This window comes from Candidatus Omnitrophota bacterium, assembly GCA_021735655.1.
Taxonomy (GTDB): domain Bacteria; phylum Omnitrophota; class Gorgyraeia; order Duberdicusellales; family 4484-171; genus JAHKAJ01.
In genome coordinates, this window is record JAIPGM010000006.1 from 57,672 (window position 1) to 100,490 (window position 42,819).

At 38.2% G+C, this 42,819-nt stretch carries 43 protein-coding genes and 2 tRNA genes (1 of these 45 cut by a window edge); 5 read left to right on the forward strand and 40 right to left on the reverse strand.

Annotated elements, in window-relative coordinates; translation table 11 throughout:
- The 8 genes in view from K9L86_05820 to K9L86_05855 are tightly spaced (at most 30 nt apart) and all read right to left on the reverse strand, a layout consistent with a single transcriptional unit that may run on beyond the window.
- Positions 1-243 carry the 5' portion of a S41 family peptidase gene (locus K9L86_05820; protein MCF7908369.1) on the reverse strand. The gene continues 972 nt to the left of window position 1, outside the view, so only the first 243 of its 1,215 coding nucleotides appear in the window; it begins with the start codon at positions 241-243; the stop codon falls past the left edge of the window.
- A complete protein-coding gene (gene gatB, locus K9L86_05825) occupies positions 240-1,658 on the reverse strand; it encodes an Asp-tRNA(Asn)/Glu-tRNA(Gln) amidotransferase subunit GatB (protein MCF7908370.1) in 1,419 nt (472 codons plus the stop codon). The genes K9L86_05820 and gatB overlap by 4 nt, the downstream gene beginning before the upstream one ends.
- A gap of 30 nt (positions 1,659-1,688) precedes the next feature.
- Positions 1,689-3,059, reverse strand: a complete 1,371-nt coding sequence (gene gatA, locus K9L86_05830; protein ID MCF7908371.1) for an Asp-tRNA(Asn)/Glu-tRNA(Gln) amidotransferase subunit GatA — start codon at positions 3,057-3,059, stop codon at positions 1,689-1,691.
- Positions 3,060-3,350 (reverse strand): Asp-tRNA(Asn)/Glu-tRNA(Gln) amidotransferase subunit GatC, encoded by a 291-nt coding sequence (gene gatC / locus K9L86_05835; GenBank protein MCF7908372.1) that lies wholly within the window; start codon positions 3,348-3,350, stop codon positions 3,060-3,062. It abuts the gene before it with no gap.
- A 2-nt stretch (positions 3,351-3,352) separates the two neighbouring features.
- Entirely contained in the window at positions 3,353-4,897 is a 1,545-nt protein-coding gene (gene rpoD / locus K9L86_05840) for an RNA polymerase sigma factor RpoD (protein ID MCF7908373.1), read from the reverse strand.
- Complete coding sequence (gene dnaG, locus K9L86_05845; protein MCF7908374.1) at positions 4,890-6,659, reverse strand: DNA primase; 1,770 nt, start codon at positions 6,657-6,659, stop codon at positions 4,890-4,892. The genes rpoD and dnaG overlap by 8 nt, the downstream gene beginning before the upstream one ends.
- 24 nt (positions 6,660-6,683) lie before the next feature.
- Positions 6,684-7,643, reverse strand: a complete 960-nt coding sequence (locus tag K9L86_05850) for an NGG1p interacting factor NIF3 (GenBank protein MCF7908375.1) — start codon at positions 7,641-7,643, stop codon at positions 6,684-6,686.
- Complete coding sequence (locus K9L86_05855) at positions 7,640-8,230, reverse strand: CvpA family protein (GenBank protein MCF7908376.1); 591 nt, start codon at positions 8,228-8,230, stop codon at positions 7,640-7,642. Before K9L86_05855 ends, K9L86_05850 begins: the two co-directional genes overlap by 4 nt.
- A 127-nt stretch (positions 8,231-8,357) precedes the next feature.
- On the opposite strand from K9L86_05855, the gene K9L86_05860 reads away from it, so the two are divergent.
- The 4 genes from K9L86_05860 (at position 8,358) to K9L86_05875 (ending at position 12,013) form a co-directional block, all read left to right on the forward strand.
- Positions 8,358-9,485, forward strand: a complete 1,128-nt coding sequence (locus K9L86_05860; GenBank protein ID MCF7908377.1) for an FIST C-terminal domain-containing protein — start codon at positions 8,358-8,360, stop codon at positions 9,483-9,485.
- A 2-nt stretch (positions 9,486-9,487) separates the two neighbouring features.
- On the forward strand, positions 9,488-10,957 hold the full coding sequence (locus tag K9L86_05865) for a HAMP domain-containing histidine kinase (protein MCF7908378.1): 1,470 nt from the start codon (positions 9,488-9,490) through the stop codon (positions 10,955-10,957).
- Positions 10,950-11,879 (forward strand): response regulator, encoded by a 930-nt coding sequence (locus K9L86_05870; protein MCF7908379.1) that lies wholly within the window; start codon positions 10,950-10,952, stop codon positions 11,877-11,879. Before K9L86_05865 ends, K9L86_05870 begins: the two co-directional genes overlap by 8 nt.
- A gap of 50 nt (positions 11,880-11,929) precedes the next feature.
- A tRNA-Leu gene (locus tag K9L86_05875) sits at positions 11,930-12,013 on the forward strand.
- Positions 12,014-12,026: 13 nt separating this feature from the next.
- Here the strand turns inward: K9L86_05875 and K9L86_05880 are convergent.
- From K9L86_05880 to K9L86_06000, 25 genes are all read right to left on the reverse strand, one after another.
- Positions 12,027-12,665, reverse strand: a complete 639-nt coding sequence (locus K9L86_05880; protein ID MCF7908380.1) for an MBL fold metallo-hydrolase — start codon at positions 12,663-12,665, stop codon at positions 12,027-12,029.
- Positions 12,662-13,318: an NAD(P)H-hydrate epimerase gene (locus K9L86_05885; protein MCF7908381.1), complete on the reverse strand. Its 657-nt coding sequence runs from the start codon at positions 13,316-13,318 to the stop codon at positions 12,662-12,664. Before K9L86_05885 ends, K9L86_05880 begins: the two co-directional genes overlap by 4 nt.
- 62 nt (positions 13,319-13,380) lie before the next feature.
- On the reverse strand, positions 13,381-14,352 hold the full coding sequence (locus K9L86_05890; GenBank protein MCF7908382.1) for a PAC2 family protein: 972 nt from the start codon (positions 14,350-14,352) through the stop codon (positions 13,381-13,383).
- 59 nt (positions 14,353-14,411) lie between these two features.
- Positions 14,412-15,047, reverse strand: coding sequence for a DUF6498-containing protein (locus tag K9L86_05895; GenBank protein MCF7908383.1), 636 nt, complete (start codon positions 15,045-15,047; stop codon positions 14,412-14,414).
- 28 nt (positions 15,048-15,075) lie between these two features.
- Positions 15,076-16,326: a replication-associated recombination protein A gene (locus tag K9L86_05900; protein ID MCF7908384.1), complete on the reverse strand. Its 1,251-nt coding sequence runs from the start codon at positions 16,324-16,326 to the stop codon at positions 15,076-15,078.
- 244 nt (positions 16,327-16,570) lie between these two features.
- Complete coding sequence (gene pheT, locus K9L86_05905; protein ID MCF7908385.1) at positions 16,571-18,571, reverse strand: phenylalanine--tRNA ligase subunit beta; 2,001 nt, start codon at positions 18,569-18,571, stop codon at positions 16,571-16,573.
- Positions 18,572-18,573: 2 nt separating this feature from the next.
- Positions 18,574-19,620, reverse strand: a complete 1,047-nt coding sequence (gene pheS / locus K9L86_05910) for a phenylalanine--tRNA ligase subunit alpha (GenBank protein ID MCF7908386.1) — start codon at positions 19,618-19,620, stop codon at positions 18,574-18,576.
- Positions 19,604-20,086, reverse strand: a complete 483-nt coding sequence (locus K9L86_05915; protein MCF7908387.1) for a hypothetical protein — start codon at positions 20,084-20,086, stop codon at positions 19,604-19,606. Before K9L86_05915 ends, pheS begins: the two co-directional genes overlap by 17 nt.
- A gap of 2 nt (positions 20,087-20,088) precedes the next feature.
- The gene (locus tag K9L86_05920) at positions 20,089-21,576 is read right to left on the reverse strand and encodes a TrkH family potassium uptake protein (GenBank protein MCF7908388.1); all 1,488 of its coding nucleotides are present in this window, start codon (positions 21,574-21,576) and stop codon (positions 20,089-20,091) included.
- Between the two features lie 113 nt (positions 21,577-21,689).
- Entirely contained in the window at positions 21,690-22,355 is a 666-nt protein-coding gene (locus K9L86_05925; GenBank protein MCF7908389.1) for a TrkA family potassium uptake protein, read from the reverse strand.
- A complete protein-coding gene (locus K9L86_05930; GenBank protein MCF7908390.1) occupies positions 22,343-22,738 on the reverse strand; it encodes an NAD-binding protein in 396 nt (131 codons plus the stop codon). The genes K9L86_05925 and K9L86_05930 overlap by 13 nt, the downstream gene beginning before the upstream one ends.
- A 51-nt stretch (positions 22,739-22,789) precedes the next feature.
- Positions 22,790-23,134: a 50S ribosomal protein L20 gene (rplT, locus tag K9L86_05935; protein MCF7908391.1), complete on the reverse strand. Its 345-nt coding sequence runs from the start codon at positions 23,132-23,134 to the stop codon at positions 22,790-22,792.
- A gap of 66 nt (positions 23,135-23,200) precedes the next feature.
- On the reverse strand, positions 23,201-23,398 hold the full coding sequence (rpmI, locus tag K9L86_05940) for a 50S ribosomal protein L35 (GenBank protein MCF7908392.1): 198 nt from the start codon (positions 23,396-23,398) through the stop codon (positions 23,201-23,203).
- A gap of 85 nt (positions 23,399-23,483) precedes the next feature.
- Complete coding sequence (gene infC, locus K9L86_05945; GenBank protein ID MCF7908393.1) at positions 23,484-23,987, reverse strand: translation initiation factor IF-3; 504 nt, start codon at positions 23,985-23,987, stop codon at positions 23,484-23,486.
- On the reverse strand, positions 23,968-25,689 hold the full coding sequence (gene thrS, locus K9L86_05950; protein ID MCF7908394.1) for a threonine--tRNA ligase: 1,722 nt from the start codon (positions 25,687-25,689) through the stop codon (positions 23,968-23,970). Before thrS ends, infC begins: the two co-directional genes overlap by 20 nt.
- A gap of 56 nt (positions 25,690-25,745) precedes the next feature.
- Positions 25,746-25,818: transfer RNA gene (locus K9L86_05955), tRNA-Val, on the reverse strand.
- 51 nt (positions 25,819-25,869) lie between these two features.
- Positions 25,870-26,310, reverse strand: a complete 441-nt coding sequence (locus K9L86_05960; protein MCF7908395.1) for a V-type ATP synthase subunit K — start codon at positions 26,308-26,310, stop codon at positions 25,870-25,872.
- A 16-nt stretch (positions 26,311-26,326) separates the two neighbouring features.
- On the reverse strand, positions 26,327-28,087 hold the full coding sequence (locus K9L86_05965; GenBank protein ID MCF7908396.1) for a hypothetical protein: 1,761 nt from the start codon (positions 28,085-28,087) through the stop codon (positions 26,327-26,329).
- Positions 28,088-28,095: 8 nt separating this feature from the next.
- Positions 28,096-28,707 carry a V-type ATP synthase subunit D gene (locus tag K9L86_05970; GenBank protein MCF7908397.1) on the reverse strand — a complete coding sequence of 204 codons (612 nt, stop codon included), beginning with the start codon at positions 28,705-28,707 and terminating at the stop codon, positions 28,096-28,098.
- On the reverse strand, positions 28,704-30,014 hold the full coding sequence (locus K9L86_05975; GenBank protein MCF7908398.1) for a V-type ATP synthase subunit B: 1,311 nt from the start codon (positions 30,012-30,014) through the stop codon (positions 28,704-28,706). The genes K9L86_05970 and K9L86_05975 overlap by 4 nt, the downstream gene beginning before the upstream one ends.
- Positions 29,998-31,770: a V-type ATP synthase subunit A gene (locus K9L86_05980; protein ID MCF7908399.1), complete on the reverse strand. Its 1,773-nt coding sequence runs from the start codon at positions 31,768-31,770 to the stop codon at positions 29,998-30,000. The genes K9L86_05975 and K9L86_05980 overlap by 17 nt, the downstream gene beginning before the upstream one ends.
- A complete protein-coding gene (locus K9L86_05985; GenBank protein MCF7908400.1) occupies positions 31,767-32,261 on the reverse strand; it encodes a DUF2764 domain-containing protein in 495 nt (164 codons plus the stop codon). Before K9L86_05985 ends, K9L86_05980 begins: the two co-directional genes overlap by 4 nt.
- A complete protein-coding gene (locus K9L86_05990; protein MCF7908401.1) occupies positions 32,261-32,863 on the reverse strand; it encodes a DivIVA domain-containing protein in 603 nt (200 codons plus the stop codon). The genes K9L86_05985 and K9L86_05990 overlap by 1 nt, the downstream gene beginning before the upstream one ends.
- Before the next feature lie 47 nt (positions 32,864-32,910).
- Entirely contained in the window at positions 32,911-33,576 is a 666-nt protein-coding gene (pyrF, locus tag K9L86_05995; GenBank protein MCF7908402.1) for an orotidine-5'-phosphate decarboxylase, read from the reverse strand.
- Positions 33,569-34,474, reverse strand: a complete 906-nt coding sequence (locus K9L86_06000) for a dihydroorotate dehydrogenase (GenBank protein MCF7908403.1) — start codon at positions 34,472-34,474, stop codon at positions 33,569-33,571. Before K9L86_06000 ends, pyrF begins: the two co-directional genes overlap by 8 nt.
- 290 nt (positions 34,475-34,764) lie before the next feature.
- On the opposite strand from K9L86_06000, the gene K9L86_06005 reads away from it, so the two are divergent.
- Positions 34,765-35,388: a sulfotransferase family protein gene (locus tag K9L86_06005; GenBank protein ID MCF7908404.1), complete on the forward strand. Its 624-nt coding sequence runs from the start codon at positions 34,765-34,767 to the stop codon at positions 35,386-35,388.
- A 33-nt stretch (positions 35,389-35,421) separates the two neighbouring features.
- Here K9L86_06005 and K9L86_06010 read toward each other — a convergent pair whose 3' ends face one another.
- The 7 genes from K9L86_06010 to mutM form a co-directional block, all read right to left on the reverse strand.
- A complete protein-coding gene (locus K9L86_06010; protein ID MCF7908405.1) occupies positions 35,422-36,207 on the reverse strand; it encodes a dihydroorotate dehydrogenase electron transfer subunit in 786 nt (261 codons plus the stop codon).
- Between the two features lie 14 nt (positions 36,208-36,221).
- Entirely contained in the window at positions 36,222-38,090 is a 1,869-nt protein-coding gene (pabB, locus tag K9L86_06015; GenBank protein ID MCF7908406.1) for an aminodeoxychorismate synthase component I, read from the reverse strand.
- A gap of 215 nt (positions 38,091-38,305) precedes the next feature.
- Complete coding sequence (locus K9L86_06020; GenBank protein MCF7908407.1) at positions 38,306-39,022, reverse strand: sulfotransferase; 717 nt, start codon at positions 39,020-39,022, stop codon at positions 38,306-38,308.
- Positions 39,023-39,331, reverse strand: coding sequence for a lipid-A-disaccharide synthase N-terminal domain-containing protein (locus K9L86_06025; protein MCF7908408.1), 309 nt, complete (start codon positions 39,329-39,331; stop codon positions 39,023-39,025).
- Positions 39,309-40,016, reverse strand: coding sequence for a glycosyltransferase family 2 protein (locus K9L86_06030; protein MCF7908409.1), 708 nt, complete (start codon positions 40,014-40,016; stop codon positions 39,309-39,311). Before K9L86_06030 ends, K9L86_06025 begins: the two co-directional genes overlap by 23 nt.
- Positions 40,017-41,495 carry a glycosyltransferase family 39 protein gene (locus K9L86_06035; protein MCF7908410.1) on the reverse strand — a complete coding sequence of 493 codons (1,479 nt, stop codon included), beginning with the start codon at positions 41,493-41,495 and terminating at the stop codon, positions 40,017-40,019.
- Between the two features lie 18 nt (positions 41,496-41,513).
- A complete protein-coding gene (gene mutM, locus K9L86_06040) occupies positions 41,514-42,314 on the reverse strand; it encodes a DNA-formamidopyrimidine glycosylase (protein ID MCF7908411.1) in 801 nt (266 codons plus the stop codon).
- Positions 42,315-42,819: the final 505 nt, after the last annotated feature.

Consider the following 42,819-nt stretch of genomic DNA (forward strand, 5'->3'; position numbering starts at 1 on the left):
TTCAGGAGTTAAAAATTGGCTATAGGAATCCAAGGAAAAAAGCATGCCACGCATCGCCCCATAAATTAAATCCTCGGCTGACTTATCTTCTACATATTTTTCTTCAATAACCGCTAAACCTTCGGAGAATATCTCTAACTCCTTATAAACATCCTCTCTATCTTTTCCAAAAGAAAACCCCATCGTATAGGAAATCAATACCACTGCTACAGCCATTGCAAAGATAATAACTCTTTTTCTCATCTAGATAACCTCCTTTCTAACATTTCCCGGGCTACTTTAGGATTAGCCTTACCTTTAGTTTTTTTCATAACCTGCCCGACTAAAAACTGTATTGCCTGCTGTTTGCCGGCTAAATACTCATCGACAACTTTTTGGTTTTCAACAACAGTCTCTTCGATATACTTATCTAGCTCAGCACTATCAGAAACCTGAACCAGCTGCTCACTATTTATAATTTCATCAACATCCCTGTCAGTGGCAATGCTCAAAGAAAGTGCTTTTTTAGCAGCTAAGTTATTCATCTTGCCCTCTGAAAAGTATCTTATAATTTTAGCAAAATTAGCTGCCGATATCAAAACTTCATTAAAACCGTCCTTTAAACTATTCACCTGCTCTAGAAACGGGCCAAGCAGCCAATTAAAAACCTCCCGGCTCTCAGGGTATATCTTCACGGTGTCCTCAAAAAGATCAGCAAGCTTAGCTTGATTAATTATTATATCAACTTCTTTCTCTTCTAAAGAATAATCTTTTAAGAATCTTTTTCGCTTAGCTAAAGGTAACTCCCCCAAAGCTAACTGCTGATTTTTAATTAGGTCTTTAGCTACCGAAAAATCTAGCAAGTCTGGTTCGGGAAAATAACGATAGTCGTGAGCTTGCTCTTTGCTGCGCATAACTATAGTTTTCAACTTTAATTCATCCCAAAGCCTAGTTTCCTGAATCACCTTCTCTCCCTTAACCAAGGCCGCTGCCTGCCGCTTAACTTCATATTCTAGGCCCGCCTTAACCCCCTTAAAACTATTCATATTCTTAAGCTCAACTTTTACCCCTAATTTTTTATCGCCTTTCTTTCTAAGTGAAATATTAGCATCACAGCGCAAAGACCCTTTTTCCATATCACAGTCAGAAACGCCGATATACTGAAGCATTAGCTTTAAATGGCTCAGGTATTCAAAAGCCTCATCTGGGCCACTGATGTCCGGCTCAGAAACTATCTCTAACAAAGGTGTTCCAGTACGATTGAAATCCACCAAAGAGTGATCTTGCTTATGAATCAGCTTCCCTGCATCCTCTTCAAGATGCACTCGGTTAACTCTTATTTTTCTACCCGAAATTAATTCCAAAGAACCCGCCTCACCAAGTGGCATCTTATACTGAGAAATTTGATAGTCTTTCGGCAAATCAGGATAAAAATAATTCTTGCGCTCAAAGTATATACTTGAGTTAACCTTACAATCTAAGGCACAGCATACCCTTACTGCCAACTCTAAGGCCTTCTGGTTAAATACCGGAAGCACTCCTGGATAACCGCAACAAACCGGGCAAATATTACTATTAGCCGGACTTTCAAAATTAGTAGAACAGCTACAAAAAATCTTTGACTCTGTTTTAAGCTGGGTATGAACTTCTAAGCCAATTACTGTTTCTAAATCACCCATGTTAGTTTTAGCCCTCTATACTATCTAAAATTAGCAAACCGGAATCTTTTTATGAAAATCGGTTAAACTCTCAAAAGCAGAACCGAGTTTAAGTAAAGTTACCTCATCAAAAGCCTTGCCAACCAGCTGAGCTCCGATCGGTAAATCTTTTTTATCAAAGCCACAAGGAAAAGATACCGCAGGTATGCCAGCAAGGTTCGCTGGTATAGTGTATATGTCAGATAAATACATACTCAAAGGATCACTTGCTCTTTCGCCAAGTTTAAAGGCGGTAGTCGGAGAAGTCGGAGTCAAAATAGCATCGACCTCGGAAAAAACCTTATCAAAATCATCCTTAATCAATCTTCTCACCTTCAAGGCTTTCAGATAGTAAGCATCATAATATCCGCTAGAAAGACTATGGGTTCCTAAAAGTATTCTTCTTTTTGCCTCAGGCCCAAACCCAGCCTCTCTGGTTTTCAAATAAAGATCAATTAGGCTCTTAGACTGCTTGCGTAAGCCATATCTTATGCCGTCAAACCGCTGCAGATTAGAGCTCGCTTCAGAAGAAGAAATAATATAGTAAGTTGCGACTGCATAATCAGTATGAGGAAGACTAATTTCCTTAAAAATAACACCTTGCTTCTTGAAGTTAGAAATTACATCATCAATCGCTGCTTTTACTTCTTGGTTTAAACCTTTGCCAAAGTATTCTTTTGGTAAACCAACCTTTATTGCTTTAATTCCACCTTTAAGGCCTTCGCTAAAATCACAAAAATCTAATTTTGCTGAGGTAGAATCTTTCCGGTCATGACCGCAAATTATATTAAGCAGCTGGGCACAATCTGAAAAGTTAGTGGTTATCGGACCGATTTGATCAAGGCTTGAACCAAAAGCAATTAACCCATAGCGGGAAACTCTCCCATAAGTCGGCTTAAAACCAATAACTCCGCAAAACGATGCCGGTTGCCTGATTGAACCCCCGGTATCAGAACCTAATGCAAAAGGGACTAACCTTGCAGCTACTGCTGCGCAGGATCCGCCGCTAGAACCGCCAGGAACTCTTTGAGTGTCCCAAGGATTTCTAGTTGGGCCATAGCAGGAATTTTCAGTAGACGAACCAAAAGCAAACTCATCAAGATTGGTTGTACCGACGATGGATAAGCCTGCGTTTTTAAGCTTTTCAATCACGGTTGCATCATAGACAGCCCGATGTGAAGATAAAATCTTCGAAGCGCAAGTAATTATCTTATCCTGAATACAAATATTATCTTTAATCGCAATCGACATTCCGGCCAATTGCGAACTTCCGCTTCCGGCTACAGGCTTATCATAAATCTCAACAAAACTATTTAGAAACTTATCCTTCTTCTTGGCTCTTTGAGCAATTTCAGAAGCAATAAGTTTACTTAAATCTTCCATTTATTCAATTACCTTTGGAATTTTGAAATAATCTCCCTCCCTAGAGGGTGAGTTGTTTAAGATTCTATCCCGATGATCTGAGGGCCTGGCTTCATCTTTACGCAAAACACCTTGAGCCTGGTGTAAATTGCGCATCGGCTTAATTGACTCAGTGTCTAGCTCTTTTAACTTATCAATGTAATCAAAAATTTTAGAAAGTTGAGCGATAAGCGACTTTTTCTCTTCTTCAGCTAAATTAATTCTGGCTAAATTAGCCACATACTCAACAGTTTTTTTATCTACTTTACTCATTTTTAAGAAGATTTAAATTTACCGCGAAAAAGAGTAAGCTCTAAAAATGTCTGAAGCCGTCGCGAACGGCTAGGGTGACGTAGTTTCTTTAAAGCTTTGGCTTCAATTTGACGAATTCGCTCTCGAGTAACCTTAAAAATAGTTCCCACTTCTTCTAACGTCTTTGGGCTTCCATCCTCTAAACCAAACCTTAAAGTAAGAATGTTCTTCTCCCGATCAGTCAGGCTTTCCATGGCTTGTTCTAATTCCTCCTTAAGCATAGAGAAAACCGTAGCATTAGCCGGGGATACGGCTTTTTTATCTTCAATAAAATCACCGAAAGAAGTATCGCCATCATCGCCAATCGGAGTATGGATTGATATCGGCTGTTGTGAAACTTTGATAATATCTTTTATCTTAGAAACCGGAAGTTTTAGTTCCTTTGACAGTTCATCGGGAGTAGGCTCGCGTCCTTTTTCTTGAATGAAAAGACGCGATATACGGATAATTTTGTTGATCGTCTCAGTCATGTGTACCGGTATTCTAATCGTTCTAGCTTGGTCAGCGATTGCTCGAGTTATTGCTTGTCGTATCCACCAGGTAGCATAAGTAGAAAATTTATATCCCCGTTTATATTCAAACTTCTCTACCGCTTTGATTAAACCAATATTACCCTCTTGAATCAAATCTAAAAAGGATAAGCCTCGATTTACATATTTTTTAGCAATACTCACTACCAACCTTAAGTTAGCCTCAACTAAAGTTCGCTTAGCCTGATTGTATAGCTTAGTCCTATCATTGATCATTCTCATCCGATCCCTAAGCTGACTTTCGGGAAAACCTAACTGTCTCATTGTCTTACCTTTCTGCCGGATGAGACTACGGCGCAAGGTTTGGTTAGCCTGGCTCCTACCTTTGACTTTTTCAAGCTTTCTTTTTAGCTTATCGACCTCTTTGGCTAAAAACTTGGTTCTAGTGATTATTCGCTCAATAATACTAATAGTAAAATTAAAAGCCTGTAAAATTTTCCTCTGACTTTCAATTTTCTTTATTCTCGCCAGCTTCCCATATAAAGACTTCAACCGATTAATTTCTTTTTCTTTATTCTTAATTTCTCCTTTAACAAAATCATCAGCGTTTAGCTCTTCTTTAATAATTCTTCTAGTAATACTTAAAAACATATCTCGGGATATGCCGGTTGAAAAAACCTCTTTTCTCAAGAGCTCTTCGGCGTCTTCAATTTTTTTAGCTAAACTGATTTCCTCTTCCCGAGTAAGCAAAGGAATCTGCCCCATCTGTTTTAAATACATCTTAACCGGGTCATCAATCGGTTGAGTCGTGGCCGTACTCTGCTTTTTCTTTATCTTCTCCCATTCAGAAACTTCCTTTGTTTCCAATACGCTTATGTCTTTTGAATTGAGACGCTCAAAAATGGCATCCAAATCTTTAGCGCTGGATATTTCTTCGGAAAGAAAGTGATTTATCTCATCATAAGTAAGATAGCCTTTCTTTTTTCCTAAATCGACCAACTGACCGATGCTTCTCTCTAAAAGTTTCTTTTTAACCATTTTTTACCTCTCTACTATTTACTTTTTCAAATTCTGTAATTAATATTTTTACTTTCTTTGTATCGCCCTTTGCTTCGGCATCACGTATTTTTTCACGAAGCTCACTCTTAAACTGAATTATTCCTTTTTTCTTTAACTTAAGCAAACTCTCCTTAAAGGTATTTTTATCCATCGGTATATCGTCATCAATAAGAATTTTAGAAATAAAGCTACTAATTTCCTTGTCGTTAATCGTACCCAAAAACTTTGGCCCGGATACCCCAGCTTCAATCGAATTGTTTAAAAATAAAGAAATTGCTTTACGGGAAATCGGTGAACTGAAATATTCCTGTTTTAAGTTCTTTTTAACCAAAGGAAAAGTTTTTGGATTAGTAAGAAGAAACTTAAAAATTACCTTCTCGGTAACTGGCAAGAGTTCGTTTTTATTTAGTCCGGCTGACTGGTTTCCCCCAGGGGCAGAAAATTTGTTTCGCCGAGTATTATTGACTGGGCTCTTCTTTTGAAACTCAGCAATCATGATCTCTTCTTTAACTGAAAGTGCGCCGGCTAACTTTCTTATGTATTCATACTTTTTTATTTGCGAAGGCAGTTTATCTATCGTCTCAAGCATCTCTTTAGCAATCTTAGTTTTACCGTCTATGCTATCCTTGTCATAAATATTGCTAAGGACATCTACCTTGTAATCAAAAAAATCACGAGCCTGCTTTAAAAAGGTCAAAAAATCAGCCCGATCTTTATTTCTAAAAAAAGAGTCCGGATCGCTGCCTGACGGCAATTGCATAATCTCAACCTCTAGTCCTTGCTCAAGAAGCAAGTCCAAAGAACGCAGAGTAGCATTCTGCCCGGCCTTGTCAGAATCATAAACCATGACCACTCGCTGGGCATAACGCTTAATCAAACGGATCTGCTCTTCGGTAAGAGCGGTGCCTAATGAGGCAACCACATTGCTTATTCCACGCATAAAGGGCGTAATCATATCTAAATACCCTTCAACCACAATAGCGGTCTGTTGATTTGAAATCTCATCTTTTGCCAAATATAAACCATAAAGATGGTTTCTTTTGCTATAAAGAACATTTTCTAAAGAATTGATATATTTCGGAGCCTGCGTATCTTTTGTATGTATCCGAGCACCAAAGCCAACCACCCGCGAACGAATATCCAAAATAGGAAAGGTGATTCGATTACGAAATACATCACAAAAACCGCCACCCCTTGATGTAATTAACGAACATTTCTCTAAAATTTCAAGGGTAAAACTTTTCGTCCGCATATAGCTCATCAACCCATTATTGCCCGGAGCATAACCCAGCTGAAACTTCTTAATCGTCTCTGGGCCAACACCTCGCTCAGCTAAGTAATCCCGCACTCCTTGTAATTTTTTATCATTTTTCAAATTATTATGAAAAAATAAAGTAGCTACGCTCATTGCTTCATAAAGCGCAGTCTTTGTCTTAGCATTTTTATCTTGCTGATAAGGAATATCCAAGCCTAGACGCTTAGCTAACAACTCTACCGCTTCAGGAAAGCTTATTTTCTCGATCAAAGTAATAAATTGGAACACACCTCCGCCTTCGCCGCAGCCAAAACAATGGAAAATCTGCTTCTGAGGACTAACAATGAAAGATGGTGTTTTCTCCCCATGAAAAGGACAAAGCCCTTTAAAGTTTCGGCCAGCTTTCTTGAGCGGTAGGTAACTGGCGATAACCTCTGCTATGTCTGTCCGAGATTGGACCTCATCTATAAATTGTTGTGGGATCATCCTTTGGAATTAAATTCGTAGTTGCTACTTTTTTCGCTTGATCCGCCTGAAGCCAGAGAATTCGTAAATATTAAACTTCTCTTTTTGTTCTAAATAATCAAGCATGATATTAACCCCTAAGTTGTCTGAAGCGATATGCGAAGCAAAAATTACATTTATATTAGACTCTTTACACTTTTTAAAATGCTCCTCAGACTGATGCATGGCAATAATAGTATCTACGCCTTTAGCTGCTAGCTCCTTATAAATTTCCTGGGGGCCTTCGGTTCCACCGGTAAACTCAAGATGAATATTGTTACAACGAGAGCTCCGACTGCCAACCACTATTTTAGGAGGATTATTATTTTTTGCAGCATCAATATATTCACCAATGGTAAAAAGCGAATCGACAACTTGCCCTAAGGTTGATGGCTTGGTCTTCTTAAACATCCTTTCAAGATACTGGTAGGCACAATTATCGCAAGGAGTATGCATGCATAAAAAATTAATCTCAAGCAAACGAGCTGCGTCAACGGCTCTTGAATGGTTAGCTGCGCTTACCCGCCTGGCAACCTGCTGTTTCCGACTATTTAAAAGGTTTTCAGAAACACTCAAAGACACACCCTCTTTAACAAAAACATCAACCTGTAAATCCATAACGTCATAAAACTGAGCATAGGCAAATCCCTGAGGATGATGTGATATTACCAAATCTATTTTTTTACCCTTCTGCTTTAACCGATCAACCAGCAATAACTCGGCGCCATCGACATCAATGCCAACAATCATTGATTTTACATTCTTGTCTATGTCTCCGCAAAGAATGCGACTATCGGCAAAAGGATTAAATAAAGAATCCTTATCGAAATAATCCTTTTTTGCTTTGTCCAATGCCTCAAGTTTTTTTCGATTATTCTTAAGCAAAGCCTCTATTTCCTGAGGTTTACGGACATCTTCTTGTATTCCCTTTTTTACGATTTCCCGATAGAGAGTTTTTAACTTCATCTGGTGGACCTCCTTATCTTATAATTCTTAAGCTGCCTCGGAAAATTAAAATATTCTTCTACTTTTTTATTTTTTTCAAACCTAGAATTAACTGAGGTAAAATTTTTCTGAATCAACATATAGCTACCCGGGGCAAAATTCCTAAAAAGACTATAGGATAAGCTATGAGAAAAAACCTCCGAACTAAGCGGAGAGAGATAAAGGGTAAAGAGGATTATGCTCGAAAGCAACGCTGCCCGAAAAGATCCTGCAAAAAATGATACCCAACGTTCAAGAATAGTTATATCCTGCCTCTTAAAAAGAAGTCTTACTATTAAACCTAAAAAACTAAAAATTGCCCTTATTCCTAAAAGAATTACCAGGAAAGCAACGAGATAAAAATATCTTTCATTCAAAAAGAGTATTGATTTTCCTACCGTATCCCCGATAAAAGAATAATACTGAAAAGCAAAAAAAACTCCGAACAGCAATCCGACTATCTTTATAATTTCACAAACGATTCCGCGAGATACTGAGATATAAAGAATTCGAACACAAAGAAGTAGAAATAATAAATCTATAAATACCGTCCAGGAAGACTGTCCCATATTTTATAATTTAATAGTATATAACATATAGCTAAAGGAATGTCAAGCTTCCTCTAAGCTTCCCTATCCCAAACGCAGCCAAAGGGTTGATTTTTCATAGGCTTTATGGTAAGTTAAACACAATACCATGAAAAATGAAGATTTTGCCATAGCTTTTAGCGAAAAGGAAGGGGAAGAAGCAGTCAAAGAGGTATCTTTGAAAATAAAACGAATCTTCCCCAAAAAAATAAACTATATTATACTTATGTTTACTCCTGATTACACCCCGGCTCAAATCATAAAAACAATAAACTTTACCTTAAAGCCTAAAAAACTCTTTTGTTTACAAGCCCCCTGGTTAATCTTTGAAGATAAATCCATCCCCAAAGGGATTGTAGCTTGCTGCATCAATAAAGAAAATCTATATTCCCATGAATCATTTCTCGAAGAAAAAAAATCAGACGAAACCGAAGCATTTTTTCGCTCAGCCTTTAAAAATATGCGGAAAACCGACTATTTCTTTTTATCGTTTATTTCCCCCTCAATTAACCCAAATAGTTATTTAAATAGTATGAAATTATCTTTAGGGGAAGCTGTTAACTCACTCGGCATCGGTTACATGAAACATTTTGGCCAGCACAGCTATCAAATAATTAATGACCAGATCAACCAAGGTTTAACTAACATCGCCTTAAGAGGTCTCGAGGTAGATACTCTGCAATTAAGCGGATATGTGCCTTTAGGGCGGCCGTTCAAAATCACCAAAGTAGTTCCTAGCCGAAATCTAATCGTGGAGATCAACGAACAACCAGCAGTTAAAATCTACCGTCATTACGCTGATGATAAATATGAAACCTTTATGAAAAAGAAACTTTTCAATCTTTACCCCCTGGGAATCAGGAAAAATGGTTCTATCCAACTAGTAAACATAATCGAATGCTTGCAGGACGGATCTCTAGTGTATACCGGCGAGGTAAAGGAAGGCTCTGAAGCTCATATTATGTTCCTTGATACCACCTCTTTGTTCAGTGAAATTAAAAATAAACTATTTTTATTCCAGCAAAAAGGACAAGGGTTGGTTTTCATGGTGAATTCTTTAGTTCGGAAAAAAATCTTGCAGGATTTAGCTAATGATGAGATAAAGTTCATAAAGCAAACTCTGGGCAAAGAATCAAAAATTATCGGAGTATACTCTGACTACTGTTTATCGGCCGACCAGGAAAAAGGCCAAATTGATGTAGAAACTGGAAAACTTTTATTAACCTTGTGGAATTAAATATGTTTGAATCACTAGCTACTATCGACCCCTTGGGCATCATAGCATTTCTACTCTTTATTGCAATAATGCTTCTGTTAATCTATTTATTAAAAAAAGGGAAACGCCTTTCGATACTAGAAAAAGAACTTATTCACCAAGATAGGATAATTAAAAATTTAGACCAGCAAGCAAAGCTAATTATAAAAAGCGACATGGAAGTAAAGCTTTACCAACAAGAGATAGAAAGTGAATTACGTAAATTGACAATGATCAGAAATTTAATCAGCTCTTCGGTACATATTCTCGATAAAGAAACCTTAGTGAGCCAAGTAGATTCAAAAGTTGTCGAAGCCTTAGGATTCAAGCGAGGTTTAGTTTTAGACTTTAACACTTTGGCGGTTAGAGCGAATATCGGCCTTAGCGCCAAAGAAATTGAGTCGGTAAAAAACGTCCTCCAATACAAAAAAGAAGCTTTTAAAGAAACTCAGCTTTTACGTCAAGATTCGGAAATTCAAAAACAGCTTCAAGTCGCGACACAATCTGATCAGTTAATGGTAGCTACAATAAGATCTAGGGAACAAACCCATTCAATATTCCTAGTTTCCGAACTCTTAACCGCCCCCAACGTTTCGAAGTCAGAAGGCGAAGCTTTTGTAACTATTTGTAGTTATTTAAGCCAATGCCTAAACAATATCCAGTTATTCGAAGAACTTTATCACACTAAAGATGACTTGGAGAAAAAAATTAAAGAGAGAACCAGCGAATTAGTTAAATCATTAAGAGCGGTTGAAACTATTAGTAAATCTAAAACTGACTTTGTGTCCAGCGTTTCCCATGAGCTGAGAACCCCGCTCACCTCAGTAAAAGGATTTTCATCTCTCTTGATCGATGAAAAGTTTGGCAAATTACCCAAAGAGGCCAGAGATCGGCTTATTAAAATTGACACCAATGTAGACAAACTTATGGACATTGTAAATATCCTTCTAGATATCTCTCGAATCGAATCAGGGAAAACCGAAACTCATATCATCTCCCATGAAATCGTGAAAATTATCACTGAAGTTACTGACTTTCTCACTCCGCAAACTCAAAGCAAAGGAATAAAGTTTGCTTTTGATTTACCGAAACAGCTAAAAGTTTATATGGATAAAACCCTTATTGAACGCGTTTTTATCAACTTAATTAACAACGCTATAAAATTTACCGGTTCCGACGGTGAGATAAAAATTAGTTGCAAAGAAGACGCAGATCAAGTTATAATCTCTGTGGCCGATACTGGTTGCGGAATCAAAAAAGATCACCTAGAAAAAGTGTTTCAAGAATTTTTTACAGTAGCCAATCCGGTCAACCAAGGTGCAAAAGGAAGCGGCCTAGGCCTTTCTTTAGTAAAAAAAATTATCGACATCCATAAAGGAAAAATATGGATAGAATCAGAAGTAGACAAGGGAACTACTTTCTACTTTACCTTAAAGGTAGCAAAAAATGTCTAAATTAAAAATTTTAATTGTTGATGATGACCCAGATATTTTAGATTTACTTGAAGCAACTTTGCTCGGAGAATACAATATAGTAAAAGCGGCGACCGGTGAGGAAGCCCTGGCAATGGTTAAAAAAGAATCCCCTAACCTTTTAGTCTTAGACTACGTCCTTCCAGACACTGAAGGTCCGGAAATTTGTAAAGCAATAAGAAAAGATACTCTGGCTTCAAACACACCAATTCTTATGCTTACCGGAAAAGGTGAAATCGAGGACAAGGTCGGCGGCCTAGAAGCTGGCGCCGACGACTATATGCTTAAACCTTTCCTGCCGCAAGAATTAATCGCCAGGGTTCGCATGCTCATTCGTCGTTCCTGCGCTAATCTAGACGCTAACCCCTTAACTCGTTTACCAGGTAATGCCTCAATAACCAAAGAACTACAAGAAAAAATAACAAGCAAAGAAAAAATAGCAGTTCTCAATGTTGATATCGATAACTTCAAAGCCCTAAACGACTACTACGGCTTCGAACGAGGAGACAGTGCAATCAAAACAACTGCTCGTATCCTTATCGACAGCATTCAAAGTAAAGGAAATATTAATGATTTTGTCGGTCATATCGGAGGCGATGATTTTGTAATCGTCTCAACTCCGGAATGTGCTGAGGAAATTGCAAAAAAAATAGTTACTGACTTTGACGCCCAGGCCCCTTTATTCTTTAGCGAAGAAGACCGAGCTAAAGGCTATATCGAATCTAAGGGTCGCGACAATGAACTACACCGGTTCGGTTTTGTCACTATTTCAATTGGAATTATCGCTAATACAGACCGTGAATTTACTCACACCGCCCAAGTAAGTTCACTCGGAGCCGACATAAAAAATATCGCTAAGAAATTTAACGGCAGTAAATACATTTTTGACCGACGCAAAGATTAGTTCATACCAAATCATCGTCTTAATCCTTCCCAAAAATGTATTTTATCATTGCGAGGGTGGCGGAATTGGCAGACGCGCTAGCTTGAGGGGCTAGTGGTAGTAATACTGTGGGGGTTCAAATCCCCCCCTTCGCATTGCTTACTAGATTCATCGTTGGTGGTTCAATAAAACAAATTTCTTAAACAAACCTACACTTTGAGAATTAACTTCTAAAACATCTTTTTTCTCATACTCTTTGCCTTTCAAAAATTCATCCACTCGATCAATATCAAACTCAAGTTTAGACGTTTTAAAATGCATCGGGATGGTAACTTTGGGATTAATCTTATCAATAACCCTTGATGCGGCTTCAGAATCTAAAGTGAAAGTTCCACCTACCGGGATTAAAACAATATCAATATTCTGAAATTTAAAATACTCTATATCCTCAGTCCCTAAATCACCAAAATGTACGACCTTCAAGCCCTCGACAGCAATAGTAAAAATTATGTTTTCCCCCCGCAACTTGCCTCCCTTAGCATCGTGGTACGAATTCAGACCTTCTATTTTTACATCTTTGAAGTTAAACGTCTCTGCTTTATCAACAATCTTGGCCATTTTAAAAGGCTGAATATGGTTATGATCGGCATGCTGATGAGATACAGTTACAATATCAGCCTCAAGGTCAATCGGGCCATAGGCAACTGCACCGTCATAACCTCCGGACTCATAGGGATCTGTAATAATTTTAGTGCCCTGGTTGGTTTCTAGCAAAAATGAAGCATGACCCAGCCAGCTTAATTTCATTTCACTGCCTCAAGTATTTCTTTAGATATTCCGATATCAACCACAAAAACCTGCCCACAATATTCAGGACCTTGATTTAAAAAAAATCCTTTTTTAGGAGCAATGAAAGTAACCGTGTAGTCGGCCTTTATCGCCGTCCCCAGGACAAATCCCTGATCGGGAGAAAGCCCCGAAGGGATATCACAAGAAACTATTCTTTTGCTATTCTGATTAACTATTGTAATTACCTCTTTCAAGAAGGGGCTCACCTCCCCTTTCACGCCTACGCCTAAGATACCCTCAAGAACAAAATCGCAAAGACCAGCCTCTTGCTTAAGTTTATCAAAACTATCAGCAGTAATCGAAAACAGCGGTAAGTCTATTTTCTCTAAAATCAACTTCTGACGAAGCGCTTCTTTACCTAGGGGTTTATCTTCTAGCAACGCTATTTTTACCTTAAAGCCTCGACTGGCTAATTTCCGAGCACAACTTAAAACATCGGCTCCATTATTACCTCGCCCGGCAACTACAAAAACTTTTTGTCCTAAGTTTAGACTCTTGATTAGCTCAAAAAGATTGCTCGATGCATTCTCAATAAGCAAAGACTCCTCCAGGCCCAAACCTTTTGCTTGCTTATCAAGCTTGCGTATTTGATCAACCGATAAACCTTTCATACTATCTTTAAAAATTAACTCTGGAGATTACACGCGGGGTTGACAATAAGAACTGCTATTTTCTAATGGGTATCCTTACCCCTATCCTTTTTCTGGAATAAACCCAAAAACTTATCCTCGTACTCACTATAGACATTCCAGTGGTCAAGCTCTTCCTTTAACTTATTGGCTAGACTTATATCTTTTTCAGCATCCTTAAACAGCTTTTCTATTTTTCCTCTTACTGACTGCGGTAATTTTGTATATGCCGCTAAGTCCTTCTTGATTTTTTCAATATCTTCCTCACTTAAAGGAGAAGGTGCGCCCTCTTGAGGCTCACCTTTTAAATAGCTCATTAACTTATCTATCTCCTCTTCGATGAACTTCGACCGCTCAATTAAAGAATCAAGATTCAAACTCATCTTTAGAAAACTTTTTAAAATATCCAAAACCTTTGCTATCGCCCTAGGGTTTTCAATTTGAACGGTATAAAAAGGAATCTCACCTAAAAGACAAACACCCTTGATGCCCTTTCGCTTACCAACTCCTAAAATAATTCCATTTAACCCGCTAACTTGCCCTTCGGTTAAAATTTTAGCGCCAATTTTTTCAAATGCCTTTAAGCTTTCATTGTGAGTCGCCGCCACCCAAACTCTAGATTCACTTTTATGATCAATTGACTCCGGCTTAGCCGCAAAAGTAAACATTGTCGCAGCTTTGTATTTTTTAACATAATTAACTATTGCCAAAGAAAGGGTCTCGGCATATTCTAGAGGCGGTTGGACTTCACCCAAAAAAAGAATTATATCTGGAGCACTTTTTCCTTTATAGTAATAAAAAAATCCTGCCGGCTGCGATGGCATAGAAATGATTCCTTTCTGGATAATTACCGCTGCTGGCTTAAAAAACCGATAAGGCTCCAACTTGGCAAAAACTTTGAACCCTAAAACTTCCTTTAAGAATAAAGCACTTTTGTAGGCAACTTCACCCATACCTGGCCAAGCAGCAATAAAAATTGGATTCTTTAACTTCGGGGTCGATATTTCTTTAATCATTTATTCAATAATTTATCACAAGTATACTGAAAAACAAGAAAAATAAAAATTAACCCTAACTACTCTAAAGTTGCATGCTCTTGAACGTGCAAAATTATGTCCAAAATGATTTTTGCTAATACCATCGCTGGTAATAAGCCGACCTTGCAATCTATGCTTGTCATTTCATCTTTCATAATATTAATTGCGGTGATGGCTGATCCAATGATAGCTAAAACTCCAATAACAGTTACCCTTATAACACACTCACCCATTAATTTCATTGCCTTAGCTTTTTCATACTCTTTCTTCCCCAAAAAATTAGCGATGTAGGATATGGTATGAATAATTAGGAATAAAAAAACTATATAGAGAATTCTATCTAAATGTATTTTTTCCGTAGCTGCCCCGCCAAAAAGCGAGAACGTAAATCCGGCCATCAAAAGCGTAAAAAAGTAAAAGAAATAAAATATTTCTGCCCACCCTCCCTGTTTAGATGAATCTCGCCTTTCCGGTTTGCTCTTAGCTACGACCCTCTCTGATCTTTTTATTTTTTTCTGAAAAATAAATAAAAGTATTAAAGTCTCTGCCACATAACTGATAAAAATATCTATAAATTGCCACCCGTAGAATAAAACATTCCATAATGGGAAAAGATTGGCCGCAACAAGCAATATGATAGTAAGATAGGGTATCTGTTTTAAGTTAACCTTCATAATATTTATGGAATTTGTATTCAAACTTCTAACGTAGATTTTCTAAAAAATCTTTTATCTTTTTTTCGTCGCCGATATCCTTAGGAAAATAAAACTGCTGTTTAGCTCCGTAATCTTGTTCGATATATCCACCAAAGGCATGAGGATATTTATAGTCCTTAGAGTGAGTCTTAAGGTGTTCTGGCACTTCCCGAATTTCTTCGGCTTCAACCGCCTCCTGGGCCTGCTTGATTGCCATATAGGCAGAATTAGACTTAGGAGATGCTGCTAAATAAATGGTACTTTGAGCTAAAATTAAATTGGCTTCGGGCATTCCGACGAACTCAACCGACTGAAAACAACTAGTCGCCATCACTAAAGCAAAAGGATTTGCATTACCAATATCTTCGGAAGCTAAAATAACTAATCTCCTGGCAATAAACCTCGGGTCTTCTCCGGCTTTAAGCATCTTTGCTAGCCAGTAAAGAGCGCTATCAACATCACTACCACGCACCGATTTTATAAAAGCTGAAATAGTATCATAGTGATAATTATCTTTCCGATCATAAAGGATTTTCTTCTGAATACTTTCTTTGGCTACTTCGAAATTAAAAATTACCTTACCATTACTGTCCGGCTTTGTACTTAAGACCCCTAACTCTATTGCTCCCAGAGCGCTTCGGGCATCGCCACCGGCCACCTCAGTAATATAATCTAAGGCTTTATTAGTAATTTCTACTTCTAAATTACCCAACCCTCTTTCTTTATCTATTAAGGCCCTCTTTAGCAAAACCGCTATATCTTCTTTTTTTAAAGGTTTAAACTTGGCTACGATTGAACGAGAAATTAATGAAGGAATCAGATAATAGAAAGGATTGTAAACAGTAGCCCCAATTAAAATTATACTCCCCGATTCTGTATCCGGAACAAGGGTTTCTTGTTGCAACTTACTAAATCGGTGTATTTCATCAATAAAGATAGCCGTTTTCCTATTCTGTTTAGCTAATTTTATCTTTGCCTTCTCAATTGCTTTCTTAACTAGCGCGACCGAAGAAAAAGCAGCATTAAGATATTCAAACTCCGCACCTAGACTTTCAGCCACTATAAACCCTAAACTTGTCTTTCCACATCCAGCTGGGCCACAAATGATTATGGAAGTTACTCGCTTTGAAACGATTGCTCTTTTTAAAATGCAACCATCAGCTAAAACATGAGCCTGACCAACAAATTCATCTAAATTCCTAGGCCGCATCCTAACTGCTAAAGGTGAATCGTCAATTTTTAACTTTTGATTTTCCATCTTCGACTCAAAAAAAACAACCCTGCCATAAGTTCGTCCAGGCGATCGCTATTAGTTCGTTTCTCCTACAAGTGGGTGCCGCTTCTTATTACCACAAAGGCAATAGGAAAACTAGCTCCCTGAAAATTAGTGTTAGCTATAGCGACCGTTACCCTAAAAACGCAACAAGCAGGGTGTTTAAATAATTATAACACCCAGCACCGACATCTTCAAGGATATCTTAATCAAACTAAAACTAATCTTTCTATCTAAGTTGTAGGCCTCGTTGCGAGCTTAAAGCTTGCCTTATCTGATTATGAAATTCATCCACCTCTTGAGAGGTTAGGGTTTTGTTCGGGGATTGATAAAAAATTCTTAAAGTAAATGCAGTGGTTTCTGGTGGGACATCTTTACCTTTATAAATATCAACAATGCATAAATCAGCCAAATAATTACTCTTGGCTTTTATTGTATCTTCTACTTCTTTAAAGTCTACGTCCTTGGCCAAAGCAATGCTTATATCTCTAGATACTGCCGGATAAGAACTAAACTGTCTGTATTTTTTCTGGTTAGCACTGGCAATAAGTTGTTCGATGTTAAGTTGAGCAAAAAACAGGTCTTCTTTTAAATCGCAGTTTTTCTTTATATTCTCATTAACTTTACCGATAAAGCCTATTACTTTCCCCTTAATCACAATTGTTAAGGCATCGCTAAAATAAGATGACTTTGTTTTCTTAAATTCAAACTCCTGAATGTTAGTGAATTTAAAAATATTTTCAACGGCTCCTTTAAGATAAAAAAACCCCCGGGGCTTACCGCTTGCAGCCAAGGCTAAAACCGGAAACTCAGAAAATCCCTTTTTATCCTTTAGATAAATATGAGCAATTTCAAAAAAATACAGATTACTTTGACTGCGATTAAGGTTATGCCCAACAGCTTTAATCATCCCCGGTAAAAGACTGGAACGAAGGCTACTCTCTTGCTTACGCAGGGGATTTATCACTTCAATTTTATTCTCGGGCTCGTTTGCCCCCAAAGCGTCTTTGTCTTCGATGCTATAAGTAATAACCTCTTTAAACCCCAATAAAGCAATTTGAATTGCTAGCTCTTTATTAAAATGATAGGCGCTTTTGCTCCTATCGACAACTCTTGAATCGAAATTCTTTCTTAAAAAAGGAAGTTTAGCCGATATTTTATCGTAACCATAAATACGACTTACCTCCTCATAAATATCTACGTCTTTATCAATATCAAAGCGCTGGACCGGGACTGAAAGTAAATATTTGTTTTTACTGCTTTGCTTTAGGCCAAATCCGAGAGAAGTTATAATACTCTTAAACTTTGCAGCTGGAACAGAACATCCTAAATAATTCTCTAAACCAGAAAGGCTTAGGCTTACTTTCTTCTGAGAAAAGTGAGGTTTTCGTCCGGCCCGACAAACTCCTTGAAATCTTCCTTTAGCTAGATTTTCTATTAATTGGGCTGCTTCGCTTGATGCTAACTCTAAATAGTCGGCGCTTACCCGACGCTCAAAACGATAGGAAGATTCAGTGTCAACTCCAGCAGCCCGGCGAGAACGACGCACGGCAATTGGTGAAAAAATAGCCCCTTCTAAAAAAATATTTTTGGTTGATTCGTCTACTTCGCTATTCTTAGCTCCAATTACTCCGGCTAAAGCAACCACCTTTTTTTGATCGGCAACTACCAAATTAATTTTGTCCAAAACCCTCTCTTTGCCATCGATTCCGACAAACGGCTCTCCCTTTTTGGCCCGACGGATATAAATATTACCCTCTAGCTTATCTTCATCGAAAGCATGCAAAGGATTACCCCACTTAAGCATGCAATAGTTAGTAATATCTACTATGTTGTTCACCGAAGTTAATCCACAGTTAAGAACTAACTCTCTGATTTGCTGATTAGCTCGAGAAACCTTTATCCCTTTTATTGACCGGCCGATATAATAAGGGCAATCTTGAATATTTTCGATAATAACCGATCTTTCTTTAAGTAAAGCTTCTTTTAGCTTAGCCGGGTGTTTAACCTTAAGGTTCTTGCCTAAAACTGCGCCTATTTCCTGAGCGATACCAACTATCGAAAGCCAATCATAACGATTAGTGGTAACTTCAATATCAAAAACCCAGTCGTTACCCAGCCTTTGCAAACTCTCGACTTCCATCCCAGCCATAGTTAGCTTATTAGCTAACTCCGCTGGTTTTAAATTAACCTCTAGAAACTCTTGGATAAAATTTAAACTAAATCTCATAACTACATTGAAAATTGTTCTAAAAACCTTAAATCATTTTCATAGAAAAGACGGATATCATCTATTCCGTATTTAAGCATCGTGATTCGTTCAACCCCCATACCAAAGGCAAACCCTTGATATTTTTTAGAATCTATCCCGCAAAGCTCAAGTACTTTCGGATGAATCATGCCGCAACCTAAAATCTCAAGCCAACCCTTATCTTTACAAACACTACATTTTTTATCCTTATCGGATTTTTTCTTATCTTTACAAATAATACAAGATAAATCAACCTCGGCTGAAGGCTCAGTAAAAGGAAAAAAATGAGGTCGGAAGCGAAGCTCAACATCATTTGAAAAAAGTTCTCTGGCAAAAGATAAAAGCACACCCTTTAAATGTGCAAAGTTTATATCCCTGCCTACGGCAAATCCCTCTATCTGACTAAACATAAATGAATGAGATGCGTCTACTTCATCCGGCCGATAAACCCGGCCCGGTGAAATCACTGCCAAAGGGGGCTTGATCTTTTGCATAACTCTAATTTGCGAAGGTGAAGTATGGCATCTTAACAAATGTTTCCCTCCCTTAGAGGAAGGCAAATCTAAATAAAAAGTGTCAAAGTCATCACGGGAAGGATGGTCTTTGGGAAAATTAAGTGCATCAAAATTATGCCACTCATCTTCAATCTCAGCGCCTTCGACGATATCGAAACCCAACCTTTCAAACACCGAGCATATCTTCTGACTAACAACGTTTATGATATGTCTTGAACCAGCACCTACTGAAGTTGCCGGGAAAGTGACGTCAATTGACTCACTAGATGCCCCAACAGATCCTTCGGTTGCCTTATATAAAAACTCGGTCATCTCTTGCTTAACTTCGTTGAGCCGCTTGCCCCAATAGCCTCTCTCTTCCTTAGCCAAAACCGGAATTTGAGAAAAAAGCTCGGCTAGTTCTGATTTTCTTCCCAGGTACTTTACCTTTAACTCTTCCAACAATTTAACCCTTTTGGTTTGAGCTAGATCTTGCTGAAATTCTTCCTGTAATTTTTTAAGTCTTTGTTCCATACTTCTCTTTTATAAAATACATCAATGCTACAATTAAACACATTATGAGACCTAATTTGGCAAACCCAATTTTCTGTTCAGAAATTTCCGGTTGACTCCTGTGACCCTTCCTCAAAATTTCTAGACTGTTAAGGTGTATGTCACCAGTATGATGTTGGGCACAATTTTTATTAAATTTTCCCGATACTTTTAAATAATCACCGATCTCGGCATAGCCTCCCCAATGACTGATAAGATCAAAGCTACTCAAGTCTTGCGAAAAGATACCTAAACTATGCCCATTAAAAGAAATATTAACCCAATACCCGTCTCCGGACTTTAAAGGCTCACCAATGGCCTCACCAACCACAACAACCATCTCCTGGTCAAAAGAATCAGCTTTAGCCAAGATCTCTTTTAATGAGCCAGCCCTAGCGGTAGTCGCCAAACAAAGAAAAAATAATATTAAAATAATAAGCTTTTTCATTATCATTTCCTAAACAATGACACAATAAAACCTAGTGAAACGAAAATTGAGATAAACTCTAACCTTCCAGCCCACATCTGAAAAATATAAACAAGCTTTAAACCAATTGGCATGGCAATTTGAGTTATCCCAACCGACAAGCCCACATTTGCCGTCGCCGAAACTGACTCAAACAAAGCTAAATGAGCTGGATAGCCATAAGCCATCCCGACCAGCGCACCGAAAACATAAGTAAAAAGAAAAAAAGTAAAAAAGATATAAGCATCTTTTATCCTTTTGTCAGTTAAAACTAAATCCTGAAGATGATGGAACCTTTCTTTATAAACCGCCTTAGCTGGCATCATCCAACGCTTAACTTCCATAAAAAAGGTTCTAAAAATAATTCCTAACCTCATCAGCTTAATGCCCCCGGTGGTTGAGCAAACTCCTCCCCCGATCATCATCGCAAAAATAACCGAAAATAATCCCAGGGTCGGAAAAGAAAGTAGTTGATTTTCTGAAAGATTAGTAAACCCGCAACCGGAATGTGCTGAAATCAGCTGATAAAACCCAATACGAAAATTCCCGAAATGAGATGAAAGGCCTCGAAAGGAAAAATAAATGATTATTGATAAAGAAAAAAGAGTAAATAAAAAAGTTCTAATTTCAAAATTTTTAAACAGTTCTTTTTTGTTTTTATTCCAAACCCAAAAATGAAGGTTAAAGTTAATCGCCCCTAGAATCATAAAAACAATTGTTGCTAGTTCTAAAGCAAAAGAATGATAATAACCTATATTTTGAGACTGGGGAGCAAACCCACCAGTGTCAAAAGAAGCAAAAAAAAGCCACAAAGCATGGAAAAAAGACTTATCCAGACTGATTCCCTGAGAGTAAAGAATACCTAAATAAGTAATAACTCCTAAAACCAGATAAACAAAACTTACCTTCCAAATAAACCGTGCAGTAGCCACAACATTGGGAAGGATTTTTTCCTGGCGAGCCTCACCAACATAAAAACCTAGGGCCACTGAGCGAGCTTGGGTAAGAATCGAAAGGCTGGCCAGAATAATACCTTGGCCACCAATAAACATAGTGAGGTGACGCCAGGTATTGTGAGCAAATGATAGATGGTCCAAATCTTGGATTAAAATTAAACCGGTAGTAGCAAATCCACTCATTGCCTCAAACCAAGCATCAAGAAATGAGGCAAAATGTGAAGAGAGCCAAAGAGGTATTGCCCCCAGTAGTGAAAAAACAATCCAAGCTGCGCTTACAGTAAAAAAAGCATGAATCCAACCTACCTCCTTTTTTATCGGAAAAATTATTAGCAATAAAAAACCTACTGTCGCGCTGATTGAAAAGCCAATAAGAAAGTCAAAGAAAGGAGATATTTCACCTCTGAAGAAAGCAACTAAGGCCGGTACCAACATAAATAAACTCAACCCGACCGTAAGCCTTCCCAAAATATTGAGGATCGTAGAAAAATCCTTTCTGTCTGGTGAAATAACCATATGCTATATTAGAAAATAAAGGAAAGCAAATAACCTGCCCCGGCAATAAAAAGGCAAAAAATAATTTCAGCTATTATACCTGTTATTACTTTCATCGCTTCAAACCAAAACCTTTAAATTTTGCCAATTAACGATTTAATTAAATCCTTCTCTACATCGATAAGGGCAGCAGCAATGACTTCATCGCCGGGTAAAATTACCGTTGATCCGTAAGGAATAATAATATCCGGACCTCGCAAAACAGAAACTAAAACTGAATTGGAAGGAAGGGTTATATCTTTTAAGGCTTTATTGGCAACCGGAGAATTCTCCGGTATATCTACCCTCACAATAGAAAGCCTGCCTTTTTTAATGCTTAGAAGACTCATCACATCGTTAAAGGAAGCTTCTTCTTCTACGATCCGGGCGATAATTGAAGTTGAATCTACTGGGTTGTCTACCTCCATATATTTATATAAAGGTATGTGCTTGGGGTCGTTGACTCTGGCTACTGTCCGTTTGACTCCAAAAAGCTCTTTGGCTAGATAGCAAATAATTGTACTATCTTCGTCGTTGGAAGCAGCGCTAACACAAACATCGGCTTTCTCAATTTTTGCAGCGCTTAAAATATCCGGATAAGTAGCATCGCCGCAAACGATCATAATTCCCTCTAGTTCTGTGGCTAACTGATCACAAAGACTCTTACTCTTATCTATTAAGCAAACCTGATGCTTATCTTCTTTTAACTTTTTGGCTACAGCCAATCCTAATCTTCCGGCACCGGCTATTACAATATACATTTCTTTAGTACCTCGACAATCAAGTAAGTTTTGTTAACGATAGATAAACCTTCCTCGCTAAATATTTTCTTTTTCATCGCATCGTTTACCTGCACGATCACCTTTTTAACATCATACTTTCTGCGAGCAACCCTACCAACTACCAAATTAAGATTATCATTACCGGTTAAAAGATAAACCACATTAGCTTCAGATATACCGGCATTCTCTAGAGTATTTATATCTAAAGCATCGGCCCATATTTTTTTGCCGTTAAAATCATCACCTAGAGAATCTAGCTTTTTTAAACTTTTATCGACTGCAACAACATTCTCGGTCTTTGATAGCTCAAGAGCTAGCTCCGTACCGATCTTGCCACAACCAACTACTACTACATACTTCATTGAACACCTTAATTTAATTGTCCGGCGAAACTTCGCCTAATATCAGAGCTGTTATTTCTTCGCAGTTTCAACAATCTTAGTGAATACTTCCGGATGCTCGGCTGCGATTTGAGACAAGATATCTCGCGAAAGCAAGATATTGTTAACTTTAAGCCGATTGATAAACTCACGATAAGATGTGCCGGCTTCAACTGCAGCTGCGTTAATTCGAACAATCCAAAGCGAACGAAAGGTTCTTTTCTTCAGACGCCGATGGCTATAAGCATAAGAATAAGCCCGGCGTAAAGTTTCGGCAGCCCGGCGATGCGTACGAGAACGCTCACCCCAATACCCCTTAGCTGCATTTAGGGTCTTTTTCTTTCTTTTTCGTGCTGCTACTGAATGATTTGTTTTCATTACTATCTCCTTAAAATGAGATAGTATTTCTTGAGTTAGTCAAAGCTCACTGGAAATACTATCGAATTACGAATATGGCAATGCTTGTTTAAGCATTTTCTTTGTTCCACTGGAAAGAAGGGTTTTTTTGCGCAAAGACCGTTTTCTCTTCCTGGTCTTAGAGCTCAAAAGGTGCCTCCGTCCGGCCTTAGAACGAAGAGCCTTCTTTTTCTTGGTAATTTTTACTCTTTTCGCTACCGATTTTCTTGTTTTCAGTTTAGGCATTGTTATCTCCTTGACAGAAAATGTCGTTAATTAAGAACAGATTAACACAGATTCTTTAAAATTCAATGATTTTTAAAGCCAGCGACTAGCGGGGGCTTAAAATCAACACCATGGTCTTACCCAGCATATGGGGCTCTCGATCAACCCTGCTAATAGGCTCAACATCCTTGAGCAACTTGCCAATAAGCCGGGTTCCGATATCTTTATGGGCTATCTCACGCCCCCGAAACCACATCTTTATTCTCACTTTATGTTTTTTTTCTAAAAACTCTTTTACATGTTTGAGCTTAATCTCATAATCATGGGTACCAATCCGCGGACTAATTCTTATCTCTTTTAGCTGAGTCTGTTTTTGGTGTTTTTTTACTTCGCGTTCTCGTTTTTCTTGCTCATATTTATATTTTGAAAAATCAATTATTCGACAAACTGGAGGATCAGCCTGAGGGGCCACTTCAACTAAATCTAATTCAAACTCCTCAGCCTTCTTTAGGGCCATATCACGCGGGAATACTCCCAACTGCTCTCCTTCCGGGCCAACAACTCTAACAGTTTTAGCAAGCACCCTGTGATTAACTCTTACATATTTCACTTAAAGCTTCCTCCTTTTTTAAAATATTTAAAAAATCTACTATCTCCATGCTACCTAAATTCTTCATTCCGCGGCCTCTAAGGGAAATGTTCTTTGACTCCTTTTCCTTATTGCCAACTATAACCATATAAGGAACTTTCAGTAACTCTTTTTCACGTATCTTCTTCTGCAAAGTCTCATCTTTAATATCGGCTTCGACTCGAAACCCCTCGGCCTTCAGTCTAGCCTCAAGCTCTAAAGCATAATCCCTTGCTTCTTGAGTAACATTTAAAACGCTTACCTGAACTGGCGCAAGCCACAAAGGAAATTTTCCGGCACAATTTTCAATCACTGCCCCAAGGAATCTTTCAATGCTTCCCAAAATAGCTCGGTGAATCATTACCGGCCTTTCCTTTGAACTATCCTCACCGATATAAGATAAGTCGAACCGTTCCGGAAGATTAAAATCAACCTGAACCGTTGGCCCCTGCCAAAGCCTACCCAAAGCATCCTTAAGTTTCACATCTATTTTGGGGCCATAAAACACTCCGGCCCCCGGATCAATTTCAAAGGGAACTTTCTTCTCGGTCAATGCTTCCTGCAAGATACTCTCGGCCTTATCCCAAGTTGTAGCATTGCCAACAAACTTCTCTGGACGAGTAGAAAGATTAACTTCATAGTTAAATCCAAACTTCTTCATCGTGTAATCGATAAATTCTAAAACTGAAATGATTTCGCTCTTGAGTTGACCCAGACGGCAAAAAATATGGGCATCGTCTTGGGTAAAACCTCTAACCCTAAGAAGCCCGTGTAATACCCCCGACTTCTCGTAGCGATAAACCGTCCCCAGCTCAAAAAAACGAATTGGTAGATCTCGATAACTAACCAACTTACGCTTATAGATAAGAATATGCCCCGGACAATTCATTGGCTTAATAACATAATCCTGCTGGTCAATCTTCATAAAATACATATTGTCGCGATAGTAGCTGGTATGACCGGAAGTATCAAAAAGATCAATTTTAGCAATATGCGGAATCGAAACTAACTCATAGCCTCGCTTAATATTTTCTTTTTTTAGAAACTCTTCAATTAGATTACGTATAATAGCTCCCTTGGGATGGTAGTAAACAAAACCAGCGCCAGCCGATTCGTGAATAGAAAAAAGATCTAATTCCTTTCCTAATTTGCGGTGGTCGCGTTTTTTAACTTCCTCCAAATTTCTTAAATGAACCTTTAACTCTTTTGGTGTATTAAAAGCTACCGCGTAAATTCTCTGGAGAACCGGATTGGTTTCAATTCCACGCCAATAAGCTCCGGCAACCGATAAAAGTTTAAAAGCTGAAATCTTATTTGTTGATTCAATGTGCGGTCCACGACAAAGATCCACAAAGTCACCAGTCTTATACAAACTAACCTTGGTATCAGAAATCGCCTCGATAAGCTCAGCCTTGTAGGTCTCGCCTTTTTCTTTCATCAATCTTAAAGCTTCCTCTTTGCTGAGTTCAAGACGCTCAAAATTATGGTTAGCCTTAATAATCTCCTTCATCTTAGATTCTATCTTCGGTAGGTCTTCGGGAGTTAACTGTTGCGGTAAATCAAAATCATAATAAAAACCATTTTCGATAGCCGGGCCGATACCAAGTTTAGCTTCTGGATAAAGCTCCTTTACCGCAGAAGCCATAATATGCGAACAAGAATGTCTAAGTATATTCAAATCCATAATGAGACTTATATGCTGAGAACAGCTGTAGTCGAATTACCTCCTTTATAAAAACATGGGCGGTGTAGGGTTCGAACCCACGACCCTCTCGGTGTAAACGAGATGCGCTTCCAGCTGCGCCAACCGCCCATCAATGCCTGTTTATATTACTAAATAATGCAAAAAAATCAAGTATTAAATCTAAGCTCCTGGTATGGCAGTCATACAGAACACCATAACAAAAAGAGCAACTGTTTCAATAACCCCTAAAACCATTATATACTGACCAAAGCCTTTCCCGGTTTCAGCTAAAGCATCGCAGGCTTTAGCTCCGGCTTTGCCCTGATAAAAGGCCGACGCCCCCATAGCCAAGCCTCCTAAAAGCCCGAGGATTAATTGATAAATATAAGTTTCCGGAGGAAGATTGGCTCCGCGAATAGCATTGCGCAAAATCATCCCATAGATAGTCTGAGATAAAGGCGCTCCGACAAAAGCAACCAAAATAAAAGGAGCAGCTTTATTCTGGATAAAAGCTCTTTTCCAGGCACCAATAGCTGCCATCCCAGCTACTCCGGTTCCTAAAGCCGAACCTACAGCAGCTAAAGTTAAAGAAGCATTCATATCACCAAAACCTTGAATCATCGCTTACCTCCTTGGCTTATTCTCTAAATGGTTTATATTCTTTGCCGGACCACTGCATACCTAGGTGCCCGGAAAACTCAAGCATATTAAGTCTAACCCCGTGAACAATTACTGCCATAAATCCTAGTAGGATATTTAAAGAATGACCCAAAACAAGAATTATGGCTGCGGCTAAAGCTGCTAATGGATTGTTAATTCCTCCCGATAAAGCCATATTGTTAAAACTAGAGGCAACAACTACTGTAGCATAGCCAACTGCAAACAACCTAAGATAGGATACTATATCGGAAAAAGAGCTAATAATACTTAAAGGTAGATCAGCTAAAGAAACCAAAACTCCTTTAAAAAAATTCTTCTGGGGATTAGAAAACAAAATTACTAAACCTAAACCAACAGTTAATAACAACGGCCCCGAAGCCGGAAAAGGTTTATTTAAAATATAAGTTCCAGCCAGAAAAAATATGGCCCACAAAATAAAAATCCAGCCCACCTGAGCAAGGGCTTTCAAAGAATTAATAAAGGCAAAAGCCCGCTTTAGATGAGCTATGCTCAAATGACCCACGCCAATAAAAAGACACAAATACATCATAAAATTATGGTTAGAACCGACAAAACTGTTAATCCGGTTTATAACCAAATAATTAAACCCGGGCAACTGTCCTATCTTTTCAACCCCAAACCAAGTGCCAGTAACTGCTCCCCAAACAATCGTTGCCGCACTTAAAACATAAGCCAGAACGAAAGGTTCTCGAGGCAGCGATCTGAATTTTCTGCTTAAGAAAAAACTCACAGTTAAAAATAAAAATCCGTAACCGGCATCACCGATAAGCATAGCAAAAAAAAGGCTGAATGATAATAAAAACCAAAAACTTATATCAAACTCATCATAACCAGGAACGGTTCCCATAAATTTAAATATCGGTTTCACGATTCCAATCCACCTAGGATTTTTAATTAAGGTCGGCACCTCTTGAGGATCCTCCGGTTCCTGGACCATCACTGCCCAGCCGTTTTTAGCTGCCGCTAGCTCAACTGCCTCTACTGATTGTTTAGGGCAAAATCCTTGCAAATAATAAATACCTTCCTTGAAACCTGCCCCAAACCGCACATGACCAAGCTCCAGACGCTTTAAAAGTTCTTTTCTGTAAATCTTTAAGCAGCTTCGATAGGTTGAGAACTCCCTTAATTGCTTCTCAACACTCCCGAGATCTCTTTTAAGGCCATGGATTTTTCTCTCTAAAGACTGTTGGCTTTCCTGAGGAATCCCTACCTCTAAAAAATCCAAACAATCATCATCCTTCGTGCCAATAAAAGCAATATAGACCTCTCTTCCTTTTCTAAAAATAATCTGAATCATTTTATCTTTGGGAATACGCTTTAATGCTCTGCTATTGCACCTATATAGTTTAACAAAGGCACCGACTCCTTTGAGTTTGTCTAAATCGTTGACTGAAGCATGTCCTAATTTTTTAACGAGCTCCAGGCGTTCTTCCAATTCTTTTAGTCTCCCAAGACACTGCTGGGTTTGTTGATTAAACCCAATAACCTCTTTAACAACTGAGGTAAGTACAATTACTGGAACATCCTTTCTTTGGTCAACCAAAGCGTCCATCAATGATGCTGCCTGATCAAGGAGGTTGATCTTATTCTCAAGAGAATCTATTCCACCGGCATGAGGCTTTTGAATATGCTTAATATGGACTAAGCCGGTTTTCCGCAACTCACAGAGAGCCTGGCTAAGATTCTTTTGATAAACCAAGACTGTGAGCTTTTTCATTTTAACAATCATGAATTAACTAATTCCTTTTTACGCTCCAATTTAGCTTTAGCAATCTTACCTCTAACTACTCCCGCGGTTTGTAATTCACCTAGATATATTTGAATAACTCGAATATTTTCTTTACTCTCAGGAATTTTTACTTTCTCAAACAAATTTACCCTTTGAGTGGCAATCCTTAGCTCCTCTTTTAAAATCTCCATCTGCTGATGATAAATTAACATCTTTGCTTTTAGGATTATCGTTTCTTTTAAGGCCTCAATAGCAGAATCAACCCATAATGGGGTAAGTAATAAGTCGTATTCTTTCTCGCTAAAATCAACTCCTGAAAAAACCGGTATATCTATTCCGGCAACGTTATCAGTAACAGTTTTTATCTTAGCTACCTTTAAAAATTCCTCAACAGGAACTTCTTGAGCAAAAACATCAACCCAGCGCAAGACCTGATTTCTTAAACTCTCTGTCTGACCGGCTAAATCTTTAATCGCCTGATACAATTTAATAATTTCAAGCTGAAACTGCTTTTTCTTTAGAATTAGCATCGGCAGATAGCGCCTGAACCTGACTAAAGATTCCTTTTGACCTTTCAATTCATTCTTAGTTAGTCTAATCTTACTCATCGTTTATTGGAAAGCTGTTTAGGCCAGAATTCATCTAATAACTCGCTGCGGAAAGATGTTTCCTTAGGTTCAAAACAATCAGCCAGAATCTTCCAGCCTTGATCGAGTGCATCTTCTAAAGATATTTTTACTGATAGGTCCATCATCTGAGATTCAAACAACTTACCATATTTAAGAAGTTTTTTATCCCACTCGCTCATCCGAAAGCCCATGGCTCGTTTCTCTTCACTTTCTCGATATTGAGCATATAGCTGGATCATCCCATCCATAATCGCCCGATGGTCTTTTCGACTCTTATCGTTAACTTGCTGTTTTAAGCGGCTTAGAGAACCAAAAGGTTCGATCCGCCCGCCGCGTAAATAAAACTGACCCTCGGTAATGTATCCGGTATTATCGGGAACCGGATGAGTTACATCATCTCCAGGCATCGTAGTCACCGCTAAAACCGTGATTGAGCCGGCGTTTTCAAAGTCAACTGCCTTCTCATACCTTCTGGCTAGCTGAGTATAAAGATCTCCGGGATAACCCCGATTTGAAGGAACTTGCTCCATGGTAATGGCAATCTCCTTTAAAGCATCGGCAAAGTTAGTCATGTCAGTAAGAAGAACTAGGACATCTTTTCCGGCCAAAGCAAATTTTTCAGCCACGGCTAAGCTTAAATCCGGCACCATTAATCCTTCGACTACCGGATCAGAAGCAGTATGCACAAAGAATATCGAACGGGAAAGAGACCCGGCTTCTTCTAAAGTATTTTTAAAAAACATATATTGATCAAACTTAAGACCAATCCCCCCTAAAATAATCATGTCTACTTCAGCCTGCATGGCAATTCTAGCTAACAATTCATTGTAAGGCTCACCGGACACTGAAAAAATCGGCAGCTTCTGAGAAACCACCAAAGAATTAAATACATCAATCATCGGGATATTCGTCCGAATCATCCGTTCGGGAATTATTCTTTTAGCCGGATTAACTGCTGGCCCGGAAATTTCAATTAGGTTCTCAATCAAGGCAGGTCCTTTGTCGCGAGGTTGACCTGAACCGTCAAATATTCTTCCCAGCATATTTTCCGAAAAGGCAACTTGCATCGGATGCCCTAAGAACCGCACCTCATCTTTAGTAGAAACCCCTCGACTTCCTGAAAAAACCTGTAAAGATACAATGTCTCCTTCCAATTTTATTACCTGAGCCAAAGATGACCTGCTAGCGCTTCGTACTTCAGCTAACTCCTCATAGGCAATTCCCTTAGCCTTTACAGTGATAACATTTCCGGAAACACTCAGTATTTTATTATGAACTTTTTCCATCTTTACCCATTTTGGTTTCAACAAACTTTTCAATCACCTGTTCTTGCTGCTTAAATTCGGCTGACTCTTGCTGTTTATAATTCAAATCAATAAATAACTGCCTTAACTCATAAAAAAAGTTACGGGCTTTTTCTTTATGCTCAAATTCAAACTCTTGATCTAATAGATTACAAAGTTTAGCAAAAACATATTTTTGCCGACCTAGGCTAGTTGCAGCATCCACCTCATCAAAACCATTCTGTTGCAAATAAACATTATCAATAAACTCTGCCTTTAAATGGAGAATAAAGTCTTCCATCGAAGTTCCTTCTTCGCCAACTACTTTCATCATCTGAGCAACCTCATTGCCGCTGGCTAATATAGCTTTAGCTTTTTTAACTAACTCCGAATCGATAAAACCCTGATAGCGCGACCAACTAGTCAGAGGGTCGATTGAAGGAAACCGACGAGCATTAGCTCGATCGCGAGAAAGACCATGAAAAGCACCAACCACCTTAAGCGTTGCTTGAGTAACCGGCTCTTCAAAATTACCTCCAGCCGGAGAAACGGTTCCGCCAATAGTCAAACTCCCTTTTTGACCATTTCTCAATTTAACTACCCCTGAGCGTTCATAAAACTCAGCGATTCGAGACTCTAAATAAGCCGGGTAAGCTTCCTCACCGGGGATTTCCTCCAATCGTCCGGAAACCTCCCGCATAGCCTGAGCCCAGCGTGAAGTTGAATCAGCTAACAGCAAAACATCTAGGCCCATCTGACGGTAATACTCACCTAGAGTTGTAGCAGTATAAACTGAAGCATCACGGGCTGAAACTGGCATTGAAGAAGTATTACAAATTATAATCGTACGCTCAATTAATGGTTTATTAGTCCGCGGGTCAACAAGCTCAGGAAACTTTCTTAAAGTCTCAACTACTTCTCCAGCTCTTTCACCGCAAGCAGCCACGATAACCACATCTATCTCAGCATAGCGACTAGTAAGCTGCTGAAGAACAGTCTTTCCCGAACCAAAGGGACCGGGAATACAAAAAGTTCCGCCTTTGGCCACTGGAAATAAACTATCTATTATCCGAGCCTTGGTAATCAATGGTTCCTGAGGAGTAAGTTTTTCAAGATAAGCAAAAATAGGAATCTTTATCGGCCATTTAAACACCATAGTCAAATCTATAATTTCACCATTAGGGCTTTTTAATTTAGCAATCGTATCTTTGGTTTTATAGCTGCCTTCGGCGGCTATTTCCTCAACCGTATACTCATCATTAAGATAAAAAGGCACCATAATATAATGTTTAAATATCCCTTCCGGAACAACACCTAAAATGCTGCCTTTGGTTACTTTAATTTTTTTAGCCTTAACCAAAGGTTTGAACTCCCATTTCTTATTTGAATCCAAAGCCTCGATTTGCAAACCCCGGGGAAGGAAAAAACCGCACTTTTTGGCTAACTCCGGCAAAGGATTTTGCAGCCCGTCGAAAATCTGGCCCAAAAGCCCAGGACCTAGTTGAACCGAAAGCATCTGACCGGAAAATTCTACTCTATCTCCAATTCGTATCCCTTTAGTGTCTTCAAACACCTGCATATAGGCACTGTCTCCGTTTATTTTTATAACTTCAGCCATCAAACGCTCAGTAGATGAAGCCTTTCCTTTAGGCTCACCTAGCAAACAATAGCCGACTTCGTTTTGAACAATATCGCTATCGCATTCAACAGTAATCATATTGCCCTGAACAAGAGTAATTTTTCCCAAACGCTGGCTCATAGTTTCACCCCAGTCAATTGATCAAAGCGAACAGTGCCTTTTCCTTTATCAAAACTAAAAATTCGCTCTACAATTTGTAATTTTAAAAAATATAAAATAAGACTGGCTAAATCAAAGTTATGTTCTAAGGCCCTTTCTTCAATAAACTTCCACCTAAGTTCAAGCAAATTAATTTCAACCTCTAGTGGCTGCCCGGAGATAGCCTTAGCTATTTCCGCTTTGGGTTGATAGCTTTTATTTTCCTTTTTAGCTTTTCGCACTAAAGCAATCTCGTTACGCAGGGCTTTCTCAAAACTCCCATAATCACTTAAAACTTGTGGCCCGCCGCTAGTTTCAAAAAAATCATCAATATCTATCCGACTGATAACTTTAAACTCCGGATCGGTTAACCACTTCTTAGCCTCTTCCAAAAAAGAGGCTCGGTCAGTCTGGGCTTTTTGATTGAATTGAAGGCTGGGCAGCTGAGATACAAAATAATAATATTTATCCATTATTTAGTATCAAGCATTGCGCCGATAGCCGGGTTTAGAAAACTTCTCAAAGCTTCCCCAATAGTTTCATCAGTAAAATCATAATACAAATCCTGACCCTTTATACCGATGCGAAATCCCCTATTGATATTTTTATTAATTTTTATTTCTATTTTTCCCTTAGCCTTAGCTCTTAACTCTTCATCGAGCAAACTTTCCAATTTCCGTTTGTCTTGCTCGCTTACTAAAACTTCCAAGGCCACTTCTTTATCCTTGGTCCAATTCTCGACTATTTTTACAATCAGTTTAGCCATAAACTCCGGTTTGAGCTCTCCGGCTACTTTCTGCTTAAGCAACCCCGCCAGCAAACCATTAACTTCGTTTTTAAGGCTTAGTAAGAAATCTCTGGCCGCCTGCTTTAAGGCATCCTCAGTATTAGCTTTAAGCTTACTGGCTTGAGCTTTACCTTGTGAAACTATATTTTCAGCCTCTCGCTCAGCCTTCTCGATAATTGTATCTGCTTCAGCCTGAGCCTTAGCCACCATATCTTTAGAGATTTTTTGAGCCTCATCCAGCCCATCTTTTTTAATTCTAGCAATTAGACTATCCAGTTTTATATCCATAGGATCGTATTATATCGGCTCCCTGAAAAAAGAGCAAATTGTTTATTTTAACCCCTTAAGACTTCCTCAGCTGCAGCCAAGTAATTTTTCTTAGCTACTATTGGCCTACCAACCACAAAATAATCGACCTTATTTTTAAGGGCATCGGTTACTGTAGCCACCCTTTTTTGATCATCACTAGTTTTCTTTGGTCTTATCCCCGGAGTTATCGTAATCAACCCAAACTTTTGCTTTATTTTTTTTGCCTCCCAAACACTACAAACCACGCCGTCAACTCCAGCTTGTTTAGCCACCTTAGCTAACTTTAAAACTTTATCAATTGAGCTCTGTTTGGAAGTTAATTCGGTAACTCCAATAACTAAAGGCGCTCTCTTTTTTTTGCGCCGAGCCTCTTTCTTAATCTCTCGCTTTAAAAAACTTATTGCTTCTTCTCCGGCCTTTAAGTGTACTGTAAAAGCCCAAACTCCCAAATCAACAAAAGCCTTGGCCGTCTCAACCATGGTGTTCGGGATATCATATAGCTTAAAATCTAAAAAAACCTTAGCGCCTCTTTTAGCAACCGCCTTAACAATTTTTGGCCCAAATCTAGTATAAGCAATTAAGCCAATTTTAAATATTTTAACTTTCGGAGAAAGCACTCTAATTGCTTTCCTTATCTGACTTTGCGAAGTTAAATCTAAAGCAACAATTAGTTTACTCCAAGGTCTAGACAATTAATCCTCCTTTTAAACTTTTTAAATCTTTTAACTTCTTTCTCTCCAGATATTTTTTTAACCCAGCAAGAATATTTTTAGCGGCGTTAGGCTCAACTAAATTTACTGTCCCTAAACTTACTGCGTCGGCGCCAGCTAAAATAAACTCTACTACATCACTAGCTGTTTCAATGCCTCCACCACCGATGATCGGTATCTTTACATTTTTGGCTACCTTCCAAACTCGGTACAAAGCCATTGGTTTGATTGCTCTTCCCGAGTAGCCTCCGTAGATATTCCCTAAATACGGCTTTTTGGTTTCAATATTGATAGCCATCGAGAAAAAAGTATTAATTAGAGCTACTGCATCAGCGCCACCGCTCTTAACCGCCTTAGCAACCTCAACAATATCGGTTACCTCCGGGGTAATTTTGACAATCAAAGGTTTTTTAGTTAATTTTCGCAAAGCCTTAGTTAGCCTATAAGTACTTTGGGGGCTTTGGGAAACTAATTTTTTCAACTGTAAATTAGGACAAGATAAATTTAATTCAAAAGCACAAATGCCCTTTTGTTTATCAAGCTTCTTTAAGCACTGCGAATACTCTTGATCCGAAAATCCTCCAATGCTAACAATACACTTAGTGGCTAACTTGTTGATTAAAGGGAGTTTTTCTTTAATAAATACATCAAGGCCGGGATTTTCAAGGCCGATCGAATTCATTACCCCAAATTCGGTTTCATAAATCCTTGGCGGTGGGTTACCTTCTCGAGCAGAAAGAGTTATGGTCTTGGTCGTAATTGCACCAATGGCCTTAAAATCGGCTAATCGTTTTAATTCTTCACCATAGCCAAAGGTTCCTGAAGCACATACGAAGGGGGTATCCAAAACCAATTTGCCTAATTTTACCTTTAAATTCATCTGATATATTGTATTCTATATTCCGGTATTTTTCAAATAATACTTTTCCTAGGCTTGAATTTATATATATTTAAGCGTATACTAATATCCGAAGTAAACAAATTTCTCCTACTCTAAATCTATCATTAAAATAAAATGAAAGATTTAAACCAATACTTACAAAATATCACTATCGCCAAAAATGAGCTTATGGAAAAATCATCCGACGAGACGTTTCGACGGAGGCCAACTCCGATATGCCCTATTACCGTAGAGATACCTCGCGTTAGGCAACAAGGGAAGGAAAGTCTATGTTAATATCGAAAAATCGACGATTCATTTTTATACATATTTATAAAAACGCAGGCACAAGTATAACGAAAGCTCTTATGCCATTTACTATGAATAAATTGCAACGTAGTAGATTGGGTCAACAATTAAAAAGGCTCCACATACCATATTTCGAACCGCGGTCTTATCCAACCCACATCAATGCTTCAGAACTTATCACAGAAATAGGAAAAAATGTTTTTAATTCCTTTTTCTCTTTTGCTATTGTTCGGAACCCTTGGGATTGGCAAGTCTCGCTTTACCATTATACGCTAAAAGACACCAGCCATTTTCAGCACCAACTATTCAAAAACTTCAGAAACTTTGACGAATACATCAGATGGCGGTGTGCGGAGGAAGTTAGATTTCAAAAAGATTTTATCTATTCAAAAGATGGCACGCTGCTTGTAAACTTTGTAGGCAGATTCGAAAAGATAGATACTGACTTTAAAACCATATGCTCCCACATTGGAGTTTCGGCATCACTCCCAAAACTCAATGTTTCTAATACAAAGCCCTATCAACAATTCTACAACGAAGAAACAAAAAATCTTGTAAGGCAAACCTTCGCTGCCGATATCGCTCTTTTTGGATACGACTTTTGAAAAAGATAGGTCATCAAGTAACGATGGGGTTGCTCAAACAATATCTTTTATATTGAAAACCGGACCGTCTTTGCAAACCTTTCTGTAGCCTTGTTTTGTTTTGATAACGCAAGCGCAACAAATACCTAAACCACAACCCATAAACTGTTCAAAAGAAACTTGGCAATTAACTTTAGGGTACTTTTTTAAAACCTTAGCTATCTCAAAAAGCATCTCTTTAGGACCGCAAGCAAAAACAGTAGTTTCTTTAGCTAGTTTGGTACCTTTCAAAACAGTTTCTAATAAATCGACCACAGTTCCTTTTTTGCCGCTGGAACCATCATCAGTAGAAACATAACTCTTAAACCCTAGTTTTTTAAATTCAGCCTCTGCCACAATGTCCTTCTTGGTTTTTGACCCAAGAAGAACTTTATTGTCTCCCTTGGGAAGCTTTTGAGCCAAATAAACTAAAGGGGCAACGCCAATTCCTCCGGCCAGAAGAATGCTTTGTTTCTTCTCTCTGGCCACCCTCTTTCTGCTTAACTTAAAGCCTTCCCCTAGGGGGCCAATCATATCTAAAGCTATGCCTTTTTTGCTTTGGGAAAGTTTTTTTGTTCCGCGGCCGCGCACTCTAAAAAGCACTTTCGTTTTACCTTTTTCAATCTTATGAATACTAAAAGGACGTCTTAGAATTACTGATTCAACCTTTATGTGTAAAAACTGGCCGGGCTGGGCCACTTTAGCCAGATAGGCAGAGGAAAAGCTCATCAAAAAAATATCACTTTTTATCTTTTTAATCTCCTTAACCTTTACTTTAAATTGTTTAGCTTTGTGATTCATGCCGTTTCATTCTATCAAGAAACTTGTGTTTTCTCAATCGCTTTTACTAATTTATCCGGAATAACAACTTCAGCCTCAAGCAACCCACGCAGAGAGTTTCCAATATACACCTTGTCAGCTTCGACAAAATCTTTAAGATACAAAACCTTCTCTTTGGCCCTTTCTTTTTTTAAAAGATGTTCACGAAGAACTCCCGGAAGCAAACCAGATTTTAAAGCTGGGGTATAGAGCTGCCCTTTTTTTAAAATAAATATGTTACTTATCGCGCCTTCCGTTAATTCTCCCCTGGTATTTAAAAAAATTACTTCAAAAAATCCTTTCCGGCTAGCCTCAAGCCTCTCTTGATCGTAAAGTTTACGCTTAGTTGTTTTGTGATACAAATAGACATCGCTAGAATCTGTTCTTGACCGGGATATCTTAACCTTAACCGGGCAAACTATTTTTTTCAAAAGTTCCTTTCTAACCCTAACCTCTCCTTGCAAGGAAACCGATAATCTAACCTTAAACTCACCGTTGGCCGTAGAAGTCACCTTTTCTAGCTGGTCTTTAGCCTTTCTTATGTCTAAGGGCACTAAAAAATACTCACTTGATTTTTTTAATCGGGCTAGATGCAGCTTTAGAAAATGATAGTTGCCGTTAACCAACAAAAGAGTTTCTATCAACTCGAATTTAGCAAGCCCCTCAATAAAAAATTTAGTCTTCAGTAAAGCTTCTTCATATTCAGAACTGCCGACTGAATCGTAAACCACTCCACCGCCAATACCAATTTCCCCTCGCTGTCCTTCCAAGCTAAGTGTTCTTATTGCTACATTAAAACAACTATCTCTTTGAGGTGAAATATAACCAATAGCCCCAGTATATACGCCGCGGGGTTCTTTTTCCAACTCATGAATCAACTGCATAGTTTTTATCTTCGGAGCTCCGGTAACTGAACCACAGGGAAAAAGAGCCGAAAACAATTCTTTCTGCTTAAGGTTATTCTTGAGTCGCGCTTGAATAGTTGAGGTCATTTGATAAAGAGTACGGTGCTTTTCTATTTCAAAAAGTCTCGTTGCTGACACCGAGTCGGCAACTCTTCCTAAATCATTACGTAATAGATCAACAATCATTATATTTTCAGATTTTATTTTATCGCTTTTTGTTAAACTCGTCCTTAGTCTTTCATCCTCCAACAAAGTTAACCCTCTCTTGATAGTCCCCTTCATTGGCCTAACAATTATTTTTCGATCCTTAACCCTAAAAAAAAGTTCTGGTGACAAAGAAATAACCTTATTACTTCCAGCGTTAATTACCCCGGCATAAGCGGTAGGCTGAGACCGGCGCAAATCAAAATAGCAATTTAAAAAGTCAACTTGCAAATCAAATTTAATCTTAAAAGTAAAATTAACTTGATAGGTTAGACCTTCAGCTAGATATCGCTTTATCTTATTTATCTGTTTTAAGTATTGCTTGCGACTGATATTCGCCCGTAGATTTTTTGCTTGGCCTTGACGTAATGGTTCAGAAAAAATTTCTGTCCGTTTACCCCGAGTCATCCTATCTTGGCCAAAGATGGTTTTTGGTTTTTTGCAAACCCCCAACCAAGCCAAAGGCTCGTTGCTCTTTTTAGTCAAAGAAGCAAGAGCTGGTTCTAAAAAATATCCAAACTCATAAGAAAAATAACCCGAAAGCCAATAACCTTTATCTAAATAATTCTCTATTTTATTAAAAAATTCATCTAGATCATCGTCACGATTAAAACTGACTATATCCACAAAATCAGAGAACAAAAATGAACCTTGGTTTTCCTTATCTAAACGTAGGCTCTCTAAAAACACATAGGGCGCATTTTGATTTTCTAATAATTTTCTTAGATAATCTTCGGAAAGTTGATCAAAGCTCATTCAAAGAAACCTTGCTTATTTCTTATTGCAGTTTAGAAGTTTTTAAAATGCTTTCAACGTCTTTCAACCAGTCTAAGGTATAACCGCCAAACAATTCGCTTAATTTTTTAATTTGATAGTGATATTTTTTAGCCAAATACACAGCTATTTCTTCTGGGATAGGCGCCTCTGGAGTAGGGCCAACTTTTTCCTGAAAACCCTCCGGTAAAAATTTCCTATCTGCGTTTACCCCCAAAAAATTTATACAGCCGCAACAAAATACCTTCCGGATCTCTTACTATCTCGTCAAAAAATCCTATAAAAATCTGCTCTTTAGAAAAATTAGCTTGCCAATTATCAATCACTTGCAAATACTCTGACACAATCTTGACGCTACCTTTTTCGATCATTCCAACCAGCTCACCTTGGGAATAGGTATTAACTCGGCGCCTGGCTTCCCTAGCTAAATGTTTAAGGTTTGACCATGTTCTATTGATAGGATTACGCAGAATATAGATAATCTTGACTTTCGGCATGATCTTGCTAATACGTTTAATCTCTTCAGGCTTGAGATTTGCATAGGTTGGACTGGCTTCACCGGTCACCTTTCCCTTGCCAAACTCAAATAAACTAGCGCACCATTCGTCGTCATATTTTCCAAAAAAATATCGGAAATCCCAAAGCATACTTTCCCAAGAAAACCAACCTATATTTCCCTTAATTCTCTGTATGAGGAGTTTTCTTAAGGCTTTACTTAATCTATCTGTACCAATAAACCTAGCAAGAAACCTACCGCGGACTGATCGACAAATAGGTTGATAAAATTCCGCCCGATTAAAATAATGAAGTTCTTTTAGCGGCGGCATCCAAATATCGGGGTGTTGCTTTAAATTTCTCCTTAACCAAGAGGTCCCCGACTTCATTGCTCCAATTACTAAAAAATCTGGAAACATCTAGCACCCCTTTATCTTATCTTCTTGGTTGCTATATTTCTTTCGACAATAAATAAGATACAAATTCCTTATATAAATTAAAACTCCACAGGATTGTCCAGCAATAAAAACTGGATCCCGTCGATAAATAGCATAAAGAAGTAAAATAAACCCTCCGGCGATGCTACAATACCAAAAAGCAACCGGGATAACACTTTGTTTTTTACGCTCTGAAGCCAACCATTGGATAAAGAATCTCATAAAAAAAAGAAACTGGCCTAAAAGACCCACGGCAATCCAAACGGTTTCAGCGCTGGTATTTAACTTCATATTTAATCAACCTTTTTTTAAACCAAACAACACCCCAAAGATCAAAAATCCCCGAAAGCATTCTCTTAGTTGTGCTATACTTTGAAACTCCAAACAACCGGCCTCGATGGTTAACCGCAACTTCTTTTATTGAAAATCCTTTACTCCGAACTAAAAGATTAAAAAATCTATGAAAATGATCAAATAAAGGTAAGCTGTTTAATATTTCTTTTTTAAATAGGCGCAGGGAGCAACCAGTGTCTTGACTAATATCGCCAAGGGTTAACCAGCGAAAAAATTTAGCTACCGAAGAAGCTATTTTTCGATTAAAACTATCCTGTCGATTTTTGCGTACCCCGGTAACAAAATCAAATTTGTCTTTAAACTCTATCAGCTTAACAATCTCACTAGGCGGGTTCTGCCCATCAGAGTCCAAAGTTATAATCCATTCACCGCGCGAAACATTAAAACCGGCAGCTAAGGCCGCAGACTGACCCCGATTTTTATTAAACGAAACTACTCTTATTCGTTCATATTGTTCAGCTAAACCTTTTAAGACTTCTAACGATGAGTCAGAACTGGCATCGTCCACGTAGACAATTTCATACTCACAACGCATCTGCTGCATAACTTCTTGAAGCTCTTTTTGCAATGGCGATAAACTTTCAGCTTCGTTTAGCACTGGAATAACTACTGAAAACTCCATCTATTCGCTCGACTCCCTTTTATCAACAACCATTAAGTAAATTTCATAATACTCATCTTTGGAGTATTTATATAAAGCCTTCTTGGCTATATTGGTGCGCTTGGCCTCTACGTTGTGGCGAGGCAGAATTTTCCCTAATTCATCCGGCACATCATACCACCAAACATCGCCCCAGATAAGCAGTATTTTATCAAAGTTCTCAGAAACCTCAAAAGGAATCCGATGAGTTAAAACCAGAGAATCCTTAAATTGTAACTTAATATCAGCAGCAACTGAGGTGTCCGGTGAAAGAACCAAACCTCTATCAAAACCTTCTGCCCTTATTTCTTTAGATAGTTCAGCGATTGGATAATGCAAACGTTTATAACCAAAGGTATCCGGAAACAACACGCAAATAGTAAGCATAAAGATCAACATGAAAGCAGAAAAAATAATCAACCAGCTGTAAACTTTAACCCGTAATTTAGAGACCACCTTGCCTTTAAGGCGCGAAAAAAGATAGGTCGGGAAAAGAAAAAATATTAACTGAAGCCACCTCTCTTCAAAATCAACTATTTTAAAAATCAAAACCCAAAGAACAGTAATCACAATCGCTGAAATGAAAAAACGCTCAAGCAGTTGTTTAAATTGGTTCTCAGCTAAATTAAGCAACCGGTTTTTTGTAAAGGCCTTCGGAAAAAATATTACAAAGATTACACAAAATGGACCAAGAATAGCTAATAGACAGATCAATAAATCCAAAAGCCCTTTTGTTTTCTCGACATCAATTTGCATCTCAGTTAAGCGTAAAGTCGCTTGCTGAAAATTTAAAGCAACCCAAGCAAAGTGCCCAGCCGAAATGCAAACAGGTATAATCAAAACTAAAAGCATTCTTTTATCTAAAATAGTTTTTCTAAACCCTTTTAAACTAAAAGCACTAAATAAAAGAGCTAAAATAAAAATTAAGTAATTATATTTAGACAAAATACCTAATCCTACGCAAACCGCAAGTACCAAATAGTGTTTTGTTGCTCTGGTTTCAACCAGTCTCAAAAAAATGAAAAAAGTTATTGAGCACAAGCTTAAAGCAAGAATAGCATGGGTAAGTTGATGCATTGATTGCCAACCATAAGTATAGGTAACTAGAAGAGCTGAGGAAGCTAAGATTGCTCGTAAATTATCTTTTAAGATAATCTGCGCGCTTTTGTATAAGAAAAAATAGATTAGAACAAACAGGCTATTCTTAAATATAGCTAAAGAAAATATATTCAGCCCAAAAATAGAAAAGAATACCTTTTGAACCCATTCATAAAGTGGTGGCTGCGACCCATAGCCAAAACTTAACTGCTGTGAAAAAAGAATCTGTTCGGCCTCATCAAACTCTAGAGAGTTAGAAATAAAAACTCTAACTAAGGTATGCAGCAAAAAGTACCCAATCAGCACAAAAAGGAACTTTCTTTCAGTCTTTAAACCTGTCCACCAACTCTTAATTCTAATCATGGCTTCCATAAAGTTTAATCATTTCTGACATTTAGAACAAAAACAGGTCCCTCTCCCGGCAAGGCATATTTTCTTAATCGGAGTCTTGCAAACCAAGCAAGGCTGGCCCTTGCGCCCATAGACCTTAAGCCGCTTCTCCATACCGCCTTTATCTCCACTTAGATCTCGATAGGAGTCTACCGAAGACCCCTTGTACTTTATCCCTTCCTTTAACACTGAAATTATTTTTTCACCGAGAACTTTCACCTCCTTAGCTTTTAAACTACTGGCTGACCGCTGAGGGTCTATTTTTGCTAAAAATAAAGCCTCCTGAGCATAAATATTGCCAATGCCGGCAATCACTGTTTGATCTAGAAGTAATGATTTAATTTTTGTTTTCTTTTTCCTAAAAATCTCCTGAAACTGCTCCGAGCTCAAGACAAACGGCTCTGGCCCCAAACTTTTTATAAATGGCAACTCGCGCCAATCCTTAAGCAGCTTCAGCTGTCCCAAGACTCTTTGATCCATATAGTTTAAAAACTTCCCATCCGAAAGCTTAAAACTAACCCGCGCCTTTTCCTGCTCCGGGCCATAAATAAGCCAGCCAGCAATACGCAGATGAATAACTAAAAACTTATCTTTCCGAAATTCTATTATTAATAATTTGCCACGGCGAATTATTTTCTTAACTGATTCACCAACGATACCTTTTTTGAACTTTGCAGGGGTTGGCTCTTTGATGACTGACTTTTTTCTTACCTTTACCGCAACAATTGTTTTATTAAGAATAGTTTTAGTTAGGTCTTTTTTGATGGTTTCAACTTCTGGTAATTCAGGCATGGCAATCCTCCATAAATAACCCTACTTACTTCAGGCAATACTTTTATGCCCCGGCACTTCCTATATTTGTCTTATATTAACACTATCCATCAATAAATGGTATAAAAATCTGATTTTCGATTCCATCACTGCCCTACCAAAATGTTTTTAATACAATAAAACCAACTTTGAACTCGCTTGAAAGTGCAACATTAACGATTCGCAAGTACGCTAGACACAAACAGGAGCAATTTCGACAGATAATGCAATAGATTTTCGTAGGTAAAAAACTATTTTACGTTTGTTATCTAGCGAAAACTGATCTTTTAATCAACATGCCCTAAGGCTTGAATATGCCTGGAATAATTCACTAAAATGAGTTAAAATAAATAAGGAGATGATACGATAATTGTTCAATGATAGTTGGTGAAAACTCTGGATTATCAGTAGAATAAATAGATAGTCACAGAGTAGATAGGTTATAGGTTGTATTGTTTTTCTGGGGCTTAATTGACCCCGTAAAGGA

Excerpts from the sequence above, each read along its gene's own strand:
- gatB (MCF7908370.1), bottom strand. The coding sequence starts at position 1,658 with ATGGGTGATTTAGAAACAGTAATTGGCTTAGAAGTTCATACCCAGCTT.
- gatA (MCF7908371.1), bottom strand. The coding sequence starts at position 3,059 with ATGGAAGATTTAAGTAAACTTATTGCTTCTGAAATTGCTCAAAGAGCC.
- gatC (MCF7908372.1), bottom strand. The coding sequence starts at position 3,350 with ATGAGTAAAGTAGATAAAAAAACTGTTGAGTATGTGGCTAATTTAGCC.
- rpoD (MCF7908373.1), bottom strand. The coding sequence starts at position 4,897 with ATGGTTAAAAAGAAACTTTTAGAGAGAAGCATCGGTCAGTTGGTCGAT.
- dnaG (MCF7908374.1), bottom strand. The coding sequence starts at position 6,659 with ATGATCCCACAACAATTTATAGATGAGGTCCAATCTCGGACAGACATA.
- K9L86_05850 (MCF7908375.1), bottom strand. The coding sequence starts at position 7,643 with ATGAAGTTAAAAACTCTCTATCGGGAAATCGTAAAAAAGGGAATACAA.
- K9L86_05855 (MCF7908376.1), bottom strand. The coding sequence starts at position 8,230 with ATGGGACAGTCTTCCTGGACGGTATTTATAGATTTATTATTTCTACTT.
- K9L86_05860 (MCF7908377.1), top strand. The coding sequence starts at position 8,358 with ATGAAAAATGAAGATTTTGCCATAGCTTTTAGCGAAAAGGAAGGGGAA.
- K9L86_05865 (MCF7908378.1), top strand. The coding sequence starts at position 9,488 with ATGTTTGAATCACTAGCTACTATCGACCCCTTGGGCATCATAGCATTT.
- K9L86_05870 (MCF7908379.1), top strand. The coding sequence starts at position 10,950 with ATGTCTAAATTAAAAATTTTAATTGTTGATGATGACCCAGATATTTTA.
- K9L86_05880 (MCF7908380.1), bottom strand. The coding sequence starts at position 12,665 with ATGAAATTAAGCTGGCTGGGTCATGCTTCATTTTTGCTAGAAACCAAC.
- K9L86_05885 (MCF7908381.1), bottom strand. The coding sequence starts at position 13,318 with ATGAAAGGTTTATCGGTTGATCAAATACGCAAGCTTGATAAGCAAGCA.
- K9L86_05890 (MCF7908382.1), bottom strand. The coding sequence starts at position 14,352 with ATGATTAAAGAAATATCGACCCCGAAGTTAAAGAATCCAATTTTTATT.
- K9L86_05895 (MCF7908383.1), bottom strand. The coding sequence starts at position 15,047 with ATGAAGGTTAACTTAAAACAGATACCCTATCTTACTATCATATTGCTT.
- K9L86_05900 (MCF7908384.1), bottom strand. The coding sequence starts at position 16,326 with ATGGAAAATCAAAAGTTAAAAATTGACGATTCACCTTTAGCAGTTAGG.
- pheT (MCF7908385.1), bottom strand. The coding sequence starts at position 18,571 with ATGAGATTTAGTTTAAATTTTATCCAAGAGTTTCTAGAGGTTAATTTA.
- pheS (MCF7908386.1), bottom strand. The coding sequence starts at position 19,620 with ATGGAACAAAGACTTAAAAAATTACAGGAAGAATTTCAGCAAGATCTA.
- K9L86_05915 (MCF7908387.1), bottom strand. The coding sequence starts at position 20,086 with ATGAAAAAGCTTATTATTTTAATATTATTTTTTCTTTGTTTGGCGACT.
- K9L86_05920 (MCF7908388.1), bottom strand. The coding sequence starts at position 21,576 with ATGGTTATTTCACCAGACAGAAAGGATTTTTCTACGATCCTCAATATT.
- K9L86_05925 (MCF7908389.1), bottom strand. The coding sequence starts at position 22,355 with ATGTATATTGTAATAGCCGGTGCCGGAAGATTAGGATTGGCTGTAGCC.
- K9L86_05930 (MCF7908390.1), bottom strand. The coding sequence starts at position 22,738 with ATGAAGTATGTAGTAGTAGTTGGTTGTGGCAAGATCGGTACGGAGCTA.
- rplT (MCF7908391.1), bottom strand. The coding sequence starts at position 23,134 with ATGAAAACAAATCATTCAGTAGCAGCACGAAAAAGAAAGAAAAAGACC.
- rpmI (MCF7908392.1), bottom strand. The coding sequence starts at position 23,398 with ATGCCTAAACTGAAAACAAGAAAATCGGTAGCGAAAAGAGTAAAAATT.
- thrS (MCF7908394.1), bottom strand. The coding sequence starts at position 25,689 with ATGGATTTGAATATACTTAGACATTCTTGTTCGCATATTATGGCTTCT.
- K9L86_05960 (MCF7908395.1), bottom strand. The coding sequence starts at position 26,310 with ATGATTCAAGGTTTTGGTGATATGAATGCTTCTTTAACTTTAGCTGCT.
- K9L86_05965 (MCF7908396.1), bottom strand. The coding sequence starts at position 28,087 with ATGAAAAAGCTCACAGTCTTGGTTTATCAAAAGAATCTTAGCCAGGCT.
- K9L86_05970 (MCF7908397.1), bottom strand. The coding sequence starts at position 28,707 with ATGAGTAAGATTAGACTAACTAAGAATGAATTGAAAGGTCAAAAGGAA.
- K9L86_05975 (MCF7908398.1), bottom strand. The coding sequence starts at position 30,014 with ATGGAAAAAGTTCATAATAAAATACTGAGTGTTTCCGGAAATGTTATC.
- K9L86_05980 (MCF7908399.1), bottom strand. The coding sequence starts at position 31,770 with ATGAGCCAGCGTTTGGGAAAAATTACTCTTGTTCAGGGCAATATGATT.
- K9L86_05985 (MCF7908400.1), bottom strand. The coding sequence starts at position 32,261 with ATGGATAAATATTATTATTTTGTATCTCAGCTGCCCAGCCTTCAATTC.
- K9L86_05990 (MCF7908401.1), bottom strand. The coding sequence starts at position 32,863 with ATGGATATAAAACTGGATAGTCTAATTGCTAGAATTAAAAAAGATGGG.
- K9L86_06000 (MCF7908403.1), bottom strand. The coding sequence starts at position 34,474 with ATGAATTTAAAGGTAAAATTAGGCAAATTGGTTTTGGATACCCCCTTC.
- K9L86_06005 (MCF7908404.1), top strand. The coding sequence starts at position 34,765 with ATGTTAATATCGAAAAATCGACGATTCATTTTTATACATATTTATAAA.
- K9L86_06010 (MCF7908405.1), bottom strand. The coding sequence starts at position 36,207 with ATGAATCACAAAGCTAAACAATTTAAAGTAAAGGTTAAGGAGATTAAA.
- pabB (MCF7908406.1), bottom strand. The coding sequence starts at position 38,090 with ATGAGCTTTGATCAACTTTCCGAAGATTATCTAAGAAAATTATTAGAA.
- K9L86_06020 (MCF7908407.1), bottom strand. The coding sequence starts at position 39,022 with ATGTTTCCAGATTTTTTAGTAATTGGAGCAATGAAGTCGGGGACCTCT.
- K9L86_06025 (MCF7908408.1), bottom strand. The coding sequence starts at position 39,331 with ATGAAGTTAAATACCAGCGCTGAAACCGTTTGGATTGCCGTGGGTCTT.
- K9L86_06030 (MCF7908409.1), bottom strand. The coding sequence starts at position 40,016 with ATGGAGTTTTCAGTAGTTATTCCAGTGCTAAACGAAGCTGAAAGTTTA.
- K9L86_06035 (MCF7908410.1), bottom strand. The coding sequence starts at position 41,495 with ATGATTAGAATTAAGAGTTGGTGGACAGGTTTAAAGACTGAAAGAAAG.
- mutM (MCF7908411.1), bottom strand. The coding sequence starts at position 42,314 with ATGCCTGAATTACCAGAAGTTGAAACCATCAAAAAAGACCTAACTAAA.